This is a genomic window from Paenibacillus farraposensis (assembly GCF_020736845.1).
GTDB classification, from domain to species: Bacteria; Bacillota; Bacilli; order Paenibacillales; family Paenibacillaceae; genus Paenibacillus; species Paenibacillus farraposensis.
Window position 1 is genome coordinate 914,253 of sequence record NZ_JAFFQR010000112.1, and the last position, 57,671, is coordinate 971,923.

General features: G+C 47.4%; 55 protein-coding genes, 1 pseudogene and 1 other annotated feature (2 of these 57 cut by a window edge). Of the genes and pseudogenes, 20 read left to right on the forward strand and 36 right to left on the reverse strand.

Annotated elements, in window-relative coordinates; translation table 11 throughout:
• Positions 1 to 68 carry the 3' end of a GNAT family N-acetyltransferase gene (locus tag JO375_RS23090; protein ID WP_229526654.1) on the forward strand. The gene continues 451 nt to the left of window position 1, outside the view, so only the last 68 of its 519 coding nucleotides appear in the window; its start codon lies off the left edge, out of view; it ends in the stop codon at positions 66 to 68.
• Between the two features lie 56 nt (positions 69 to 124).
• Here the strand turns inward: JO375_RS23090 and JO375_RS23095 are convergent, their stop codons facing one another.
• Positions 125 to 553, reverse strand: coding sequence for an Lrp/AsnC family transcriptional regulator (locus JO375_RS23095; protein WP_229526911.1), 429 nt, complete (start codon positions 551 to 553; stop codon positions 125 to 127).
• A 160-nt stretch (positions 554 to 713) separates the two neighbouring features.
• Here JO375_RS23095 and JO375_RS23100 point away from each other — a divergent pair, with 160 nt between their 5' ends.
• Both JO375_RS23100 and JO375_RS23105 read left to right on the forward strand, forming a co-directional pair.
• Positions 714 to 1,466 (forward strand): MBL fold metallo-hydrolase, encoded by a 753-nt coding sequence (locus JO375_RS23100; RefSeq protein ID WP_229526655.1) that lies wholly within the window; start codon positions 714 to 716, stop codon positions 1,464 to 1,466.
• A gap of 134 nt (positions 1,467 to 1,600) precedes the next feature.
• A complete protein-coding gene (locus JO375_RS23105) occupies positions 1,601 to 2,500 on the forward strand; it encodes an SDR family oxidoreductase (RefSeq protein WP_229526656.1) in 900 nt (299 codons plus the stop codon).
• A gap of 109 nt (positions 2,501 to 2,609) precedes the next feature.
• On the opposite strand, the gene mmsB is transcribed toward JO375_RS23105, so the two are convergent.
• The 4 genes from mmsB to JO375_RS23125 form a co-directional block, all read right to left on the reverse strand.
• Positions 2,610 to 3,773 carry a multiple monosaccharide ABC transporter permease gene (gene mmsB / locus JO375_RS23110; protein ID WP_229526657.1) on the reverse strand — a complete coding sequence of 388 codons (1,164 nt, stop codon included), beginning with the start codon at positions 3,771 to 3,773 and terminating at the stop codon, positions 2,610 to 2,612.
• A complete protein-coding gene (gene mmsA / locus JO375_RS23115) occupies positions 3,757 to 5,307 on the reverse strand; it encodes a multiple monosaccharide ABC transporter ATP-binding protein (RefSeq protein WP_229526658.1) in 1,551 nt (516 codons plus the stop codon). Before mmsA ends, mmsB begins: the two co-directional genes overlap by 17 nt.
• Positions 5,308 to 5,341: 34 nt before the next feature.
• Entirely contained in the window at positions 5,342 to 6,427 is a 1,086-nt protein-coding gene (chvE, locus tag JO375_RS23120) for a multiple monosaccharide ABC transporter substrate-binding protein (RefSeq protein WP_322098773.1), read from the reverse strand.
• 481 nt (positions 6,428 to 6,908) lie between these two features.
• On the reverse strand, positions 6,909 to 7,244 hold the full coding sequence (locus JO375_RS23125) for a MerR family transcriptional regulator (RefSeq protein WP_229526659.1): 336 nt from the start codon (positions 7,242 to 7,244) through the stop codon (positions 6,909 to 6,911).
• Between the two features lie 203 nt (positions 7,245 to 7,447).
• On the opposite strand from JO375_RS23125, the gene JO375_RS23130 reads away from it, so the two are divergent.
• Both JO375_RS23130 and JO375_RS25190 read left to right on the forward strand, forming a co-directional pair.
• Entirely contained in the window at positions 7,448 to 8,644 is a 1,197-nt protein-coding gene (locus JO375_RS23130; protein ID WP_229526660.1) for an MFS transporter, read from the forward strand.
• 215 nt (positions 8,645 to 8,859) lie between these two features.
• Positions 8,860 to 9,207 carry an isochorismatase family protein gene (locus JO375_RS25190; RefSeq protein ID WP_377531950.1) on the forward strand — a complete coding sequence of 116 codons (348 nt, stop codon included), beginning with the start codon at positions 8,860 to 8,862 and terminating at the stop codon, positions 9,205 to 9,207.
• Between the two features lie 171 nt (positions 9,208 to 9,378).
• Here the strand turns inward: JO375_RS25190 and JO375_RS23135 are convergent, their stop codons facing one another.
• Positions 9,379 to 9,807 (reverse strand): hypothetical protein, encoded by a 429-nt coding sequence (locus JO375_RS23135; RefSeq protein WP_229526661.1) that lies wholly within the window; start codon positions 9,805 to 9,807, stop codon positions 9,379 to 9,381.
• Between the two features lie 226 nt (positions 9,808 to 10,033).
• On the opposite strand from JO375_RS23135, the gene JO375_RS23140 reads away from it, so the two are divergent.
• Positions 10,034 to 10,297 carry a helix-turn-helix domain-containing protein gene (locus JO375_RS23140; protein WP_229526662.1) on the forward strand — a complete coding sequence of 88 codons (264 nt, stop codon included), beginning with the start codon at positions 10,034 to 10,036 and terminating at the stop codon, positions 10,295 to 10,297.
• A 68-nt stretch (positions 10,298 to 10,365) separates the two neighbouring features.
• Here JO375_RS23140 and hcp read toward each other — a convergent pair whose 3' ends face one another.
• From hcp to JO375_RS23160, 4 genes are all read right to left on the reverse strand, one after another.
• Positions 10,366 to 11,658, reverse strand: a complete 1,293-nt coding sequence (gene hcp / locus JO375_RS23145; RefSeq protein WP_229526663.1) for a hydroxylamine reductase — start codon at positions 11,656 to 11,658, stop codon at positions 10,366 to 10,368.
• Between the two features lie 96 nt (positions 11,659 to 11,754).
• Positions 11,755 to 13,008: a response regulator gene (locus JO375_RS23150; RefSeq protein WP_229526664.1), complete on the reverse strand. Its 1,254-nt coding sequence runs from the start codon at positions 13,006 to 13,008 to the stop codon at positions 11,755 to 11,757.
• Positions 12,989 to 15,037, reverse strand: coding sequence for a cache domain-containing sensor histidine kinase (locus JO375_RS23155; protein ID WP_229526665.1), 2,049 nt, complete (start codon positions 15,035 to 15,037; stop codon positions 12,989 to 12,991). Before JO375_RS23155 ends, JO375_RS23150 begins: the two co-directional genes overlap by 20 nt.
• A complete protein-coding gene (locus JO375_RS23160) occupies positions 15,018 to 16,025 on the reverse strand; it encodes a substrate-binding domain-containing protein (protein WP_229526666.1) in 1,008 nt (335 codons plus the stop codon). Before JO375_RS23160 ends, JO375_RS23155 begins: the two co-directional genes overlap by 20 nt.
• A 205-nt stretch (positions 16,026 to 16,230) precedes the next feature.
• On the opposite strand from JO375_RS23160, the gene JO375_RS23165 reads away from it, so the two are divergent.
• A complete protein-coding gene (locus JO375_RS23165) occupies positions 16,231 to 17,457 on the forward strand; it encodes an acyltransferase (protein ID WP_229526667.1) in 1,227 nt (408 codons plus the stop codon).
• A 144-nt stretch (positions 17,458 to 17,601) separates the two neighbouring features.
• Here JO375_RS23165 and JO375_RS23170 read toward each other — a convergent pair whose 3' ends face one another.
• On the reverse strand, positions 17,602 to 18,255 hold the full coding sequence (locus JO375_RS23170) for a hypothetical protein (RefSeq protein WP_229526668.1): 654 nt from the start codon (positions 18,253 to 18,255) through the stop codon (positions 17,602 to 17,604).
• 828 nt (positions 18,256 to 19,083) lie between these two features.
• Here JO375_RS23170 and JO375_RS23175 point away from each other — a divergent pair.
• Both JO375_RS23175 and JO375_RS23180 read left to right on the forward strand, forming a co-directional pair.
• Positions 19,084 to 19,263 carry a hypothetical protein gene (locus JO375_RS23175; RefSeq protein ID WP_229526669.1) on the forward strand — a complete coding sequence of 60 codons (180 nt, stop codon included), beginning with the start codon at positions 19,084 to 19,086 and terminating at the stop codon, positions 19,261 to 19,263.
• 76 nt (positions 19,264 to 19,339) lie between these two features.
• Positions 19,340 to 19,762 carry a hypothetical protein gene (locus JO375_RS23180; protein WP_229526670.1) on the forward strand — a complete coding sequence of 141 codons (423 nt, stop codon included), beginning with the start codon at positions 19,340 to 19,342 and terminating at the stop codon, positions 19,760 to 19,762.
• 493 nt (positions 19,763 to 20,255) lie between these two features.
• Here the strand turns inward: JO375_RS23180 and JO375_RS23185 are convergent, their stop codons facing one another.
• Complete coding sequence (locus JO375_RS23185) at positions 20,256 to 20,732, reverse strand: hypothetical protein (protein ID WP_229526671.1); 477 nt, start codon at positions 20,730 to 20,732, stop codon at positions 20,256 to 20,258.
• Positions 20,733 to 21,104: 372 nt separating this feature from the next.
• On the opposite strand from JO375_RS23185, the gene JO375_RS23190 reads away from it, so the two are divergent.
• The 4 genes from JO375_RS23190 (at position 21,105) to JO375_RS23205 (ending at position 24,930) form a co-directional block, all read left to right on the forward strand.
• The gene (locus JO375_RS23190; protein WP_229526672.1) at positions 21,105 to 22,193 is read left to right on the forward strand and encodes a glycoside hydrolase family 11 protein; all 1,089 of its coding nucleotides are present in this window, start codon (positions 21,105 to 21,107) and stop codon (positions 22,191 to 22,193) included.
• Between the two features lie 87 nt (positions 22,194 to 22,280).
• Positions 22,281 to 23,351, forward strand: coding sequence for a polysaccharide deacetylase family protein (locus tag JO375_RS23195; protein WP_229526673.1), 1,071 nt, complete (start codon positions 22,281 to 22,283; stop codon positions 23,349 to 23,351).
• 331 nt (positions 23,352 to 23,682) lie between these two features.
• Positions 23,683 to 24,624 (forward strand): hypothetical protein, encoded by a 942-nt coding sequence (locus JO375_RS23200; protein ID WP_229526674.1) that lies wholly within the window; start codon positions 23,683 to 23,685, stop codon positions 24,622 to 24,624.
• A gap of 69 nt (positions 24,625 to 24,693) precedes the next feature.
• Positions 24,694 to 24,930, forward strand: coding sequence for an NHLP leader peptide family RiPP precursor (locus JO375_RS23205; protein WP_229526675.1), 237 nt, complete (start codon positions 24,694 to 24,696; stop codon positions 24,928 to 24,930).
• 100 nt (positions 24,931 to 25,030) lie between these two features.
• On the opposite strand, the gene JO375_RS23210 is transcribed toward JO375_RS23205, so the two are convergent.
• A complete protein-coding gene (locus JO375_RS23210; protein ID WP_229526676.1) occupies positions 25,031 to 26,920 on the reverse strand; it encodes a sensor histidine kinase in 1,890 nt (629 codons plus the stop codon).
• 343 nt (positions 26,921 to 27,263) lie between these two features.
• Between JO375_RS23210 and JO375_RS23215 the strand changes: the two genes are divergently transcribed.
• The 3 genes from JO375_RS23215 (at position 27,264) to JO375_RS23225 (ending at position 29,235) form a co-directional block, all read left to right on the forward strand.
• Positions 27,264 to 27,518, forward strand: coding sequence for a hypothetical protein (locus tag JO375_RS23215; protein WP_229526677.1), 255 nt, complete (start codon positions 27,264 to 27,266; stop codon positions 27,516 to 27,518).
• Positions 27,519 to 27,524: 6 nt separating this feature from the next.
• Entirely contained in the window at positions 27,525 to 27,713 is a 189-nt protein-coding gene (locus JO375_RS23220) for a hypothetical protein (protein ID WP_229526678.1), read from the forward strand.
• An 89-nt stretch (positions 27,714 to 27,802) separates the two neighbouring features.
• Positions 27,803 to 28,075 (forward strand) — a binding site (T-box leader).
• Between the two features lie 77 nt (positions 28,076 to 28,152).
• The gene (locus tag JO375_RS23225; RefSeq protein ID WP_229526679.1) at positions 28,153 to 29,235 is read left to right on the forward strand and encodes a bifunctional 3-deoxy-7-phosphoheptulonate synthase/chorismate mutase; all 1,083 of its coding nucleotides are present in this window, start codon (positions 28,153 to 28,155) and stop codon (positions 29,233 to 29,235) included.
• A gap of 530 nt (positions 29,236 to 29,765) precedes the next feature.
• Here the strand turns inward: JO375_RS23225 and JO375_RS23230 are convergent.
• Positions 29,766 to 29,945: an aspartyl-phosphate phosphatase Spo0E family protein gene (locus JO375_RS23230; RefSeq protein WP_229526680.1), complete on the reverse strand. Its 180-nt coding sequence runs from the start codon at positions 29,943 to 29,945 to the stop codon at positions 29,766 to 29,768.
• 144 nt (positions 29,946 to 30,089) lie between these two features.
• Entirely contained in the window at positions 30,090 to 31,325 is a 1,236-nt protein-coding gene (locus JO375_RS23235) for an MFS transporter (protein ID WP_229526681.1), read from the reverse strand.
• A gap of 131 nt (positions 31,326 to 31,456) precedes the next feature.
• On the opposite strand from JO375_RS23235, the gene JO375_RS23240 reads away from it, so the two are divergent.
• Positions 31,457 to 31,714, forward strand: a complete 258-nt coding sequence (locus JO375_RS23240; protein WP_229526682.1) for a YqkE family protein — start codon at positions 31,457 to 31,459, stop codon at positions 31,712 to 31,714.
• Between the two features lie 329 nt (positions 31,715 to 32,043).
• Positions 32,044 to 32,721, forward strand: a complete 678-nt coding sequence (locus tag JO375_RS23245) for a peptidylprolyl isomerase (protein WP_229526683.1) — start codon at positions 32,044 to 32,046, stop codon at positions 32,719 to 32,721.
• 159 nt (positions 32,722 to 32,880) lie between these two features.
• Here the strand turns inward: JO375_RS23245 and JO375_RS23250 are convergent, their stop codons facing one another.
• Positions 32,881 to 34,254: an N-acyl-D-glucosamine 2-epimerase gene (locus tag JO375_RS23250; protein WP_229526913.1), complete on the reverse strand. Its 1,374-nt coding sequence runs from the start codon at positions 34,252 to 34,254 to the stop codon at positions 32,881 to 32,883.
• 220 nt (positions 34,255 to 34,474) lie between these two features.
• Between JO375_RS23250 and JO375_RS23255 the strand changes: the two genes are divergently transcribed.
• Positions 34,475 to 34,687 (forward strand): hypothetical protein, encoded by a 213-nt coding sequence (locus tag JO375_RS23255; RefSeq protein ID WP_229526684.1) that lies wholly within the window; start codon positions 34,475 to 34,477, stop codon positions 34,685 to 34,687.
• Positions 34,688 to 34,778: 91 nt separating this feature from the next.
• Here the strand turns inward: JO375_RS23255 and JO375_RS23260 are convergent, their stop codons facing one another.
• From JO375_RS23260 to JO375_RS23290, 7 genes are all read right to left on the reverse strand, one after another.
• Positions 34,779 to 35,000 carry a hypothetical protein gene (locus JO375_RS23260; protein ID WP_229526685.1) on the reverse strand — a complete coding sequence of 74 codons (222 nt, stop codon included), beginning with the start codon at positions 34,998 to 35,000 and terminating at the stop codon, positions 34,779 to 34,781.
• A 47-nt stretch (positions 35,001 to 35,047) separates the two neighbouring features.
• Entirely contained in the window at positions 35,048 to 35,710 is a 663-nt protein-coding gene (locus JO375_RS23265; protein WP_229526686.1) for an SGNH/GDSL hydrolase family protein, read from the reverse strand.
• Between the two features lie 172 nt (positions 35,711 to 35,882).
• On the reverse strand, positions 35,883 to 36,308 hold the full coding sequence (locus JO375_RS23270; protein ID WP_377531953.1) for an aminoglycoside phosphotransferase family protein: 426 nt from the start codon (positions 36,306 to 36,308) through the stop codon (positions 35,883 to 35,885).
• Between the two features lie 9 nt (positions 36,309 to 36,317).
• Positions 36,318 to 36,686 (reverse strand): phosphotransferase, encoded by a 369-nt coding sequence (locus tag JO375_RS23275; RefSeq protein ID WP_229526688.1) that lies wholly within the window; start codon positions 36,684 to 36,686, stop codon positions 36,318 to 36,320.
• A 44-nt stretch (positions 36,687 to 36,730) separates the two neighbouring features.
• Entirely contained in the window at positions 36,731 to 37,648 is a 918-nt protein-coding gene (locus JO375_RS23280) for a PD-(D/E)XK nuclease family protein (protein WP_229526689.1), read from the reverse strand.
• A gap of 381 nt (positions 37,649 to 38,029) precedes the next feature.
• Positions 38,030 to 39,553, reverse strand: coding sequence for a copper amine oxidase N-terminal domain-containing protein (locus tag JO375_RS23285; RefSeq protein WP_229526690.1), 1,524 nt, complete (start codon positions 39,551 to 39,553; stop codon positions 38,030 to 38,032).
• 100 nt (positions 39,554 to 39,653) lie between these two features.
• A complete protein-coding gene (locus JO375_RS23290; protein WP_229526691.1) occupies positions 39,654 to 41,318 on the reverse strand; it encodes a PucR family transcriptional regulator in 1,665 nt (554 codons plus the stop codon).
• Between the two features lie 424 nt (positions 41,319 to 41,742).
• Here JO375_RS23290 and ald point away from each other — a divergent pair, with 424 nt between their 5' ends.
• A complete protein-coding gene (ald, locus tag JO375_RS23295; protein WP_229526692.1) occupies positions 41,743 to 42,873 on the forward strand; it encodes an alanine dehydrogenase in 1,131 nt (376 codons plus the stop codon).
• A gap of 118 nt (positions 42,874 to 42,991) precedes the next feature.
• Here ald and JO375_RS23300 read toward each other — a convergent pair whose 3' ends face one another.
• The 13 genes and pseudogenes from JO375_RS23300 to JO375_RS23360 form a co-directional block, all read right to left on the reverse strand.
• Positions 42,992 to 43,528, reverse strand: coding sequence for a mismatch-specific DNA-glycosylase (locus tag JO375_RS23300; protein ID WP_229526693.1), 537 nt, complete (start codon positions 43,526 to 43,528; stop codon positions 42,992 to 42,994).
• Positions 43,529 to 43,542: 14 nt separating this feature from the next.
• Positions 43,543 to 44,406 (reverse strand): aldo/keto reductase, encoded by an 864-nt coding sequence (locus JO375_RS23305; RefSeq protein ID WP_229526694.1) that lies wholly within the window; start codon positions 44,404 to 44,406, stop codon positions 43,543 to 43,545.
• A 14-nt stretch (positions 44,407 to 44,420) separates the two neighbouring features.
• Positions 44,421 to 45,713 (reverse strand): beta propeller repeat protein, encoded by a 1,293-nt coding sequence (locus JO375_RS23310; RefSeq protein WP_229526695.1) that lies wholly within the window; start codon positions 45,711 to 45,713, stop codon positions 44,421 to 44,423.
• Positions 45,714 to 45,860: 147 nt separating this feature from the next.
• Positions 45,861 to 47,318, reverse strand: a complete 1,458-nt coding sequence (locus JO375_RS23315) for a PstS family phosphate ABC transporter substrate-binding protein (protein WP_229526696.1) — start codon at positions 47,316 to 47,318, stop codon at positions 45,861 to 45,863.
• A 174-nt stretch (positions 47,319 to 47,492) separates the two neighbouring features.
• Complete coding sequence (locus JO375_RS23320) at positions 47,493 to 47,651, reverse strand: hypothetical protein (protein WP_229526697.1); 159 nt, start codon at positions 47,649 to 47,651, stop codon at positions 47,493 to 47,495.
• An 84-nt stretch (positions 47,652 to 47,735) separates the two neighbouring features.
• A complete protein-coding gene (locus JO375_RS23325) occupies positions 47,736 to 48,665 on the reverse strand; it encodes a VanZ family protein (protein ID WP_229526914.1) in 930 nt (309 codons plus the stop codon).
• 243 nt (positions 48,666 to 48,908) lie between these two features.
• The gene (locus JO375_RS23330) at positions 48,909 to 51,002 is read right to left on the reverse strand and encodes a multidrug ABC transporter permease (RefSeq protein WP_229526698.1); all 2,094 of its coding nucleotides are present in this window, start codon (positions 51,000 to 51,002) and stop codon (positions 48,909 to 48,911) included.
• Positions 50,977 to 51,879: an ABC transporter ATP-binding protein gene (locus JO375_RS23335; RefSeq protein WP_229526699.1), complete on the reverse strand. Its 903-nt coding sequence runs from the start codon at positions 51,877 to 51,879 to the stop codon at positions 50,977 to 50,979. Before JO375_RS23335 ends, JO375_RS23330 begins: the two co-directional genes overlap by 26 nt.
• Complete coding sequence (locus JO375_RS23340; RefSeq protein WP_229526700.1) at positions 51,872 to 52,261, reverse strand: GntR family transcriptional regulator; 390 nt, start codon at positions 52,259 to 52,261, stop codon at positions 51,872 to 51,874. The genes JO375_RS23335 and JO375_RS23340 overlap by 8 nt, the downstream gene beginning before the upstream one ends.
• Positions 52,262 to 52,697: 436 nt before the next feature.
• Positions 52,698 to 53,633 (reverse strand): nucleoside hydrolase, encoded by a 936-nt coding sequence (locus JO375_RS23345; protein WP_229526701.1) that lies wholly within the window; start codon positions 53,631 to 53,633, stop codon positions 52,698 to 52,700.
• A 168-nt stretch (positions 53,634 to 53,801) separates the two neighbouring features.
• Positions 53,802 to 55,991 carry a glycoside hydrolase family 6 protein gene (locus tag JO375_RS23350; protein ID WP_229526702.1) on the reverse strand — a complete coding sequence of 730 codons (2,190 nt, stop codon included), beginning with the start codon at positions 55,989 to 55,991 and terminating at the stop codon, positions 53,802 to 53,804.
• Positions 55,992 to 56,578: 587 nt separating this feature from the next.
• Positions 56,579 to 57,104 (reverse strand): annotated as a pseudogene (locus JO375_RS23355) (family 4 glycosyl hydrolase); the annotation flags it as partial.
• A 397-nt stretch (positions 57,105 to 57,501) separates the two neighbouring features.
• Positions 57,502 to 57,671 carry the 3' portion of a hypothetical protein gene (locus JO375_RS23360; RefSeq protein WP_229526703.1) on the reverse strand. The gene runs 85 nt beyond the window's last position, so the window shows 170 of its 255 coding nt (coding positions 86-255); its start codon lies beyond the right edge, outside the window — the gene reads right to left on this strand; it ends in the stop codon at positions 57,502 to 57,504.

Sequence of the window (57,671 nt, forward strand, 5' to 3'; positions counted from 1 at the left end):
ATAAGGGTGACACCAGGATGGGACCTTACGGATTGCAGCATATTTTAAAAATGAGCCTGCATTACTAACCACTATGCGTCCTCTCCAAACCAAAAGCTCCCGGTGCTGGCAACGGAAGCTTTTATCATTCGATTTCTCCTAACGAAAAGCTTAGTCTGTAATTGCCGTACTGCGTCAATTCATCCAGCATGGCATTGAGCTCTGACTGTGATGACAAGCGCAAGCGCATCCAGTAGCAGCCCTCCCCACTGACCCGATGAATTTCAACAATATAGGGATGCTTCCGTGCGAAATCCAGGAAAGCACTATGAACGGTTCCCGAATTCAAAAATACCGTAATAAAGGCATGAATGGTCTGCCCAATTTTTTCAGGGTTCCAGCGTAGCGTATAGCCTTCGATGATGCCTGCATCCTCCATCTTTCGAACACGCGCTCCTACCGCTTGACCTGTAAGATGAACGAGCAGACCAATCTCCTTGTGCGACAAAGAGCTGTCCTCAATCAGATGATGAAGAATACGCAGATCGATCTCATCGGGCACCAATAGTTCCATAGCCATTTTCCTTTCATCATGAAACGAGAATTCTTGTTTTCCTTTCATTAGACCATAGCCTGAATCTTTTGCGTCAGATATGATTGTAACAGAAACAACGAACTGTCGAATATATCCGGCTAAAAAATTCTTTCAATTATACAAAAGGAGCTATCAATATATGAAAATCACACTGATTCGCAATGCAACCCTTTGGCTGGAATATGGTGGAGTAAAATTTCTGATCGACCCGATGCTGAGCGAACCTGGCATAAATCCGCCTGTTCCGAATACGGCGAATGACCGTCGCAATCCGCTGGTTCCCTTGCCGCCACAATGGGAAACGCTTGGACAGCCAGATGCTGTTATCGTTACGCATTTGCACCTGGATCATTGGGACCCGGCAGCAGTGCAATGGCTGGACAAGCATATTCCTGTCTTCTGTCAGCCCGGCAATGAAGAACAGATTGCTGCTGACGGTTTTACACAGGTTAATCCGATTTGGGTGGTTGGGTCTATGGGAGAAATCGAGATTATCCGCACAACCGGACATCATGGTACCGGAGAAATCGGGGAACAGATGGGACCCGTATCAGGCTTTGTGTTTCAAGGTCCAGATGAACCTGTCGTCTATTTGGCCGGGGATACCATCTGGTGCAGTGAAGTCGCGGAAACACTCGACGAATACCGTCCTGACTGGACGATTGTGAATGCTGGAGGAGCCCGGTTTACGGCGGGTGATCCCATTATTATGACTGCCCAGGATGTAATAAAGGTAGCGCAGCATGCTCCTTATACACAAGTCGTGGCTGTTCACATGGAAGCCATCAATCATTGTCTGCTGACTCGCTCCGAGCTTGCGGAACATATCAACCGTGAAGGTTTGGAAGATCGTGTCCATATTCCGGCAGATGGAGCGACGATTTCGGCATAATTTGCAGTTTGCGGTTTGAACACGACTTGCAGTTAGTGAAGAATACCTGCATACAAGGGGGGCTTCCCTGAGTCACCGTTTGCGCCCATTTTGAATATATTGGATTTCAAAACGCCTAAAGAAGGAGATTAACAATGAATTGGCAGTATCCTAATTACGGTACAGAAACCCAATGTAAAGAAGTTCCGATTGCTTTTCCTCCCCAGCATCAGTACAGACAGCCTGGGCTGGAATATCTGATGGTTCCACGCCCTATTTTTGATAATCCAAAATATATCGGCACTGGAAAGCTTCAGGATCGGGTTGCAATTATTAGCGGCGGCGATAGCGGTATTGGCCGTGCGGTGGCGGTGGCTTTTGCCAAAGAAGGAGCCGACCTGGTCATTGCCTATCTCGATGAACATCGGGATGCGATGGAAACCCGCGATGTGATTCACAAGCTCGGCAGACGCTGTTTGTTAATTCCGGGCGATTTGAGGCAAAAAAGCAATTGCTGTCTGGTGGTCCAAAAAACAATGGAAGCCTTCGGACGTATCGACATCCTTATTAATAACATGGGGGTTCAGTTTGTACGCGAATCCTATCTGGATATCAGCGAGCAACAGCTTCGTGATACGTTTGATACGAATATTATTTCCTTCTTTTATATGACATCAGCAGCACTGCCGTATATGCGGGCTGGAGCCAGCATTGTTAATACGGCTTCGGTTACAGCATATGTCGGGCAAAAGAATTTGATCGACTATGCATCCACCAAAGGTGCGATTGTGAGTTTTACCCGCGCTCTGGCTAATAATCTGGTCGATCAATGCATTCGCGTGAACGCCATTGCTCCCGGTCCTATCTGGACTCCGTTGAATGCCGCCACACAATCACCGGAAGCGATCCGCATCTTCGGCACCAATACACCGATGAAGCGTGCCGGGCAGCCTTATGAGTTGGCCCCAGCCTATGTGCTGCTGGCTTCGGATGACGGCTCCTTTATTACAGGCCAAACGCTGCATGTCAATGGCGGGCAAATGGTAACCACTTAGACAGATACAATAACTGTCCAACGCTTAAACATAAGGAACCCCCAGTATCCACCTTAGAAGTGGGACTGGAGGTTCCTTGTTGGTTATACGCGATCACTTGAAGATGAGATTAAGCCGATCTTTTGTTTTTGTTGTAAATATCGAAGGCAACCGCCAGCAGCAGCACCAGACCTTTGATCCCTTGCTGCCAGTCAATGCCCAGACCGATCAGGGACATGCCGTTATTCAGTACGCCCATCACCAGGCCACCGATAATCGCTCCAAATACAGTCCCGATCCCACCGGTTGCCGAGGCTCCGCCGATGAAGCAGGCTGCGATGGCATCCAGCTCGAAGTTCGTACCTGCTCTTGGCGTAGCCGCGTTCAGACGTGCCTCGAAGATCAAACCGGAAATGGCAGCCAGCACGCCCATGTTCACAAATACCCAAAACGTTACTTTTTTCGTTTTGACACCAGACAGGCCCGCCGCCTTTTCATTTCCGCCCAGCGCATACACATGGCGCCCCATAACTGTGCGGTTCATTACAAAGGAGTAGACAACAATCAGAATGAACAGCAATACGAGAATGTTCGGGATGCCCGCATAGCTTGCGAGCATAAAGGTGAACAGATTGATGATCGCAGCCACCACAATCAGCTTGAGTACAAACAGGGGCTGTGACGAAACTCCAAAACCGTATTTAAGCTGAGAACGACGCTCGCGAAGCTCATTGAAGATAAACCAAACCGTAAGCGCGATGCCGACGATGATGGATACCAGGTTGTAGCCGGAGGATGCGAGATCCGGCAAGAAGCCTGAACTGATTTTTTGGAAGCCCCCCGGAAAAGGAGAAATGGATTGGCCTTCCAGTACAATCATCGTCAATCCGCGGAAGAGCAGCATTCCCGCCAATGTAACGATGAACGCCGGAATCCGCACATAAGCGACCCAGAACCCTTGCCACGCGCCAATCAGTGCCCCGACCGCTAGAGCTGCAATCACGGCGATCCACGCCGGAAGCTGCCAATCGACCATCATAATCGCGGCCACTGCGCCGACAAAAGCAGCAATGGAGCCGACAGACAAATCAATATGCCCTGTGATGATAACCAGCACCATTCCGATAGCCAGTACGAGAATGTAGCTGTTTTGCAAAATCAGATTCGTAATATTAATCGGCTTCAACAGCAGCCCGCCCGTCAGCACCTCGAACAGGATCATAATAACGACCAGCGCAATCATCATGCCATACTGGCGAATGTTATTTTTAAATAATTTAGTTATGGTTTCCATGCTTCACGCCTCCTGACTTGGTCATATATCTCATCAACGTTTCCTGCGATGCGTCCTCACGGCTAACCTCTCCGGTGATTCGCCCTGCATTCATGACGTAAATCCGGTCACACAAGCCCAGTACCTCCGGCAGCTCGGATGAAATAACCAGCACTCCCTTGCCTTCAGCGGCAAGCCGGTGAATAATCGTGTAAATTTCATATTTGGCACCCACATCAATGCCGCGTGTCGGCTCATCCAGAATCAGAATATCCGGCCCGGCAAAAATCCATTTGCTCAGCACCACCTTCTGCTGATTGCCGCCGCTCAGATTGCCCGTCTTCTGCAAAATGGTAGGCGCCTTGATGTTCATGCTTTTTTTCATATCCTCGGCAACGACGACTTCCTCCTGCTCATTAACGACAACACCCTTCGTCAGCTTCTTCAGGCCCGTCAATGAAATATTGCGCTTGATATCATCCATCAGAATCAGGCCATATTCCTTGCGATCCTCTGTCACATAAGCAAATCCGTTGTTAATCGCGTCCGTGACCGTGTTATTCTGGATCGGCTTGCCGTCCTTGATCAATTGACCCGAAATGTTGCGACCGTACGATTTGCCAAACATACTCATGGCCAGTTCGGTACGCCCTGCCCCCATCAATCCGGCAATACCGACAATTTCACCCCGCCGGATATTCAAATTCACCTGATCCAGCACCTTGCGGTCCGCATGATGCTCGTGATATACCGTCCAATCCTTCACTTCCAAAATAACATTGCCGATCTCTGCATGACGCTCCGGATAACGGCTGGTCAGATCACGTCCAACCATCCCGCTAATAATCCGGTCCTCCGTGACCTCATCCTTTTTCATATCCAATGTCTCAATCGTTTTTCCGTCCCGTAAAATCGTGATGGAATCAGATACCTTGGCGACCTCATTCAGCTTGTGGGAGATGAGAATACAGGAAATGCCCTGTCTTTTAAATTCCAGCATCAACTGGAGCAAGTTTTCACTATCATCCTCATTCAACGCCGCTGTGGGTTCATCAAGAATGAGCAGCTTTACCTTTTTGGAAAGCGCTTTCGCAATTTCGACCAGCTGCTGCTTCCCGACCCCGATATTCGTTACCAATGTGTTGGGATTTTCGCTCAGCCCAACCTTGGACAACAGCTCGCGTGTACCGACAAAGGTCTCTTTCCAGTTAATCACGCCGCTTTTGGCGCGTTCGTTGCCCAGATAAATATTTTCCGCTATCGAAAGATACGGGATCAGCGCCAGCTCCTGGTGGATAATGACGATGCCCAATTCCTCGCTCTGCTTGGTATCCTTGAACTCGCACGTTTTTCCCTGGAAAATAATATCCCCTTCGTAGGTTCCATGCGGGTATACACCGCTCAGTACCTTCATCAGCGTCGATTTGCCCGCCCCGTTCTCACCGCACAGGGAATGAATTTCCCCTTCCTTGATCTTGAGATTTACATTTTCCAATGCCTTTACGCCAGGAAAGGTTTTGGTAATTCCCTTCATTTCCAATATGATTCCACTCATGGGATACGCTCCTTTCGGTTTGGATCGCCTACGCTTATTTCAGTCCAATTTGCTCCTTGGTGTAATAATGGCTGCCGACAATATCCTTTTCGACATTCGTCCGATCCACCGATATCGGATCAAGCAAATAAGCAGGAACTACCTTGATCCCGTTGTTATAGGATTTGGTGTCATTGACCTGTGCTTGCTTGCCTTGCAAAATACTGTTGGCCATCATAACCGTTTGCTCTGCCAGCTTACGAGTGTCCTTGAATATGGTTTGCGTCTGCTCCCCGGCGACAATCGATTTGATCGAGGCCAGCTCTGCATCCTGTCCCGTAATGATCGGCAACGGCTTGTTCGTTGATCCGTAGCCCACCCCTTTGAGGGATGAAATAATACCAATGCTAATCCCGTCATAAGGAGATAACACCGCGTCCAGATTGGCTCCCGAATAATAGGCACTCAGCAGATTATCCATCCGCGCTTGGGCCAAGGCTCCGTCCCAGCGCAGCGTAGCGATTTGTGCCATCGTCATTTGCTTGCTGCGTACGACCAGTTTGCCGGAATCGATATATGGCTTCAGGACAGACATCGCACCATTAAAAAAGAAATATGCGTTATTGTCATCCGGTGATCCGCCGAACAGCTCTATATTGAAAGGGCCTTTGCCTTCCTTGAGTCCCAGTTTCTTCTCAATATATTCCGCCTGCAGCACGCCCACCTTAAAATTGTCGAAGGTCGCATAATACTTCAGATACGGCGTATTCCGAATCAAACGGTCATAGGAAATGACCTGAATCCCCCGGTCATGCGCCTTCTTGATGACGTCTGTCAGCGTGTTGCCATCCACCGAAGCGATAACCATGACATTTACACCTTTGGTGATCATGTTCTCAATTTGGGAGATTTGGTTTTCTACCACGTCCTCGGCATACTGTAAATCCGTTTTATAGCCTTGCTCTTGAAACAGCCGGACCATATTTTCCCCGTCTCCTACCCAACGTTCGGACGATTTGGTCGGCATGGAAATACCCACATAGCCTTTTTCCTTGCTGCCCGTTCCACTCTCCGCCAAATTACAGGCCGAAAGCATCAAGGCTACAACCAGAAGCCATATGGCGACAGCTCCTTTTTTCATATAAAGCTCCCCTTTCCTCATGTGATGCGGGTCATTTTGAAGGATTTTGCAAACTCCTCTGGTAGTGCTGGTTAGAACACAGGTTAGATAGCGCTTACAATAGAGCGGTGATGGACACCTCTCTTTTCTTATTTGCAACCACATGGTATCATCCCGGGCCAGGGAAGGTCTTTGCTGGTTTTGAACTTTTTTTATAAAAATTTAACCTTTGTGTGGAGGAAATAAAATAACCCTGAAAAGGTATACGGTCAATTGTGTTAGCTCAATGATTTGTGATACGGTTCTCCGCGCTGTCGGAAACGGCAAGTCATCGAAGGTTGAGCCATCCTCCGGCTCTCCAATAAGTCATAAAAAAAAGGGGCTACCCTTCATTAAAGGATAGACCCTAAAAAAGCCTGCTCGGCATGTAACTTCAGCTCGTTGCGCCGGATGTTTTGATCAATGGTGTATAATTTGGCATCATCAGAACCTGAAGTGGCAGCTACTCATCAGCAGGTTCCGGTCGACCCGCAAGCTTTTTAAACACCTCATTGATCATCTTCATCCGCTCCTCTACTTTCTTCGCAGCCGCGTCCAATGTAAAGCCGTCATCCAAAAGCTCCTTTACTAAAAGGATTTTTTTTATGCTGAGATAGTCGTACTTTCTGGTTGTCCCTTCGCCTTCTTTAAACGATTGAATAATCCCTTTCTCTTCCCAGTAGCGAATTTGCCTCTGCGGTACGCCTGTAATGTCCGAGACTTCTCCAATACCAACAACTAATTTACTCAACAAATCAAAATCCAATAACGCATTATCCAACGGTTCGTTAGGGCTCATATGTTCACCTTCTACTTCAATGTTATTGAAAATATTTTACTGCAATCGAATTATATTTACAACGAAAAATATATTATTGACATTAATTGTAGAAATGTTACAATCAAGGCGTGTAATTTACCTAGATTAACTGCTTGAGGAGATGATATTACACCAATAAATCAACGTTAAGAAGGGTTCAGAAGAAATAAGGAGGTTATAGGATGACGGAATTCGTTGGGAAGGTCAAACGGTCTTCCCCCAAAAATTATCCATTGATGACGGCTATACTCCTATGGTGCGCCCTAGTAGTAGTGTCAAGTCTATATATCACCCTGCCAATGGTATCCGTTTTTGCAAGCACATTTAAAGTCACACCGGAGATAGCGGCATGGACAAGCAGCGCTTTTTCATTCTCTTATGCTGTAGGCTTTCTATTTTTCGGCCCTTTATCTGATCAATACGGCCGAAAGCAGCTGATGCTTGCCGGTTTAGTTGCAATGCTATTCATTACACCGCTGCTTGGCCTCATGACCAGCTTGTCCGGGCTCATCGCACTCCGCGCTGTACAAGGCTTAGCCGCAGCGACTTTTGGCCCCTCAGCGCTTGCCTATGTTGTAGAAATGTTCCCGCTGGAAAGAAGAGTAACGACAGTCGGCTTTGTCAGCACCGGTTTTTTGATGGCAGGGATTACTGGACAAATTTTCAGCAGTCTTATTAGTCAAAATCTGGGCTGGCCTTATGTGTTTTATCTCCTTGGAGCCCTGTATTGCTTATCGGCTATTCTGCTCCATAGCTTCCTTCCAAAAGGGCAGGCCCGCGGAACAAATACAAGTATGCTGACCCCATTCAGGCAAATGGTGGCTATGCTATTCCGGAAGCCGTTATTCTTTTGTTATGTAATTACCGTGACACTGCTGCTTTCGTTTGTCGGCATGTACACAACGCTCGGAAACTACCTGCCCCAGGCTCCGTTCGCACTAACTACCAATCAAATTTTAACGGTACGGGCCGCGGGTATTTTGGGTATGATCTTATCACCATTTGCCGGGCGGCTAGTAGCGAGGTACGGATTGAAACCGGTACTGCAGGCAGGACTTATACTCAGCGCAGCAGGTCTTGCGGCGGTTGGAATTAGTTCCAGCCTTCCCGTTCTAATTGGCATGAGCATTGTGTTTGTTTCGGGAATTTCTATCACAGTGCCTACGATGGTCTCGTTGATTGGAAGTTTAGCGGGGGAAGCGCGCGGCGCAGCGGTCACTTTATACACGTTTATTTTGTTCATAGGAGCGACGCTTGGCCCCATTACCGCCTTGAATCTGCAAAAAACAGAAAGCTATGTCCTTACTTTGGAATCGTTCGCTCTTCTCTTGATTGTGGCCTTTTGTTTATCGTATTTTGTCAAACCATCCAGCCTATAGTATCGTATTTCATACACTAATATTAGGAGGAATCTCAAAATGTCCATTGTCCATTCTACAAGAACCTCTCCACGTATCGACCAGTGAAAAAGAAGCTCTTGTTTTAATTGAATACCAGAATGAATGGCTCTCAAAAGACGGAAAAATTCATCATTTCATCGAAGATCATCAACAATTTGCTGATTCAGTTGAAAGCTCCATAAGATTACTGGAGGCTGCAAGGAAGCCAGTTCGGAGAAGCGTTCACACCTGAACCCGGGGAGTTTGTTGTATCGGGAAGAACCGGAGCCAGCGGGTTTGCGGGATCAAATTTGGATAGCTTCCTTCGAAATCAGGAGATCAAAAAAATATACATCGCAGGTTATGCGTTTCACGTATGCGTAGAATCGACTCTCAGACACGGGCACGACCTTGGTTATGAAATACGGTTGTCGAAGACGCGACATCCGCTTTTACACAAGAACAAAGAAAGCATGTCCTCGAACACGTACTTCATCATTTCGGAAAATCGATTACCGTTGATCAATTCATTGAGAAGCATATTTCTCAACACTGTCAATTAGATAAGGTTTCAACTCTCTCCGAAAGGAGATAAAGGAATGGTTGAGAAGACATTTTTGCTGGCTTGAGGACTTTGCTTGGCAGCAGAAAACAGAAGAAAACAAATAAGACAAGAAAAACACCGGCGATAGGTTGGCTCCCTAACCGGTGTTTTTTTATTGCCTGATGCAGGTCTAATCAACAATGATTCGATTAAACGATTTTTCTTTAAAAATAGATGGATACCGCTTCGATGGATCAGCTACAATTCGCTGTGATAAACGCTTTAAAATATGGTCGGTTTTATAAAGCAACATGTCTACTTCCTCCAGCTTCATCGGCTCTTTGGAGGCATCGTCCTCTCCGGAAACAAGGTAATGCACTGTACCTATAAACAGTACCTTATCCAGACTCGGCTCAGCATCTGTGTGGATTAACCTGAGCAGATCGTTCATGGACAGGCTAAAAGATGAAGGAATGATTTGATTTCGATGAACATAAATGGCCTTTGCCATCGAAAACAACGCTCGGTCACAAAGAATGAGGCAGTTATAAAACTGCTTATGGTCGCGCATAAGCTGGGCAAGCTTCATTTGATACCGGGCAATCTTTTGAAAATCCATTATGCAATTCTATACGCTTTAATTTTGCACAGAAATCATCTCCTGAATATAAATTCACAAATGGTGTGAGCAAGGTAGCTCTTCTAACTAGAGATTTTGCAAAAATCCAATAAGCGACTTCCAATAAACAATATTTAGATCGAAATGGTTTAGTTCGTCTATATATTGCACTTTGGAGCGACCGGAATCGAATTTTGTAAAATCCTTACTAAAGAGAGGTGTAATTATGTCTGAACTTCTGGAATTAGTTGGAACACGTATTCGCGATATTCGGAAATCCAAAGGGCTTTCACAGGAAGCTTTAGCCGAAAAAGCAGGATTCAATTCGAACGTGAGCGTTTATCAATTACTTACATATGTGAAGGAAAATGATGAGCTTACCGAAGAAGATTTAAGTATCAAAAATATTCTGACTCTGCTAAGAACGCGCGAAGCCAAAGATACTGAACTGGCATTAAAATCTGATGGACATATTTATAAGATTCGATGAACGATAATGTTAAAATAGTACATCACATTAAAAAAGGAACTGCGCTCTGCAGTTCCCCTCTCATTCCCTTACGACAACGACAGCATTGCTTTCATATCTTCCTCTGCTGTAGTAATCAGCTTTAAGCCAAACATCTCCACAAGCACATCCAGTACACCAGAAGAAATAAACTCCGGCGGCTTCGGTCCAATGCGGATATCCTGAATCCCGAGACTAAACAAGCCGAGCAGAATCGCTACTGCCTTTTGCTCGAACCAGGACAGCACGATGCTGACTGGCAGCTCATTCACGGTGCAGCCGAAAGCATCGGCTAGTGCCAAAGCGATTTTTACCGTAGAACCGGAATTGTTGCATTGTCCCAGATCAATATAGCGCGGAATGCCGGTATCTCCAACTGTGCCGTAATCCACATCATTGAAGCGGAATTTACCGCAGGATGTGGTCAGGATGACCGTATCATTCGGCAAGGATGTGGCCAGCTCGCGATAATAATTGCCGCCTTTGCCCGGTGCATCACAGCCTGCAATGACGAAGAAACGGCGAATATGTCCGTCTTTAACCGCCTGAATAATTTCAGGAGCCAGACCGATAACCGTCTCATGATGGTATCCTGTCGTCAGCACCTGTTCAGACTCTACATTTGCAGCTGGCAATGCCAACGCGCGCTCAATCAGTGGAGAGAAATCGTCATTCACAATTTTGGCAACACCCTCCAGCCCGGCTACTTCATAAGAGAAGAAGCGGTCTGCATACGTGCCTTTAATCGGCATGACACAGTTCGTCGTGGCAAGAATTGCGCCCGGGAACTCCTCGAACAGTCTGCGCTGATCGTACCAGGCCTTGCCGATATTGCCTTTGAGATGCGCATATTTCTTCAATGCCGGATAACCGTGGGCTGGGAGCATTTCCGAGTGGGTATAGATATTAATGCCTTTTCCTTCGGTCTGCCGCAGCAATTCCTCTAGCGCATACAAATTATGTCCGGTCACGACAATACATTGACCTTCAATTTTATTCTGGCTGACTGTAATCGGCTGTGGAATACCAAAACGATCCGTATGCGCCCGATCCAGCACATCCATAATCCGTACGGCCGCATTACCGACCTTCATCGCCATTTCCAGATGCTCTTGTACATTAAAGTTAGAATTGGTTAAGGTCATATATAACGCTTCGTGCGTAATACGATCCACCTCGGGATCGGTATAGCCCAGCTGTCTGGCGTGGGTCGCATAGGCGGCAATCCCTTTTAAGGCAAAAATCATTGTATCCTGCAGGCTTGCTACTGTTTCATTCTTGCCGCACACTCCGACTACTTTGCACCCGCCACTTGGCGTCTGTTCACACTGATAACAAAACATATTGTTTTCCTCCAAATTATTGAAAGGTATTTGTTCATTATCCTCAGCGTAACAGACCCCTTAATTACGAGGTGTGATTACACACACATTTTCATGTCACTCCTGCTCCAACGTGTTGATTCCGTTTCTACCACCCTTGCGGTACTGTGCCGGAGAGACACCCATGGTCTTTTTAAAAGCGGTGCTAAAATAGTGCTGGCTGTCGTATCCGGTACGTTCTGCAATATCGAGAATGGACAGCGTCGTGGAGTCCAGCAATTGAACCGCCTTGCGGATACGGGCACGTGTGACAAGGGTTACGAAGCTATCGTTAAGCTCCTTTTTGAGCACGCGGCTGAGATACACAGCGGATACTTGCAGCCGCGATGCCAGGGTCTCCAGCGTCAGCCCCCGATCAGCATAGCCTTCCTGAATGAGCTGGCGCGCCCGCCGTACCAGTGGAGACAGCTGCGATTCGCCGTACACGCTGTCACGGCACACCCGGAACGCATCGATCGCGCCTTCCAGACCTCCGGCGTTTCGCTCCACATGCGTATGAACCGCTATATTCAAATAGCTTCCAATCACCTGCTCGATCGAAGCGCCAATCGTCTCCGGCGCCTCCTCCCACAGGCACATGCCGATCAGTCCATTCGCATCGCGAAACAGTACATGCGGCCGGTCCTCCAGCAGCTCGGCAATGATATTTTCGGCGGCAAAAAGAAACAGCTGGCGGTCATTTTCGCGCATAATCGCTTGTCGTGTCTCTACTGCAGGCCAGCGCACCACGCCGATTTGAACGGGCGCCCGGGATGGAAGATGCAAAAACGCCAGCTGCTCCATGACGTCTTTTCCTGTGTGCTGTCCTTCCAGCCATTCCAGACAAAAGCGCTGGCGCAGCAGCGGAATATTGCGCTGGATCTGCTCAGCGGCTTGTTCCACATAGGCGGCACGCTTGCGCTCTTCATCCAGCCGATGACCGAGCCGCGACAGTGCCGTATGCAGCTGCTCCGCATCTACCGGCTTCAAAATATAATCCTCTACGCCAAGCCGCACTGCCTCCTGCGCATAAGTGAATTCATCATGCCCGGAAATGATCAGGCACCGGCATTCCGGACGTTCCTCCCGCAGCCGCCGGATCAGCTCTATCCCGTTCATGAACGGCATGTTCATATCGACCAGCAATATGTCGATGCCAAGCCGCACTGCCAGCTCCAACGCTTCTTCACCGTCCTCCGCCTCACCCGCAACCTCCATGCCGAGTGCCGTCCAGTTTACACAATCCCGTATTCCTTCACGGATGATCGGCTCATCGTCTGCGATCAGCACTTGATAACGTTTGGCCGTCCCTCTAGTCATTGATTTTTCCATCCTGATCCTCTCCTTTTTCCTGAGGCTTTCTTAGTTGTCCTGCATCCCGCAGCAACGGATGAATGATCGTAACGTTGGTGCCTGCTCCTTCTACACTCTCCAGCACAATTCCATATTCCTGACCAAAGGATAACTGAATACGCGCCTGTACATTCAGCATGCCGTAGCTTCTGCCATTTGCACTTGCTCTGCTTTGCTTCTGCTGTTCTTCCATCGCTTCCAGCGGCATTTCCAGCAAATGTCGAAGCTCCCGCAGCCTTTCTGCCGTCATCCCTGCGCCATTATCACGGACCGTCAGCAGCAGCTTGTCACCGCGGATGTTCGCTTCTACCCGAATCGTGCCTGGGCCGCGTCTGGCTTTGATGCCGTGATAAATGGCATTTTCCACTATAGGCTGAAGGATTAGCTTCAACACGAACAGGTTCCCCAGTTCCTCAGATACGGCTAATTCCCAGCGAAGTCTGTCCCGATATCGGGTTTGCTGAATTTGCATATAGCTTGAAATATGCTCAATCTCGGAATGAAGCGGAATAAAGTCATCTCCCTTGCTCAGCCCAATGCGGAACAGTCTTGACATGGCCCCGATCATATCGGACACGTCGTCTGCCCCATTTTTTCGAGCCATCCAATGTATCGTATCCAGCGTATTGTATAGAAAATGCGGCTTAATGTGCTCCTGTAGACTGCGCAGCTCGGCATCCCGTTTTTGCCGCTCCCTGAGCTCACTAAGCGACATGAGATGGCGAATTTGCTCCAGCATCCGGTTAAAGCTTCGACCCAGCAGTCCGATTTCATCACCGCGATCACTCCACTCGCGAACCGTAAGATCCCCGGTCTCTGCCTTCCGCATATAGGACATCAGCCGGAAGATCGGCTGCGCAATGGAATGCGACAAACGCAAGGATGCCGTCAATCCAAACAGACATACAATGAATACAAAACAGACGACGTAAAACTGGATTTGCCGCACCTCCAGTGTCGATTCCCCTGCCGGGAATACCCCCACCGTTCTCCAGCCCGTAAATTCGGAAGCACGGAACATGAACAGCAAATCCCTTCCTCCTGATGAATGGGTGAACATTCCGCTGTCACCTGTCCCGAACCATTCAGGAGGAATACGCTCAATCAGCGGCGTATCCGGCATATATACGCTGCGTCCCTCAGCATCTGTCACCATCAAATACCCGGTTTTGCCCAGAGTCACGTCCCGGGCCGCCTGCGACACAGCCCGCAGCTTGAGATCAATCATAATCACGCCCAGCACACGTCCAGTCCCGGAATCTGTGACTGAACGGACGACAGATACAATCTCACTCTCCTTATACCGGACATGCGTGGTCACATTACGATGGTGCGGCTGTCCCAGCACAGTAAAAATACCGGCATGCTGTGCCGCCTGCCGGTACCAATCTTCTTCGGTCAGGCTGCGCGTGCTTCTCGCATACATTTCGTTGCTGATATAGTCGCCGTGTTCGTTGACGATTAGAATCCCGGCAATTTCGGGATATAAAGTAGTAAAACCCTGCAAAAATTGCTTCATGCCATACAGCTTATCCTGTGCCTGTACAGAGCCTGCCGCTTGACCAGGAAAGAACGCCGGATTCTGTGTTCGCTCCTTCCGGTTGATCGGCGTTATTGTATCTCCATGACTCACTCGACCTGCATGATCATCGGCCAGCGTCCGGCCTTGCAAAAAGTCCCCGATATCCGGGTTAAAACCGACCAGATAGGTCATGTTCTGCAGATTTTCCATTTTGGTATCCAGCGCCTCGTTCACTTTGCCAATCAACTGCATTGTATGGTCTTCGACCTGCCGCTCAACAATCCGTTCCACTGTCCAGTTGACAAGCAGGCCTAATCCCAGCGAAGGCACGATGGCAAACAGCAGGAACAGCAGCATTAGCTGGTACCGTAAAGGCATATTGCGCAAGCGCAAACGCGGCATCCATTTGCCCGCTCCTGCATGGATGCGCTTCCATATTTCAGGACCCCAGTTTTGTTGCCGATCGTCATTTTGCATAATAATCATCTACATTCTTCCGGGTAACCACAGAAATACCTGTATCCACCCGCACAGGCAGCGGCGCGTTGTCATCGGAGGGGGAAGGTGCCGGAATCGTCAAATGATGATGCAGATGGAACAAATATTGCAGCGACCAGTAGCCCATGCTCCATGTCCCCTGCGCAATCGTTGCCGAGATCGTGCCCCCACGGATCAAATCAAGTGTCGCCTTATTTGTATCAAAAGCAATGATTTTCGGCGGATGGCTGCTTTTTTGGCTCAATACCGCTTCACCCACACCTGTTCCTCCTGTTGCATCGGTCGCAAAAATCCCCGCCAGCTTCGGATGAGCCTTCAATAGCCGGATCGACTCATTCCGGGATACCAATGTGTCTGCGTGTCCGTCTGCCACCTCCACCACCTTCATGGCAGGATACTGCCGCTCAATGGTATCGCGAAAGCCGCGTGTGCGTTCCTCATGATTTTGCTGGCCAGGCAGAGTCAGCACAGCAACTTCACCTTCTCGTCCCAGCAGTTCAGCCATTTTATCCGCAGCGATCTTACCCGCCTTGTAATTATCCGTTCCCAAAAAAGAATACGCACGGCTCCCCGGTGCCTCTGAATCAAACAGCACCACAGGGATGCCCGCATCCACTGCCTTATTAATCGCCGGGACCAGGGAGTGAGGATCAATCGCGGAAATTGCAATCCCTGCCGGATTCCGGGCAATCGCCTGCTCAATAACCGTCGTCTGCTCCTGTGCATCGTAACGGGTAGCTCCTCGATACTCTACAGTCACACCCAAAGCATCCCCGGCATCCTCAAAGCCCTTGAGTGTGCTTTTCCAATATTCCAGGCCTGACTGAAACGTAATCATGATATAGGTTTCCCCGATACTGCCTCTCAGCCCTTTCTCCTCCCAAGTGCCATTTAACGGCCCGGTTTGTTCATATTTGAATACATAAAGTGCAAAAGCCGCAATCAGCAGCATATAGACCAGCAGCGTTTTTTTCATGTTCCCACCTCTTCCCCTGCATATCCCCAAGCTGTAAATTTACGTAATTCCATTTAAATTGTAAACGCAATCATATCAAATTGGAACTACTTCCGTTCTGCCAACTTTCAGGTAACGTTAATCCTGCACTAATGTTCCTGCGTTACAATACCTTCAATTGTGTTAAAGGACCCTATGCGAATCTTTGGGAAAAGGAGTGATACGGATGAGCAAGCCGCGTATCGCGGAGTGGACAGAACTGCGGGGGCTTGCCTACCTCGCTGTTGTGCTTCAGCATTGCATAGGCGAATATATATATCGCAGCGATATTCAGCAGCCGGATTCCGTTATGCTCGCAATGCTGTACCATTTGACGCGCTTTGGCACACCGGCGTTCGTTTTCCTGTCGTCGGCGCTGCTGTTTTATCATGGCAACAAACCGATTGGCTATCCCCGTTATATTGGCAGACGGTTTCGAGATATTTATGTTCCATTTCTCTGCTGGACGATCGTTTATTGGATATGTACCCAGAACTGGTCTACTGCGCAGTGGGGACAGATTTCTTTTTACCAGGGCATGTTCAAGGAAATGATTATACCTGTCAGCGGGTATCATTTATGGTTTGTGGTCATGATTTTTCAGTTTTATATTTTGTTTCCTTTATTCGCAAAAGCAGCCGGACAGGTTCAAACGTTTTTACGTCGCTATAGCCTGAAAAGACGCAAGCAGCTTGTTTTGGCTGTTATGCTGATCGCCGCTGCGGCATACGCACTGCTGTTACATTGGTCCTACTATGACATGATTACATGGAGCACTCGGCTGCCAGCCTTTTGGGAGGCTCTGTTAGATTACCGCACTTATAACTTTGTTATGTATTTTTTCTATTTGATGCTGGGCGCCGTGTGCGCTTATATGACAGACACCTGGCGGGGACTGGCCCAACAGACATTGCCCTGGAATGTATTTGTCTTTATTGGCCTGTTCATGCTCATGGGACACACGATGCTGATTCAGTCAGGCGATACGATCAATCTGAATATTTCCACCTATCTCAAGCCAAGCACCTTTGTGCTGATTGTCTCGCAGCTGCTTTTATTGTACGGACTGCTGCTCCATTTGCAAAAAGACAAGCGTTCAGAGCCGTTTCGCCGCATGCTGAACTGGATCGGTCGTTATTCCTTCGGGGGATATTTGGTGCATGCGCTCGTGCTGTCCTTCATATCCTATTTTACACGTCCGCTTTCACTGGGCGATCATCATTTTACGGCCACCCTCATTACGTTTGTCGTCGTGGCAAGTGCTTCTCTCGGCATCAGCTGGCTGTTTGCCCATCTGCCGGGAGGCAGCTGGATTGTCGGTTCCAAAGTCCGGCAGCGGTTGAACTGGCGCCCGCTTCGCTTCCAGCTGCCATCCTCTAAGCGCGCTTCCAAAGGCACGCAGGAGCTTGGCTAATGGAAAAGGGAGGCTCCATACCACATGCCTGAGATAAGGCATGCTCCCTTTCATATTGGCATAACACTTCAAGCAGCCCCGCCTCCGTTGAGGTGGGGCTGCTTGTTTTGGCCACTTATATGAGTCTTGATCCGTTCTATCCTTTTAATAATCTATCTTCTTTAATAGGAGCAGTAATTCTTCCACTCTACTAGAGTCCTCTAACCAATTCCCCTCTTTATCTTTTACAAAGATTTCTCTTTTTACCGGAAGCCCCGTTTTAGTGTCAATAGTTACTGTTTCTTTTTTTATATTGTCTTCCGCCATCACATTTTGGAAAGATGGATTAGATTGTGGTTGTATGGACTTCACCCAATTTTGATTCTTCAGTTCTCGTTTTTGTTCTTCCAACAAAGAGATGTTTAAAATTCGTTTATTTTCGCGGGCTAAATTTGGGGGTAATGTCCATGTGTTGCCAACAAGTTTACCAGTGACATGGTCCCTGCCAATAGAAGTGACGCGTCTTCCCTCTTCAGAAACAATAATTCTGTAGCGCAAAACGCCACCCACATAATCTTCCGTAACTTCATTCAGATTTTTCCGATCACGTATACGTATTGAATAGGAGCTATCGGAATAAGTGCTGGACGAAACTGATATTTTTATATATTCAACTTGCTTGCTAGTGGCTTTGTCAGCTGCTGCATTCACTTCGCTTTGAGCGCTGACAACCCTATCTGTGTTTAGATAAAAATAACCTGAAACAGCCCCCACAATCAATGGGACTGTGAGAACACCAATTAATGTTCTTTTCTTCATCTTCTTGGCCTCCTTATTCTGCTTTTAAATTCAACCCATTAGCATAGGCATCAAATGCAATAGAATTTATGTAAAGAGAATTTATTAACATTTTATGACATAAACATGTATTATATCTCAAAATAAGTCATTTTATAGAATAATAATAAACGTAATGTAGGAAAAATTACAGTTTTGCATAACAAGAGTTTGATTCCAAGCGACTGGTTATTTAATGTTCTGATCCCTGTCTGACTAACAGGGTCAGTCCAGAGCGTTCAAAATAGATATATAAACAACAGGGATAAAATTCCAATCAACAAACTGACCTAAATACCCATTTACACACTTGGGTATTCAGCAATATATTGATATTGTTAGTTTTTTATACAAACTATGTTTTTTCTCTATATTTCGTCTCCAACACTCATGCAGAAACATACATACTTTAAAAAACACGGTCCAGACGGAACAATCCACTCATTGCGTGTTAACTTTTATATCTTAAAAACAATTTTCGTGTTCCAACAAAAGCGAAATAGACAATAATTACATTCAATAGGTACATGTTTATCTGAAAGCTACTCCGTTTCATGTTTTCCCACCTAAGAACCTCATACGCAGCAGGCAAAGCTTCATAATGCCCATCTTTGTACAGAACAAAAGGAAATGGAAACCCAAACGAATTACCACTTCCACCAATGACTACAAAATTAGAGGTACCAAAAAACATACCAACCAAACTTTCCAGATCTTCATGATTTCACATCCCTTCGTATGCAAATCGTTTTACACTAACCTGTAATTCGATTTTGTATAAATAATACCATAAGAGGAGTTATTTTTTAAATGAGCAAGAAAATATTCACCTTGTTATTGTCGGTGCTGTTAACCTTTGTCCTTGTCCTTCCTGCATCAGCAGCAGAGACAATTAATGAAGGGATAGCAGACTTTAACACGGTTGAATTGCAAAAACAGCTAGACGATATTGCAGCAAAATATGGGTTTGAGCCTGTCAACCAGTCCTAAGTTAGTACAAGCCTAAAAGATAACGAACGATTACACTTTAAAAGTCCTGAAGAATTTGAAGCCTTCCTGAAAGCATTTGAAGAAGCCGAAAAAGCTTCTAACGGTGGGACAACCATCATTGAAAAAGACAGCAAAGAGACTAACCCCCCCCTTTGGCCTCGCAGCAACTTTTACAAATGGCCACGAATCTTGGTATTCATTTCTTGTAGGCGCGGCTTTCTCTTGGAAAAATGTTGATTATCACTACACAAGCGGATTTGACAAAAATGGTAAAGGGTACATGACAGGAGTATCCAATGTAACATCGTATCTGACAGGGTTTCAGGCTGGATTATCGTGGACACAAACCAATAACAGCTCATTTGCTACAGGTAAAACAGCAAAATTGAGAGTAAGTGGTTACTATCTGTTCGGCGCTGAATTGTACGATTCCCAATTGGTTATAGACAGCAAGGCGAATGGTCCAGAGATGTTGTACACAACAACCTGCCGGATTTAGCCTAATATCAAATGAGCAGAGAGAGCCGATCCCCAATTTGGGGGTTGGCTCTTTTTTCAACTGATTCTCTTCGGTTAACATTACTGTAAAAGAAGATAAAATGCATATTAATACTGATAAAACTAGAACTTATCAAACAGCATTTTTTACTTGGAACTTTGTATATCAGAAATTGGGTTTAACTTTTGGAACAGCAACCCATACGGTTTGGGGTTATACAGACGGTACTAAGGGATCGTCATTTTCAAAATCATGAAAAAATTATTAAAAATTGTTGTCATAATAGTTATTATACTTATCGTGCTTTATTTCGCTGCTAAGTATCTATTTAGTGTACCAACTAAAATAAATTTTTAGAGATCGTTTTGATTAACTCAAACGCTTCTCAGGCTGACGAGAAAGTCTCGACAGCCTGAAACGTATTAGTTTACTCGACTAAATACGTTTTTTGGTTCTTGCCATGAATTTGCTACTTCAATCAAATAACTACGGACTAACGCTTCAATTGAGCTTCATGTGGAGCGCCAGTCTTACGTTCAAATGTAATTGGACCTTTACGGTTCACGAGCCGTTTCAAATCTATGGTCATTTCATTTTTCAGCTTATCAATGAGCTGGTCTTCTTTGATGCCTTTGCTTTTAGCAATATCGGCCAACGATTTTCCTTGTCCCAGCTCATTCTCCAGCTGGTTAGGAGTGATGCCGAGCAGCTTGGCTACCTTTTCGTTCAAATGATGATTCCAGCCGTCAGGCTGTCTGCCATGATCATACTTATGAACATGTCCTTGTCGGTGGCAATCCTGCCGCTCCGTATTCTGTTGACGTACTTCTCCTTGAATGGAGCCATTGGGAGTAAGAGCTGACAACAGATCACTCGGTTCTATAACAAAAGCTTCTGCAGCCCCCGCACTACCGTACATCATCACTCCTCCGTACAGAGTAGCAGCGATCAATTTCCATTGTTTTTTCATGTCGCAGACCCTTCCTTCATTCTTTTCCATCTAATATTTTCTCTTTCCGCTATTTTTATTCGTTTTCATGCCTGCAGGACAACCATTAAATGGTAAAAAAAGATCTCATGAAAATTTCTATCCAACGATTACATCCATCCTTCAATCTACTCTGGCTCCTTGATCTAGAGAGTGAGCAGGAATTAATAACTAAACTTTCTACAGTATACCTTAATTTTTTCGAGGTTAAATATTAAGGAAACTATGATAAAATATTGTTCGTAATCGATTACAATTCAATTTATGGGAGGAAATGATGTATTGAGCTTTCTACGAGCTGCACAGCATCATAGTCAGACTAAATGCAAATGAATCAAAAAGGAGGAATATCAAATGAAACGGAAAGGGATAAGGTTATTTTTATCAATTCTGATTTGTTTCTCACTTACATTACCAGCAGTAACCGCACAGGCGGCAACACCGATCACCTCAAATGAAACTGGCACCCACGACGGCTACTACTATGAATTGTGGAAGGATTCCGGGAACACAAGTATGACTCTTAATAGTGGTGGTACGTTCAGTGCCCAGTGGAGTAACATCAATAATGCGTTATTCCGTAAAGGCAAGAAATTCAACGAGACCCAGACACACCAGCAAATTGGAAACATATCCGTAAACTACAGTGCCAACTACCAGCCTAATGGCAATTCATACTTATGTGTCTATGGGTGGACGGTTGACCCGCTCGTAGAATATTACATCGTCGATAGCTGGGGCAGCTGGCGTCCGCCCGGAGCAACGCCAAAGGGCACCATTACCGTTGACGGGGGGACATATGACATATATGAGACCATTCGAGTCAACCAACCTTCCATTAAAGGCAATAATACAACTTTTAAACAGTATTGGAGTGTCCGGACATCAAAGCGCACGAGCGGAACCATATCTGTTAGCGAACACTTCAAAAAGTGGGAGAGCTTAGGAATGACAATGGGTAAGATGTATGAAACTTCGCTTACGGTAGAGGGATATCAAAGCAGTGGGAGTGCGACTGTGACTAGTAATACAATCACGATCGGCGGCAGCTCCGGCGGCGGGACTACTCCCCCTCCAAGCACTGGTACGAAAGTGGAAGCCGAGAGTATGACCAAAGGCGGTCAGTACACCGGAAATATCAGTTCGCCGTTCAACGGAGTCGCTTTATACGCCAACAATGATTCGGTGAAATATACACAGAATTTCTCCAGCGGCACCCATAGTTTTTCACTCCGTGGTGCTTCGAACAACTCCAACATGGCCAGAGTCGACTTGAAAATCGGCGGAGTGACAAAGGGAACCTTCTATTTCGGCGGGAGCTCGCCTGCGGTCTATACTTTAAACAATGTCAGCCATGGAACCGGAAATCAAGAGATTGAGCTCGTTGTAACAGCCGATAACGGGACATGGGATGCTTACATTGATTATTTAGAGATCAACTAAAACCCCGAACACTAGGAGAGAGTTGAAGCGATTCGGAGTGACTTGAAGAGCCATACTAGCCATTTAAAATTGCTAGGAGGAAGTAACATGTTAAATGCTAAAGCAGTAAAATGGGCGGCGATCGGGTCGCTTATCGTGTCTTTGTTTATGGGCTCACTGGGGATTTCCGACGACAAGGTGCTTGCGGCTGATTGTTCGAACGGCTATGTAGCATTAACCTTCGACGATGGTCCGAATCCCTACAACACCACAACGCTGCTTAACACGCTAAAGCAAAACGGCTTGCGTGCGACGCTCTTCAACATAGGACAAAATGCGCAGAATTCCCCGTCACTCGTACGCGACCAGCAGGCAGCAGGCATGTGGATTGGCAACCATTCATGGTCGCATCCCCACCTGACTCAGCTGAGCACCTCACAAATGGCATCGGAAATAACACGCACGCAACAAACGCTGCAGTCCACTACCGGCACGGCACCGAAGTTGTTCCGTCCGCCGTACGGCGAGACCAACACGACCTTGAAATCCATCGAGAAGCAAAACGGTCTTACCGAAGTGCTGTGGAACGTTGACTCCCAGGACTGGAACGGCGCCACCACCGCCCAGATCGTATCCGCCGCGGGCAGGCTGCAGAACGGAGACGTGATTCTGATGCACGACCAGTATCAGACTACGCTCCAAGCAATCCCGCAGATCGCGCAGAACCTCAAGAGCCGGGGCCTTTGCTCTGGCATGATCTCGCCAAGCACCGGCCGGGCGGTCGCGCCTGACGGCGGAAGCGGTGAAACGCCAAGCACAGGGACGAAAATGGAAGCCGAGAATATGACCAAAGGCGGTCAGTACACCGGAAATATCAGTTCGCCGTTCAACGGAGTCGCTTTATACGCCAATAATGATTTGGTGAAATATACGCAGAATTTCTCCAGCGGCACCCATAATTTTTCAATCCGTGGTGCCTCGAACAACTCCAACATGGCCAGAGTCGACTTGAAAATCGGCGGAGTGACAAAGGGAACCTTCTATTTCGGCGGGAGCTCGCCTGTGGTCTATACTTTAAAAAATGTTAGCCACGGAACCGGAAATCAAGAGATTGAGCTCGTTGTAACAGCCGATAACGGGACATGGGACGCTTACATTGATTATTTGGAGATCAACTAGAATCCCGAAGCGGTAAATGTTCCTTTTGAGTTTTTGATTTGGTTTCTGATCGTTTTTTCAAACAAAATCCCGGCGGGGTCTTCCCTGCCGGGATTTTTGTCGGTATCCCCGACATAGTGCTAGCTGTTGAGTGGCCGCTAGCATGGTATGCTATCGCATTTCTAAGTGTAATTGGACTAAGCGTATTGCTTCTAGCAACAAATTGAATAAAAGAATGTGCGGCGTTTGAGTAAAAATAACAAGACCTCGAAAATTGCAATCCATTATACAATGACGGGTAGCAACTAGGAATCGCTATAGAATATATCCATAAGAGATGCAGGTGATAGCGATGAAATGGTATTTTGCATACAAAGATGAATTAGAGGACGTATTTCGTCAAGCGGAGGAGCGGATAGCGGCGTTTCCTGCTCCGTTTCAGCATCTGGGACTGGACTATCTGGCCCATTTTAATCCATTACGGGAAGACAGCACCCGCAACTACATATGCTACTTGCTTCCCTTTTGGCTGCAGGAAATCACTGGTCTGACCCCAGAAATTTGCCGAAAGCTATCACTTGGGAACGTGTTTGTCATGGCTCATTATTTCATTCAGGACGATGTGATGGATACGCCAGCAGACAACAGCGCAACGCAACTTGCCTTAAGCCAGCTATTCTATACCGAATGTCTGCGCATTTATCAGAACCTTTTTCCCGCTTCCTCTCCTTTTTGGTCACATGCCCAAACGTATGTCAATGAGTGGGCCGTTAGTGTAGTATCCGAGGGAACAGAGAACTATTTTCAAGGAGACCGGCATCGGATTGCCCTGAAAGCAAGCCCGTTAAAAATGGCCGGAACAGGCGCTTTGCTGCTCGGTGGCCGTGCTGATCTGATTCAGGCTATTACAGAGATGACCGATACGGCGCTGCTTGTGCTCCAAATGTCGGATGATTGGGCCGATTGGCCGGAAGACTGGGAGGAAAACAGCTACAATTGCTTATTATCTCATATCAGTGCGGAACAGAAGACCGCTTATCGTGAAGGTTTAAACCCGGAGAAGGTTCAAGAAGCGATTTATGTACGCGGTACGTTGACCAGTTACGCGGGCATTGCCAATCAAGCAGTCCGAAAGTTGGAGGCTATGGAGCCTTCCGTCCCGGGTCTGCATATGTTCGCACGCTCCATTGCGGAAGAGCTGGGCGAAGAAGCCGCAGAAATTGAAAGCGGGCGCTCGCATTTGAGAAGAGGCGGACTCGATTTCTGGATCACCAAAAATATGAAAAAATCCTAGATTTTGATAAGTCTTTCGTGGTATACTGACTAGGTAATTATAACCAATTGAATGAGAGGGTGATTTTTGATGGCTACTGAAGTTCTTCAAACACAAGTCATTCAAAAAGCTTGGGAGGATGCCAGTTTTAGAGAAAAACTGATAACAGATCCCAAATCTGCAATACGTGATGTGTTAGGAGTCATGATCCCTGACCATATCCAAATCAAAACGTTAGAAGAAACATCTGATCAGTTTTATTTGGTTATCCCTCCCAACCCATCTGGCGTGTTGGCTGCATCCCGGAAACCTAGCTCGATGTGGTAAATTGGTTCTTGCAGCCCTTCTGAATTACATTTCCTGATGACAAGCGGGTGGGTCCAGCAAGCTTTCTTCCGTTTTCTCCGAACGCAAAAAAGCCGGATATTTATCCGGCCACGGGGAAGCGGATGGTTGCTTCTGTTCCCACCCCTTTTGCGCTTGTGAAAGATATTTTGCCATTCATCGTTTCAATAATCCGAAAGGTCACCATCATTCCCAAACCTGTCCCCTTTGTCTTATTCGAAAAATAAGGCTCACCTAGTCTGGATAAGGTCTGAGCATCCATCCCTTCACCATTGTCCCGAATATGAATGACAGCTTCTCCGTTATCCACATAAGCCCATATGTGAATATGACCCTGATCTCGCAGTGCTTCAATGCTGTTTTTAATGATATTGATGAACGCCTGCTTGAACTTAGAGGAATTCCCACGCACTTTGATTTCCTGGGGAATATCCAGCGATATTTTACCGCCCTGCAAATTGGCCATCGGACTAATGATTCCTTCAATATGCTTGAATTCATCCAATATGGTCAGCGTCTTGGTGTGTTCAAATTCAGGCTTGGCAAAGGTTAGAAAGTCCGTAATAATCGCAGAAGCCCGATCCAGCTCCTCCAACGCGATATGTAGATAATCTTTATTTTTGCCGTCCTCCTGCTTGCTCATCAACTGGAGAAATCCACGGGTCACTTGAAGCGGATTGCGGACTTCATGGGCTACCGATGCAGCCAGATCACTAATGATCTCCATTTTCTCCGAACGTTGAAGCTCATTATTAAACATCTCCAGTTTTCTGGAATAGCGAACCACCTGCTTATGTTTTTCTGCCAGCCTTCTGCCCAGAATCGCAATCAGTGCCATCACAAAGCCGAACACGCCCCATTTCCACAGGAACATATTATAGTGTCCTTCGCGAATGAAGAACCAGCTCAGCTCACCAATGCAGATCACTGCGAAAAAAGCAAAGCCTGTCGATAAAATAATCGCTTCGTGATCTCCCTTAAGCGCCCTGCAAACCGAAGCAAACACCAGCAGTACTAGCAAAGCCATGAGCAATACGTACAGAATGGTTACACTGAAGAAATAATACACATCGTTTAATCGCCCCTGTACGCCCAAATTCACAATCATCATGGTGAAGCAGAACAGGGAATAAACAGATAGCAGCTTTCGAAATTTGCGAATCAGTACAACCGAGCTAATATTTTGTTCAAAATAGTACGCTAAAGAGGGCAATAAAATGAACATTCCCACATCAAACAGCTGTAAATACAGCTTGCCAAAGTTGCGATAAAACGTGTACAAAAACGGCGAATACGTCACAATCATCAAACCAATGGATAGTACAATCGCGCTGAGGGACAGCCACATGGCCATGCTTGGACGAAACAGAAAAAATGAGCAGATCAGCAGTACCAGGGCAATGAAAATAAATGTACTGCCCAGTATGATGTCCAAAATATCCATTCTGACCAAAGTTCCCAGCAGGTCACGATAATCACCAGTGATCACATCTCCGTTAATACCCAGTCTATGCTTGCTGCTTTCCGTCCATATGTATAATGTCTTGCCGCTATCTTCGGGTTTTAGCGGAATCAACACACGATTATTTTCATAATTGTACCCGCGATAGGATTCGTAAAAGTTGGTGCCATCCTTATACAGCGTAATATGTCGGCCATATATATTTTCAAAAAGCACCGCTGGCGTTTCATCATTCAGCGATGGCAGTCGAATACGAATCCAGGCCGAGCCGATATTCCTAGGCTGCATAGGCAACTGTGAATCGTCCTGAATCTGCATCCAGGCCTTGCTGGGACTTCTTACTTCATCTAGAGAGCCATCTTCCCCTTCCACTCCCCACCTCATATCCCAAGAGGGTATTCTATACTCTCTTTCAGGGGTTATTTTCGCCGCATAGACCTGGGGGTCCAGCGACAACAGCATCACTATGACCGCCAACAGGGCGGCGACAGCTTTGGGCACATGCCTCATGTTAAGCACCTCAAAATTACAAAGTAGAATTTACAAATTTATATGTGTTTTGACAATTTTAAGCTTTCTGAAATTATATTATTCTACACGATGATGTACATACCTTCTTCCTAAGAAGGATATCATGTTCTTTTTACTCATTATTTGTAAAATCTCATCCAATTCATATCCCTCCATCTCCTCTTTATCATATCACAGCAGTTACGAAAAAAACGTTTATCAAGAATCGTCATATTCCTGATCGCATGATTTAAAGCTCTGACAGACACACTAACTCAAGGTTTAGCCGTTCTGTTATTGGATAAGACCGACATAATTAACAAAAGTAAAGGAGCTGAGCAATATGGCCAGCCGTGATGATCACACAACTGAACTGCATGACCATGACTTTGAGGCTTCCCTGCAAAATGCGGAAACGAACTGGGAAAATCTGATCGAAGAACCGGATACCCTGTTGGAAAATATCCCCGATGCAGATGAACTGACACCAGACAGTCCTGTTGATCTTTCCGGTCCCATTGAATTTCTGCATGGAACAGATTTGCTAAACGGTACCGATGGCGATGAGGATGAGGAGCTGCAGAAAGGAGTTGACTGATCTTCTATGTATAAAGATCCGATGTCTCAGGCCGATATGGCGTACAAACGCTACAAAGCCTTAAATCCTGTGAAAGAGGACGACCGCAGGTCTGCGGGCCAGATCACTACGGATGATTCTACGCAGAACTCTACTGAAAACTACCCGCTAGGAGTTGCATCGGCCAACCCTGTACCCAAAGATCGGGACCGATAAGAACAGGGCAAAAGCTGAACTGGATAAACAGGGCTTGCCTTCTGCACCTACTTTGTTTAAAATAAGGACAAATCTTTTGAATACCATGAACAAAGACATAGACGGAGATAAGTAAACGTCTAACCGGATTCCCACAGAAAGGTACGAGTTGCTGAGAGTGTACCGTAATCCCGCGTTGAAATTCACTCCCGAGTCGAGCCTTGAACCGACACAAGGATTCATTTCTTTGTACGTATTAGAGGTTTCCGGAAGCCCCCGTTATGGGCATCAAGCTCAGAAGCTGCGGCCGTCTGCTGGATTGACGTTGACGACTCGAATGTAGCTTCTGTAATTAGGGTGGTACCACGGCATTCGTCCCTTGCGGCGAATGCCTTTTTGTGTATTCCTGGAAAAAGTCTAGAACTTACAGAAAAATTAAAATGGGGAAAGGGTGTACTGTATGTCAACCAATGAAAATTCTTTGGAGCTGCTGCGGGAACAGCTCGATGCTACAAACTTGCAATTACTGGAGCTGCTGTCCCAACGCGCTGAGCTGGCAGGACGGCTCGGAAAATTGAAGGAAGCACAAGGGGTACCTGACTTTGATCCGGTACGTGAGCAGCAAATGCTGGATAAACTGATCGCTGCTAACCGTGGGCCTTTTGACGATGCGACGATTCGCCAGCTGTTCAAAAATATTTTCAAGGCTTCGCTGAACTATCAAAAAGAAGAACACAAGAAGCATTTGATCGTCAGCCGTAAAAATCAACCGGATAGCACGGTCATTAAAGTCAAAGACACGTTGGTTGGCGGCAAAGCCTCCATCATGGTGGCGGGTCCCTGCTCGGTGGAGAGCTATCAGCAAACTCGTGAAGTGGGGGCCGCTCTCAAAGAGGCTGGTGTACCGATTCTTCGCGGGGGTGCATTCAAACCGCGTACGTCTCCGTACGATTTCCAGGGGCTGGGCGTTGAAGGTCTGCAAATCCTCAAACGCGTAGGCGACGAGTTCGGGCTGGCGACCATCAGTGAAATCGTTGATCCAAGACATTTGGAGGAAGCGGTCCAATACATCGACATCATCCAAATCGGTGCGCGCAACATGCATAACTTTGAGCTGCTCAAGGCTGCGGGTGAAACCAGAACTCCGGTTCTGCTCAAGCGCGGACTCTCTGCAACGATGGAAGAATTCCTTCATGCAGCGGAATATATCGTTTCTCGCGGCAACACACAAGTCATGCTGATTGAGCGCGGGATCCGTACGTATGAAAAATGGACTCGCAACACGCTGGACATTTCTGCTGTACCGATCTTGAAACGGGAAAGCCATCTGCCTGTGCTGGTAGACGTGACGCACTCCACAGGGCGCAAGGACATCCTGGCCCCTTGTGCCAAAGCCGCGCTGGCTGCTGGTGCTGACGGTATCATGGTGGAAGTCCATCCGAACCCAGCAGTCGCTTTGTCTGATGCACAGCAGCAGCTGAATATTCCTGAGTTCCAGAAATTCTTCTCGGATGTCAAGGAATCCGGCTTACTCAAAGCATAGTTACTGATCATGCAGACGAAACCTAGATATATGTATGCTCCATTTTCATTGAAGCATATATGTATTTAGGTTTTTTTATACCTTAAATCATGCATAAAAAGAATACCACCAATGGAGAAGTCGATGATATGACTCGGTGATTCGCTTCCTTCTCTATTCCAATGAGATGGACCTATCCAAGTACATTGCAAAAATTGGCCTGACATCAGAATCATCAATGACCAATCGAACTTCTGGCATTTCGCCTACGCATGGAAAATACGATTCATATCATCGCTGAAGTACAGGATAACGGAAAGTATATGTTGAAACATTATCAATGTGTCATTGCAACCGTAAAATAACCGTACAATAATCGGCGGAACAGGCCAGTACAAAGGCTCATGGAAGCACACACTCCATGAGCCTTTTTGTATGGAAATACATCGGATCATCTCCTGCACTTTTTTCAGTCATAGGAAATAAGAATACGTCAACATTGAAGCCAAGGGCTACGGTTTCATTTAGTGGTGCTGATAAGCCGATTATATTTATGCGGTTGGTTTTTTTTCTTTTATATAAAAATGGCGATTATATTGATTGATGAGGTTATCCAGAATTACAGACTGTCTAAGCACACTGGCATGACTAAAACCATGTTTTGCCTGTAAAGCATACAGCTTTTGCCGGGCTTTCTCCAGCCTTTGGCGCAAAATGTCGTCTCTTATCATAATTTATCCCTCCTTGTCATATCATCAGTTTAGGGCGTTATGAATAAGTTTACTAAAAGTGGAGATTTGAGATTATGATCTATTCGCACAAAAAAAGACCTGCTTTGAGAGCAGGTCTGTAAAATGAGCTTGGTATTCCATCGCCTATCCGGCAGAATGGACATCTGTGTGCGTTGACTTATGGGAAGCTGAAGCTGTGAAAACTTCTTTCCCTTTTGTCCATAGCAGTAGCGCCGCAACCAGCAGCATGCCGCCGTTCAGCACAAAAATCCAGCGAATCGGCATCCAGCTGCCAAGCAAGCCGCCAATCAGCGGAGCTGCCATCGTCGCCAGCTGTGTGGCCGATTGATTCAAGCTAAAGGCACGGCCGCGGAATTCCGGCTTGGTGACCTCCACGGTCATCGCATTAATCGCCGGGATGACGGACGCATAAAACAAGCCGTAGCCAAAACGAAGCGCACCAAAGCCAAAAAAGTTGGTTACAAAAAATTGAAAAATATTGCCAATTCCTGAACCAATCAATCCGATCAGCAACACTTGTGCAAATCCGATCCGTCCGCCGATTCGCCCCCAGCGCGGAGCCATGAGCACGGCCGCAATGCCTACGGCTGAGAAGACAATCCCCGAGCTTAAAGACGCCTGGCTGCGAACTACTCCCATCTCAAGCACGTACACCGTAATGAGCGGCTCCAAAATCATGACGGAGAAGGTGCTCAGTCCAGCCAGAATGAGCAAGAAATACAATGGTCGATTAGCCATAGCCTCCTTGATATCATCACGGACATGCGAGCGGGTGACCGTTTTCTTAAAGTTGTCCTCTCTGGTACCAAAGGTCGCGATTAGCGCAGAGACCAGTACAAGCGCCGCAGAGAACAAAAAGGCATTTCGGTTACCATAATAATGACTTACTACCCCGCCAATCAGCGGGCCTATAATGCTGCCGGTTGCCCCGGCGGTCGCCATAATGCCAAGCGCATATCCCGTTTTGTCCTCGGGCGACCCTGTACCCACCAGTGCGATGGCCGCAGGAATAAAACCGGAGAGAAGGCCCTGAAACAGACGTACTCCCACGAACACATAGGGGTCTGTCACAAAAGCACATATCAGGTACAATACCGCCAGACTAAAGCCGGAACGAATCAGCATCGGCTTGCGTCCATATTTATCTGCAAGCGAGCCCCAAAACGGTGCAATGAGCGCACTGGCTAAAAATGTGATTCCAAAGGCAATTCCCGACCACAGCTCCAAATGATCGTTTACGCTCATTTCCGTATTCAAAAAAATAGGTAAAAACGGGATGGATACGGAATAGGCCATACTGCAAAATAATACCCCAATCCACAAATTAACCAGGTTTCGTTTCCAATATAGATGATACATGCTGCCACACGTCCCTTCTGCCTAATTCATTATTACCCTCTCCATAAGAAAAGTCCACTCCATGCCTCGTTCTCCAGGCGTGGAACAAGCACAAAGAAGCTGCTATAATCGAAAGGAATGGAGATGATGACATGGCTAAAAAGAGAAATTCGTCAATGCCCGCTCCTGCGGCTCAGGACAAACCTGCTACGTTGAAGGATCTGCTGAGCCAGGATGTGCTGAACAAGCTGAAGGCTCAGGCTAACGAAGCCCAGGCAGAGATGGACAAGCGTAAGGAAGAGGAACGGCAGCGTGTCCTTGAAGCCAAAAAGGCAGAACAGAAGAAGCTGGACAACAATTTTGAGCATCTGCTGAATAACAGCGATTTGGACTGGCACAAATACAAATAAGCCAAAACCATTGCGGTTTTGGCCTATCTTTACGCTCTATATGAATTACAGCCAGTCACGAATATGCTGCACCGAGTACCATACCCCTACCCAAACCGGCAGACTGAACGCCATCCCCCATATGAGACCTTTAGCCAGCTTTTTGTCTACCTCCATCATAATCCTGCCCCTTTCCTTGGGAATAGTAGCAGTATGGGTAAAGAATACGGCTTTCAAACCCGTATTTCCTTACCATAATAAAAAAGGTATGATAGAAAATGGAAAAGCGCTCTGCGCTGCCCCCAATAATTCAGGATGTTACATCATCCAACATTTCAGGAGGAATTTTAATGAATCGAAAAACAATACGCCCATGGTCCATGTTGTGCCTTATGGCCATCATGCTCGTGCTTGTTGCCGGATGCGGCACAAAAGCGACCGACGTGGAAGCCGCAAGCCGGACAAGCAATCCAGCTCCTGCTGCGACTAAGGACAAAAACAAGGCCGTTTCCCATCCTATCGTTACGATTGTCATGAATGATGGTAAAAAGATCAAACTTGAGCTATACCCGGAAGTAGCACCGAACACGGTCAACAATTTCATCTCTTTGGTGCAAAAGGGCGCTTATAACGGTACCATTTTCCATCGGGTTATTCCAGGCTTCATGATTCAGGGTGGCGATCCGTTAGGCAACGGTACAGGCGGTCCCGGCTACAGTATTAAAGGTGAATTCAAAAGCAATGGCTTTAATAACACGCTCAAGCACACACGTGGTGTATTATCCATGGCCCGCTCAGCGGATCTGAATTCCGCCGGCTCACAATTTTTCATCATGGTTGCCAATGCGGACTACCTCGATGGACAATATGCTGCTTTCGGCAAAGTGACGTCAGGCATGGATGTGGTCGATGCGATCGTTAACTCCAAGCGGGATAGCAATGACAAACCACTCAAACCGGTTACGATGAAAAAAGTAACTGTAGATACACTGGGTGTAAAATATCCGGCTCCAGTCAAAGTAAAATAAAGTGACCATCAGACCCGTCTTGCAAAGCGGGTTGGCAGTAACGACCTTGTGCATATACGCATTAGGTCGTTTTGCTGTCCCTACATGCTTCATTAGCTGCAGCTTCTGTGATGTAGTAAGAGTATATACACAACATGAAGCGTTTTCAATCATTAATTTTTAAGGAACCTCCACCTCATGCTCTGGCAGATTGCGATGCACCTTTCTGTCCTTCAGCAGCCACAGCTCCGGTGTATCCTGCACGCCATCAAGTCTCAGGTAGAACGTCCGCTGCGGCAAATGACGTATGCGCAGCAGTAGACGATTCCCGTCTGCCGCTGCATCCACAAGCTCCAGCGGTGTCGGTGAAGTGCTGCTCCCCGCTTCACTTAGCCGGCCAGTTGAAGCCTTTGCACCCTCCCGGCTCCAGAGACGCAGCTTATCCACAGACGGTATGGCAACCCGCTTGCTAAAAGAAACGATCACCTCATCTTCGGCGGCGCGCTCTGCCTTAAGCGGCCTGGGCGGCTCATCGTACATAAAGCCGCCCAGGTGGTATTCATAGGCGGTCCAGGTGTCGTAGTCGCCCTCCAGGGCGGCAGTGCCAAACCGCCTTATCCACTCGCGGTCCCGAACCATATGTGCAAGGGAGCCGATATCTGCCTGTACTCCAAGAGGCAGTCCCGGATAAGCTGCGCGTATGGACTGCGCAATGCGAGCGTAGCCGCGAATATAGTGCGGCGGCAGGCGGCGCCGCATCCAGTCCGGCCAATGCGTCTGGAGTATATGCATATCCGGGGCCACGCATCCGATCATTGCTACTGCATCCAGACCCTGCCATTCCCGTAGCTGTCCGGCAACATCTCCGTGCCCGTTCACGGCCAGCGACCATGTCGCCACGCAGATATCCGGCCGGACATCACGCACACCGCTTGCGCCGTTCACCAACTCGCCGATCAGCCCGTTCACGGCGTCCACGCGCAGATCGACCCACTGCGCATACAGCTCCGGAACCTTCCGGTAATAATTCCGCGCATGCCTGTCGCAGAAATCCGGAATGTCCTCACCGCTGCGCTCGCGGAAGGCGCGCTGTGCATGCGGTCCAATATCCCCGTATACTCCACTGCGCAGCCCGTTCCATTCGGGGAAATAAGGCTCCGCCACCTCGAACCCGTCGAACGGGATGTCGGTGACGAGTCGGGCAACGGCTTTCTTTTTCCACTCCACATACTCCCAGGCAAAATGGGAAAGCCGCTGAAACCCGTCGTCCGGTTCACGCAGCAGCTCCATGCGCCATTCTTCCCACTCCGGCGGCAGCTGTGACACGCCAAAAGAGCCGTTGCCCAGCACCATCGCCCACACCGCTATGCCCCTGCGCTGAAAAGCAGCAACCAGCGCTCCATCCACTTCATTTTCACGCACGATAAAATAATGAACGATCCGGTAGCCTGCAAGCGCGATCTCATCTGCTATACTGTCCCGCGAGCGGTTGGCGTAATAGGGAAAAAGCGGATCGATCTGAATGCTGGGGCCGCTCAGCGCCCACGGTTTCATTTTTCCGGCTTGTGCTATAGGCGCTGTCGATTCTGATCGACCATTGGTGTTATAGCTCAAAGTGCTTCACCTCCGTCACTCGCGTTTTCTTCGCCACAAAGTTTCCGATCTATGCTTTTAACGATATGTTTCTGCTATATGTTCCCCTGGTTCGCCCTGCTTGCCTGTTCCATACCTCTCCTTTATGATAAAAGATATCATATTCCTAAGGAGATCTCTCATGCCCATTAATCGCCGATTAATTACAGATCAGGATTTCAGTGAGGCACTGGAGCACCATCTTCGTGTCCGGGTATTTCAGGATGACCAGTTGATTGGTTCGGGCGGAACCATTGTCCGTTTTGACGATCAAATGATCGTCGTGCAATCCAGTGTCAGTGACTTGGCTTACCATCCAAGAAAGCAGTGCGAATTTTTTGAAGTAAAAAAATAGCCACTATACGCCGGGGAACCACTTGACTTCGTTTTCCGGTGTACAACGGCTGAATTTGGATTTAAATCTCCTGCATCATAAGGTGCTTCTGCTATAGCTGAATTCCACGTGTTTTCAGCATAAGTTTTTTCGTAAGCACTTTCAAATTCCCGGAAGAAGACGAAATTTCCTGCATAATCGCGGTTTCCTCATGAGCGGCTGTATAGATCTTTTGCGCGCCTTCCGAAAAGGTCCCCGACATCTGCTGAATATGATGGATTTGTTCAAAGGTTTGATCTACCCGGTTGGTTTGCTCCGTTACAGTTTCCTCCATTTAACGGATGCTTTCAACAAATTCATGTACAATGGCGTTCAAACGGTTCAGCGTCTGATCGCCAGTGGACTTTTCTGCACGACATCTATCCATTGATCGGCTATCAGCTGGTTTCCAGCCGCTGTCGGATGAACCCCGTCATGCAGCCAATAGGAAGCGTCCGCCTTGGCAGCAGCCTCGCTCAGCATGTCTTGCAGCGGCACGAATACGGCCCCAAATTCGTCCGCAAACTGACGCACAAGACGCTGATAGCCCGTTATTTTTTCCTGCCAAATATTCCACCGTGCTTCAGTGGCTCCCGTTTTCAAAATAAACGGCTCACACAGCACTAATCCGGTATCCGGCAGCACCTCGCGCGTCTCCTCCAGGATGTGGCGATAAGCTCGTTCAAACCGGTCCGTTACACCGGATGGCTCCTGCTCCACAATTCGCCAGGCATCGTTCACCCCGATCAGAATACTGATCAGGTCCGGCTTCAGACTAAACGTGTCCTCGTTCCAGCGTGCATACAAATCCGAAGCCCGATCCCCCGAAATCCCCCGGTTTACAAATTCCGGCTGTGTAGCGGTCAAACGGCTTCCCAGCGCACCTGCGATCATATACACATAGCTATGGCCCAGCCAATGGTTCGCGTCCTCGTTTCGTCCTCTTCCTCCATCGGTTATGGAATCTCCCTGAAAAAGAATACGTACATGTCCCGTGCTCGTCATCTCCCGAATTCCTCCCTTCACTCTTTCCAATAATACCCTTATCATACCTCGTATTCTGCAAATTAGAAATGCGATTTCACAACATAGAAGAATTAAAGATTTGCCATATAACCTTGGTTGGCTTGTCGTAATTGTATAACTGCAAGACAGGACTAGATTACCACAACAATATCTACATGTATTGAAGCCGATGATTAATGAGATGCAGCAGCCACGCTTCCTCGCCAGGAACGCGCTCTCTTAATCTGGCAGCCGCTACAGGTAATATCCAGCGATCTATGCTATCAGCTCTGATATTGGAGCATCTGCAATATTCATTCAAGTAAGCCCTGTGTAATATGGTTCTGAATACACGCAGCAAAAGCTTCTGCATTCTCGGTGTCCCTGGTGGATTACACGGCGAACGCAGCATTAATAAAGTTCTGGCTACATCACACATCGGGTCCCCCATGTTTGCATTTGTCCAGTCAATTGTGACCGATTGATCTTTCGTCATTAAAATATTGTCGGGATGGAAATCACCATGACAAACCCAATGACCTTCCGGTAAAGTGTTCATCAATTCACAAATCAGCTCTGTTCTCTCTCTCCCAATAATTTTCGGGAGTCATGAATGGCTTGCTCCAATTTGTCTTTTTGGCACGGAAGTGTGGTCGTTGAGCAGCGATGTGCTCCAATGAAGCCGAGCCATCTCTTTTGCATATTTCAAAAGTCGATACGGGGAACTCTGGATCAGGACAAGCATAGATACTCTCGGAATTCGTTCGTAAAGCAGCCCATGCCGCCCCTCTTCCTGCAACATCTTATAAACACCCGGTGCTGGTACTCCGGCTTCCTTGACAGCTCTGCCGATCTCGGCTTCATATCGAACCCGTTCAGGCTGATAGCCATCGTAATAAAGCTTTAATACCTGCCGGGTTCCCCACTCATACACCTCAGCAGTCATACCTTTTCCGATTATGGGCCCTTTTCTCATTTTGTTCCTCCATTTATGTTGGTTCCATCTGTCACTCTCTCACCTTATACCGCGCGGTACTTACACACTTCCCGAAAATTACAGCCACCGCACGCTCTGCGTGAAGGCATCGGGGTGAAAAAAGATTCCGGCTTCGGTCGATTATAGTAATCGTCATCAAGACAGGACTTCATTTCCTCGATGTATCGCCTGACATGACGAACCACCTTGTCGATATCCTCCTGCGCAGGATGGTACACTTCATGCTTTCCGGTCATCAGATACTCCACACGCACCTCAATCTTCTCCAAGGGGAGCTGGTAATGCTCCTGCACATAGGAAGCATACAAAAATAACTGGTCGGAGAAATCACCTTCCTTGCCTGTCTTCCAATCGACAATGACCATGTCTCCATTGCCTCTGCGGTAGAGCAAATCCATTTTGACATATACCTTCGTCTCGTGAAGCAGCATCGTATCCCACTTTTCTATTTCAACAAGTCGGGCCTCACCCTGCTGTAATTCACGCCACACCGCCGTACGGTACAGATTGTGCACCACCGCATGCTGCCGCTCCTTAATCCGGGCAATCCGCTCCGAAAGCACCTCATCCCCATAATAAATTTCAGCGAGCATAATGCGATTTTTGGGGTCCTGCAGCCATAGCTCACGGTGCAGCGATTCCTTGTAGCTGGTATTCAGCATGTTCTTCATCGCTGTCTCCAGGTGAGCTGTGCGTGGGATCGCGCCTTTTTCCATCCATCCACGAATGACCGATTCACACATTTGATGCGTAATATTCCCGAATAAAATATATAAGTTGCTCAGCTGCTTGAGCCGATATAACGTAATTTGCTCCTCACTGCCCTGTGCAGGATTCCAGCCGTTATGCGAGCCGTAATAATGGTAATAGTATTTGCGCAAGCATTCATCAAACGTTTGGGCCCTCGATTGCGAATAGGACCAGGATGGGTACATAGCCATAAATAGCCCTCCTTCATCAAAACTTCCATGCTCTATTATAACGCAAGCCTGTGGCTGCATCGTCCAAAAAGAACAAAGACTTCAAACCGTGGGTTAAAGCCTGCAACTGTCCATCATCAACACGATTAATCGGAAAAATCGTCAAGATGACTTCAGAGAAGCCACCTCCATGTACCCTGCAAGAACGTAATTACAGGCTTCTCCACTTAGCAGCTCCCAGCGATGGTATCAAGTGTAATACTGCCTGCCAGCACCTTCCCGTGATTATACAAACGAACAGGCAAAAGAACCGGCCCCCTATTGGGCCGGTTCCTGTGTCTATACCTGGCATGTTCCATGCACCAGCAGCGCAGGCTGGAGACAGGTATACATTATATTTTTTTAGTCACGTTTCAATACATATTTCCCATCACTGTTACGAGTTACAGTGGCGCCAAGTGCCTCGGCAACCGTCTTAAAAGGAACATACAGCGTGCCATATTGATCCGCATATGGAGCTTGTCGCAACATCAGCGTGCTTCCTTCCAGTTTAGCTTGTTTGGAGCCGCTTTTCAGCTTGAGTGTCTTGCCTGTAATATCATCCACAATTGTAACTGACTTGGAAGATGCATCCCATTTTGTTTCAGAATTCAGTTCAGATGTCAATTCACGCAGCGGAATGAAGGCTGTGCCTTTACGATTCTCCAAAACGGTATAATCGTCTTTCGGATCATAAGTGGTTTCTACTTTTGTAATTTTCAACTCATTTTTTAAAATATTGTAGATCGGAGAATTCACTTCAAAATTACGGAGTGTCGCTCCAGGTGTTAATTCCGCTTGTTTATTCAGGTCGACCACGCCGCTGGAGATATCAATCTTGTCGGCAGTTACACTACCATTGATATTCCAGGCTTGAGTTTCGGTCAGAATCGAGAAGGATTTCACTGGAATACCTTCCACATCTGGCAAAGCAACCGTCAGGTTTGCCGATGATTTGCGAGCATTTCCTTTTTCATCAAAATAAATGTCGCTTTTCAGTACCGTATTCGCACTCAGAACTGTTTTAATTTCAGGAGATTGTGCGTACAAAGTGCTAACTCCTGTATCATACTGCGCAACAGCCAGATCCAGGTACTTTTTAACTTCGGTATAAGCGTCGTTGACCAGCTTTTCCTTGTTGGTATTCAGTTCAGCCGCTGCTTTATCGCTACCTTCAATATTCATGCCGGAAGCGATATTTTGGGTCAGGTCAATAGCTTGCCCGATCAGTTCTTTCAAGCCTGCCTCGTCCTTGGCCAGATTGGTCAGAAACGGTTTTACAAGCGCTACCAGCTCATCGCCACGAAGCTCAGCATGCAGATGGGTCAGTTTTACTTTGTCCTTTTCACCGTATACTTCCTCAGTTACAGACGTTGCTGAGATGGTTGAAGGGTTAGGAGCATGCTTTAGCACGAGTGCCATAGCTGTTTTCGTCAGCTCTCTTATGTCTTTGGAATATAAATTTGGATCAAATCCGGCAGGCAGACCTTTCAAACTCTCCTCCGAGTTCAAATGTATGTAATAAGGTTTTTTGGCGCCTTCCAGTTGAATAGCCAAACCTTGGTGGTCCAAAGCAAGTTCAAATGGGAAATTATACTTATCGATGTGCAATGTACCTTTGGCGGAAGCAAGTTCCTCCGATTGCACCTTGGCTTCATCCACAGTGACCGAAACGGAATTAATCAAATCTATGATTTTCTGATCATCTTGCTTAATTCCTTCTCTGGGAGTCAATTTAAAAGATATCTTCTCTGTTGACTGCTGGGATTTCACATCAAGTGTTCCCAATAGATTTTTACTTACATCAAATCCTCCTACTGCCTGACAACCTGTCAAAGCTACCATTAGCAGAATAAGAGGAACGGCAATCCATTTCTTTAAGTTCATATTAATCCCCTTTCAGATATTACTGTACTCTCTTCTATTATCTCAGTGTTAGTACGCATTGTAAATAACCAAACTGGAAAATAGAACTAGTTATTTAGAATCAATTTTCCGCTTGCAGCATCCGGTAAGACAGTAGTGCCATCTCCAGACAGCGACGTTTGTCCGGATCTGCCAGGCTTCCCTCGACGATTTCATTAATTTTGTCCATCCGATTATAAAGAGTTTGTCTGTGAATGTACAACATCCCGGCAGTATCGCGCTTGGAGCCATGGCATTGGAAGTAGGCATCCAGCGTATCCAGCAACTGCATATGATGCTCGCGATCGTGCACAATCAGTCCTCCCAAATGATCCTGTACAAACTCTTGCAAAAAAGGAATACCTGGCACTGCCTTCAATAGCTGATAGATTCCGATACTATCGTAAAACAGTCGATCCTTCATGGCCGGGACACTTCGCGCTACTTCAATGACCTGATACGCCTCTTTAAAACTGCGGTCCGTGCCCGTCATACGATACCTCATTTTACCAAAGCCTGCTTGAATACGTACCTTGTCAAGCTGTCCCTCAGCATAATTTTGAATATACTGTATGGTGTGAGCTAGCACTTTTTTCATTTGTTCTCCTGTACGAAGCGTTAATTCCTCCTTTGCACATAGGATGTAGCACTGACTGCCCTTCATCATTAGCAGATTGTGCAGCGTCTCTTTTTTTAACAAAGAACGAAGCAGCACTAATACATCCTGATTGATGGACTCTTTGCGCACCTGGCTGACATCCTTGTCCTGATGCTCAACCTCGACTACCCCTGCCCAAAATAAATACTGACCCTTCGACAGCAATCGCAGCCCCATCCGGGTCTGAGCCTGTTCCTCACTGGGAAGCTGGCCATTCAATATATCCTGGATCAATTCATTCTGATTGCGTAATAATCGGTCTTCGAGAAACTGTGTCCTCAGCACCAGTGTGGCGGCCGCTTTGGCTGTGTAATCGAGCAGCAGCGACATCTCTTCCGTCGGGGTCTCCCCGTGCAGCACCAATCCTACAGCGGAAAACACCTGACCAAAGCATACAACAGGCTGAAACAAGACGGCAGTGGATTCGTTCAGATGAAACAGCAGGTGATCCTCGCGATCAGCAGTCATGCTGCTTGCCACCTCATTGGCATAAAGATCTGCAATACGGTCCGCCAAATCCGGCTGGACGGAGGGTACGAACCGATTGGTGTCTATGGAAGACATGTAGATGACCTGCCGGGCGGTATAGTTCTGAAGTACTCGCAAAAGAGCGTTCATATCGGTGCTGCGCAGCGTTTCCTGCTGAAGCTGACGCGAAAAACGCTCCAAATCTTTTAGCAGCTCCATATGCCGATTAATAAGAAGGGAATGAATATCTTGTGTGATTTCAACAAATCGCACGGGCTGTTCAAATACGATGACCGGAAAATGATGCCGTTCCGCCAGCTCCAGAATTTCCGGCGGGATTTCGTGAATGCTTGTGCCTAGTTCCACACACAATCCCGCGGCTTCTGAACGGATCAGTTGCTCCATATACTCGGCGCGTTCCTCTTCCTTGCGGGTCAGCCACAGTCCAGTCGTCAAAATGAGGTCATGGCGGCTTACAAATGGAGAAACATTTGTAATTTCGAGCACATGGACCCAACCAACCCGATGGTTCATGCCATGCGCCCCCGCCGCCAACTTGGCTCGCCGGAAAACAGGACGTTCCAGCACATCCGCAATGGTAAATGTTTTTTTACCGTTCATCGGCATTCTCCTTATGTCTATGTATTCATGTCATTTTATATGACATATATTCAACAAAAAGTCGAGCCCTCAAGTCAGATTATCCGTCAAAATGTATGATGCCAAGGAGCTTATCCCTCTGTAAACTGTAACTAATCTAACCGGATTGCCTTTGTCGGCTTGAGTCCAATTAACTAATCGGCAGTCTGCGCAAAAATGATAGTGCAATTTTCACAAAAATTAAACAAACACTAACAACAGCAATAACACTAATAACACTAATAACACAACAACAGCAACACGCAGCTTAGCTGCCCTAAAAAATAATTATTTGTCGTTGGATAACGCATTAACAACACTAACAAACAGTAACACAGCAGCTTATCTGCCCTAAAAATAATTATTTGCCGTTGGATAACAATTATTTTAAGGAGAGGTGAACGAAATGAAGATTGGCATTCCAAAAGAAATTAAAAACAACGAAAACCGTGTCGCTTTGACACCTGCGGGTGCAGCTCAAATGATTCAGCACGGACATCACGTGTTTGTAGAAAGCCGTGCGGGAAGCGAAAGCGGCTTTACCGATGCGGATTATGCCGCTGCGGGTGCAACCATTGTGCCGTTCGCTGCCGATGTGTGGTCCCAGGCCGATCTGATTATTAAGGTGAAGGAACCTCTCCCCTCGGAATACGGATATTTTCGACAAGGGTTGACTTTGTTTACCTATCTGCATCTGGCTGCTGAATCGGCATTGGCCCGGGCTTTAACAGACAACGGTGTAACCGCCATCTCCTATGAGACGCTGGATGTCGAAGGAAGCCTTCCGCTGCTTACTCCGATGAGCGAGGTTGCAGGCCGGATGGCTGTACAAATTGGCGCACAGCTGCTGGAAAAGCCAAAAGGCGGCAAAGGCATCCTGCTGGCAGGCGTACCGGGGATCAAGCGCGGCAAAGTGACCATTATTGGCGGAGGGGTCGTCGGCACGAACGCAGCCAAGGTCGCCATCGGTCTCGGCGCGGACGTGACACTGATCGATCTGAGCCTGCCTCGCCTGCGCCAATTGGACGATATTTTTGGCAACCAGCTTCATACGCTGGTGTCCACTCCGTCCAACATTGCCGAGGCGGTAGCACAAAGCGATTTGCTGATCGGTGCTGTGCTGATCACCGGGGCCAAAGCCCCACGGCTTGTAACGGAGGCCATGGTGCAGACGATGCAGCCTGGCTCTGTCATCGTGGATGTCGCCATCGACCAAGGCGGTATTGTCGAGACGATTGACCATATCACGACTCACGACCAGCCGACCTATGTGAAGCATGGCGTCATTCACTATGCAGTCGCGAACATGCCGGGCGCGGTACCGCGAACCTCGACGCTCGCACTGACGAACGCGACGCTCCCTTTTGCTCTCCAGCTCGCAGACCTAGGCGTACAGCAGGCTCTTCGCACAAGCAAGCCGCTGCTGAGCGGTACGAATGTCCTGAACGGACATATTACCTATGAGGCGGTTGCGCGCGATCTGGGGTACCCTTATGTGCCGGTGGAACAGGCATGGCAGGCGAAAGCCTTGCAATAGGACAACAGCAAAAAACCACACATGCTTTCCTATGGAATTGAAGCTGTGTGGTTCTTTTTCTATATTACTGTATTCAGTGTTTCGTTATATTCAGACGGATACATTCAAACGGGTATATTCAAACGATTTCTGACGAAAGGAAAGTCTGCAAACGGCGGTAAATATCCGTGATCTCCTCCAGCGGCATGCGCACCAGTCCGCTGGACGAAGGTGCCACAAATTCATACATCTCGGGGATCAGCGGCTCAGGCTGAAATCCCCAATCTGCTTTGGATTTTTTACTGTATTCGGTATATACGCCTTTGCCAACAAAACAAGCGACCTTCGGAAGGTATTCCTTTAGCTTCGCATGCAGTTTCAGGCGTCCTTCGGCGTATTCCTCGCGCGTAATATCCTCCACTCCCCTGGTAGGACGGGAAACAATATTCGTAAAACCATAGCCCAGCTTAAGCAGCTCCCGATCCTCTGATGGATCATACAATCGAGGCGTCAGGCCCGCTCCCTCCAGAATGCGCCAAAAACGATTGCGTGGATTTGCATAATGGTGGCCTACTTCGCCTGATTTCAAGCTGGGATTAAAGCCGATGAATACAACCGATAATCCATAGTCCAAATGATCATCTACCTCATGCAGCTCGGTCTCTTGCTCTGTCATCGCACTCTCCTTCCTCAGACCATATCCAGCGGCTGCTTCCGCGTTGGTAGGGGAAAGGCTTCGTCTATTTTTTGAAGTTGCTCAGGGGTAAGCCGGATATGGGCTGCCGCTGCGTTTTCCCGCACGTGCGATTCCTGTACCGCCTTGGGGATCGCCCATACATCCCCGTCCCGAATCACCCACGCGAGCGCGATCTGGGCTGGAGTTGCTCTGTGGCTGGCAGCAATGTCCAACATAACGGGGTGCTCCAGCAGTCCCTTTCGCAGTCGTCCGCCCTGTGCAATCGGACAATAGGCCATTACAGGCACTCCGTGCGTGCGGCTCCAGGGAAGCAGATCATAGTCGATGCCCCGCGAAGCCGCATGATACAGCACTTGATTGACTGCACAGGCATCGCCTCCGCTTAGGCTCCACAGCTCCTCCATATCGGCTTGGTCCAGATTGGATACACCCCAGCTGCGAATTTTGCCCTGCTCACTCAGTTCTTCCATGCCTTGTACAGTCTCTTCCAATGGGATATTCCCGCGCCAATGCAGCAGATACATATCCATGTACTCCGTTCCCATGCGGGTCAGGCTCGCTTCGCACGCATGGGCCAGTCCTTGTCGGTCTGCATGATGAGGGTAAGCCTTGCTGACGAGATACACATCGTCCCGGCGGCCCTTGACCGCCTCCCCGACAATCTTTTCCGCTTCACCCTCCGCGTACATTTCGGCCGTGTCTATAAGCGCCATCCCCAGCTCCAAACCAAGCTGAAGGGCGCGTACCTCCTCTTGCCGGTGCGAAGCCTTTTCGCCCATATACCAGGTACCCTGTCCGATTAGCGGTACTTCACGACCGTCCGTCCATGTCATCACGCTTTTCTGTTGTCGGGTCATGTGCTTTTCCCTCCTTAGGAGCCTGATGCCGCAGGTTTGTCAAAGACATGAGTCTGGGTCCAGTGCTGGCCGCCATCCGAGGTAGTGTACATCACAGGGGCCTTTTCCGAATCCGAGAAAATAGCCCAGCCTTCACTGGCATTCGCCATTCCGATTTGCTGGCCGCCATAGCCGTCAAAGCTTTGCTTGCCATTGTTCCATGTCTTGCCGCCGTCATTCGTCCAGCCAATCGTATTGGGCTTGTCGCACGGCGCACAGTAGCCGCCCATTAATGCGGTATTGCTGTTAATCGCATAGAGCATTCCCGGTGCTGTCCCCTCATTTTTGGGAACCTGATTGTTTTGCTGACTAATGCCCGGCGCCGGACCGCCGCCAGCGGTGGCATTTGCCAGTACAGCTCGCCAGCTTTTCCCGCTATCAGCCGTATGCCATAGCGAATACGAAGTCTGATTCATCCCCGTACCTCCAATCAGCACAATCCATGCGTTGCCCCGTTCCACCGAACGGATAACGACCCCGTTCACAGGCGCCTCGGTTGTACGTGACATGACAGTAGTCCATTTTTGTCCCCCGTTAACGGTGTGCAAAATCTGGAACGAGCGGTCTGTGTTCTGCATTACCGCCCAGCCGTGTTGCCGATCATGATAATATGGCTGCCCCACCGTGTGGCCAGGCACAGGAAGCGCAGACCAGCTTTGTCCACCGTCCTTGGTATACTGGTTGCCGCTGAATCCTTCCTTGGATGATACAAAGTGTAAAAAGCCCGCTCGGCCTTGCTCAGGCACTGTCCCTATCGTATCCCAGCGTTTACCGCCATCGCGAGTTGCCAGCAGCGACCCGCTATCTGCCATAACAGCCCAGGCCTGCTGTCCGTTCAAGGCAAATATTTGCTGCACCGTACCCTGGCCCTGATATTGTACATTCCATGCCGATCCGGCTGAGCCGGATGTATCCGCGTCTGTCCGGGCAATCCAGCCATTTCCGCCGATCCAGCCGGAGTGGCCGTTAATCAGACGCAGGGCGGTAATATTGTCCATGTGGACCTTCGCTACATTAGTGTCCGCGGACGCTTGTCCTCCTCCATTACCGGCAGGGGATGGAGCATTGTTTCCGTTAGGAGTAGCCTGCTGTCCCGGTGTATGTACAGACCCTCCTGAACCGTTCGCTTGAGCCGGCGTGGAGCCCTGTTGCTGATTTTGCGCCGCTTGCCCATTCGGCCCCTTCGATCCAGGTGTACCTGTTTCACATCCTGCTGTCATCATGGCTGCGGCAAGCAAAAGCAGCCAAACCGATGTTTGTTTTTTCATTTTCTTCATCCCCTTATATTGTTGATATACATGCTGCACGGGTTTCATAATCTCAGCAAGGTCTATTCTATGTATTGCCTTGCTGTCGTTGTTTCACTCTTATGGTAAGAATACGGCAGTGACTGTATGCGAATCCTCATTGCAGGTTTACGAATGAAGAGGAACAAAGCCGCCTCTTTCAATGGCCCGGGTTCCTTCTTCACTTTGCAGCCATTCGAGTAATCGCGGCAGTGAAGGACGCGGCTTCTCGCCTTCGCGTGTGACCACGAACAGTTGGGCCGTGAATGGATATTTCCGCGAACGGATATGCTCTTTGTTCGGTTCCACTCCATCAATGGATAGAAATTTGACCTCTTGACGATTATGCATCACATTTGCAAAATAATAAAATGAATATCCGAGCGCGTTGTGGTCCTTGTTAAAATCTGCGACTGCATTAATCATACCACCCATAATGCCGATTCGTCGTTCCCGGGGCGGTTCGGCCATCTCATGGCCTGCCATTACGTTCTTTTGCATATATGTCTGACTTCCTGAATTTTCATCCCGCTGATAGGCAATGATCGGCTGATCCCTTCCCCCCACTTCATTCCAGTTGTGAATAGCCCCTTCGTATATGCGGCGAACCTGCTGCGAAGAAAGTCCGCTAACCGGATTGTCCTGATGAACGAGAAAAATAAACGCATCCCGCCCAATGGGGGTAAGCTTCATTTGCACGCCATGGCTTTTCGCCAACCGCAATTCCTCATCGGATGGTCCAGCTACGAGAATCAGGTCGGCCTTCCTTTTGATCAAATTTACATATGCCTGATGCGTCGTGTTGAATTTCAGTTCGTACGCCGCGCGCGCCTTGCTCATGCCAGTCAGTTCATGCACCATATCCTGTGCGAACGGAATAGCCGCTGTAGCCCCGTCGACAACCGGAAAATCCCTTTCCGCGATGTGCGGACGTTGAGGGAGCATCAATGATATCGTTAGCACAATGAAGAGCGCAGCAGATATTGCGCCAACAACCCACTGCCATCTATAATGATCCACCTTTCCATTCCTGTCGGTAACTGCTGGATAACGATCTACCCCCACACCTGTTGCCATGCCGGCTATCGGCAGCAGTGCAGCCAGTAGAAACCAGATTTCACTATGCTGTGTGTATGGCTCCAATACTTCCAGCACAGGTGCTGCCCAAGCGTGATAAAGTGAAAAGAGCTCCCACGAGCCTCCCCACGCCTTAGCAGGCTGACCGCCAGCTCCTTGAAGTCCCACCAGCCAGAGCCACAGCCCGCATAATAATGATACCAGTCCGGTCAGCATCAAGGGAAGCTTGCGCATGCTGGAAATACGCGCACTCAAGACACCATAAGCCGCAAAAATCAGGCCAACAATCCATGCGTACAGCACCATCATCACAATTACAGCTGTATCTGTCACCCCGGTATGCCTCAGCAGAAGCTGTACATTGGGTGCCACAACTATACTCCAAATGATATTAAACATGACTGAAAACAATCCAAACCTTAACGTACCGCCTAGCCATGGCCAAAACCATGCCATCCGCACAGAAGCGTCTTCCTCCGTATCAGCTATAACTCCCTTTGGATCAGACATGTACATCCCCCTATATTACTTAAATGAAATGAGACTGTAAGCATTCGCTTCTTCATTGTACAATTTTGGTAAAGATTAGTATATGAGAAGATGGTAAAAATGTCCTTATCCGATTATCGGGATTATAGCAAAAAGGCCTCCCCCGACAGGAAAGGCCTTTTCTAAATCGAAATTTTATATCGCTCTGGCATGAATCAAAAAACGGTGCTGCTTTACGTCCCAATATCCATCACGTTGGATGTCCAAATGCAGATCATACAGCTGCTCTATATAGTTCTGTGGCTGGAAGTCTGCAATTTGCCATTCAATGGCTTTTAAATGAATCAATTTCATAAATTTAATGCCATGAGCAGCTTGGGTTTTAGGGCATGAAAAAAGGAGTACCTCCCCAAATCTCGAAGTGTTCTGTTTCAGCATTCAATTCCAGAAATACTTCATCTCCCTCAATCCAATATCCCATAGTTTCTCATTTCCCTCTATGGTTATCGTAAGCTCATTTGCCTGTTCGAGAGAAAACTCGAAAATATCCGGCTTACGGCGTTGATATTTTTCAGAATTGGACAATATCTCATGTCCATCTACGGAAACACTTATGCTTCCATAAAACTCACTTTGATCGGGAATTCCATAATACAAGGAAAGATGAAGCTCCTTATTGCCTAACATATACGTGTACGTTTCAATATTTTTGCCTTCGACGCTATACGCATTAAATTGGGGCACTATGTTTTGACCGCCAATTTTAAAGCTGTGCAGCTTTGTTCCCGTTGCTGTATTTCCGGTGCTATCTTTTAGTTCGTTTAAAGCCACAAAGGGACCTTCTTCTTTGGTGAAGGCTTTGTCAATACCCCCGCAAACACCCCAAACCACAATCAGAAGAACAATAACAGAAATACCCGTAGCGGCAATATTTCTCCAAACGTTTTTTGTACGAATTCCAAGTTTGTACGCCCCGAATCCGACTGCTGCGCCTAATGAATTTTGAATGACGTCGTTAACATCGAAGCTGCCGAGCAACGTTAGCGCCTGTATGGTTTCAATCACGAGAATGGACAGAATGAACAATGTAATGAATCGAATAAAGTTGATCCGATATAACAATGGAATCAATATGCCGAAAGGGATGAAGGCTGCAATGTTTCCAAAATCTACGAAATCCATCAGAGCAGGATGTAGAAGATCAGATATACTTGGCAACTTAAAAAAACTGTCCGGTAAAAAAATAAAGGTGTAGCCAGTCATTCGCGCTACGGCATCTATTCTACCGAAACCGAGAAATATAAAATAAAGAATCAAAATTGTATAGAGTATGGTTATGGTAAAAATAAACTTACGTTGTTGTGACATGGTTAACTCCTTTATAAGTCCAGTCAAAAAGTGATCCCTTTTCGGCACTTTTGTCTTCGGGCAATGTCAATGACGGAAAGTTAGCCATTCCCCTGCTTAAATCGCTAGCTGCTCATCATCCATATCTCAAAGTTGAATATGTGTCTCTTTAATGTTCTACGCTGTATCTCTCTATGCCTCTACCTGCGTCAGTCCAAAATAGGAGAAGCACTTGTCTAGCGGTCAGGCCGGATGCTGTTTCACTTAGGAACCCGGCAACAAAGCTTTCGCAAGCTCCGGCGTAATGTCTTTTGGCGTTAATATATAATAGCCTGTGTGAGCATCTGAATTGTATAAAGGCTTGATTTTGACTTGGAACAGATAAGTGCCCTTCTCCATATTGAGTGTAAGGTTAAAAGGTCTGCGCTTCTCCAGTACGGTGCTCCAAAGCTTCGGATCTTCAATGGTTATTGCCTTATGCTTCTGTTGAATATCTCTAAAAAACTCATAGTCTTCAATATACTGGCCAGGTTGAGAAGGCCCTATTTCCTGAGAAATAATAGGAACAGCCCGTATGGACAAAATATCTTTGGAATGAATGACAACTTTGTCAGCGTAGCCCTTTTGTTCCATCCAGGCAGTAAGCTTGTGAAAGGAAGCTGGCCATTCATAAGAGATCTCACGCCTCCATTTCGGTTCATTCTTGGAAATGGATGACTCTTTGTTTGTAATGGAGATACTCCCCAACGGATATTTCTCTGATTGCATTTCGCTATAGCTCATATTTAAAATTTCGGCTTTTAGTATAGCTTCAAATTCATGAATTTCCTTTGGAGCGGTCAGAACCACCCGCCGTTCGTTATCATCCACCGATTGAATCGTGATGCTTTCCGCCGCACCATACAGCTTATCCAACGAGTATCTGACCGTTTTATACGGCTCCGATCCCATCATCTTGGCTAGTTCTGTCTCAAAGGGGCGTACCGGAAACGTGTAGCGCCGGACCATAGTAGAGCCATCATCCAGACGATAGACTATTACTGTCGTGGCAAGAGGTACGTTTTTGGGAAGTGAAGCTTTTCCTTCGGAATGTGCTCGTACCAGTTCACGCTGCAAATTCAGCACGGCTGCAATATAAGCCTTATTTTGGGAAAAATAAGCTTCATTGCGTGCTTCCTCTCCTAAAGGCAGCTCTTGTCCTACGTAAACTTGTTGCACCGAGTGCGCCGTTGGAATCCGTTCCTCATAGCCGCTCCAGCCTGAAACCGGAATGTACAGTACCAGACCCAATACTGCACTATAAGCAATCAGTTCCAGCAAAGCGCGCACACGTACAATTTGCCATGTTTTACGGATGACCATTTCTACAGCGATATAACCCAGCAAAGCGCCAAGGATATACCCGAATATCGGCCAGCCCTTCCCCTGACTGCCTGCGCCATAAAAATATTCGCCCAAAAGAAGCATTGTGCACAACATAACCCCTGCCTTAAATAAAGGCTGAAAAAAGGTAAAGGCCATCGCCTGACTTGCCTTCTCTACCAGCCGTTTGCGATACAAGCCATAACTTAAGATGACAAACAGCAGCGCGATCCCCAGATAGGCAAGCAACTCCATGTAAGAAAAGGCGTTTTGTGGCAACTGCATGATGCGCATAAATGGTGATAAGCTTTGCCAGATATTATTACTGCTGCGAAACTCCCCACCATTCGTATATCGAACAATGGTTTCCTGTCCCTGTACAAATCCGTATAAATTATGCTCCAGAAAACGGCCGATCATAGTTGACAGATAATAAGGCAGGAGCAGCAAAGCATATACCACGACGGTCTGCAACAGCGATTGTCCCACACAAATACCTACAAACACGGTAAAGACAAAAAGGAAAATCGTAAGTACCGATACGTCTAAAGCCCATGATCCGATATCATTAATATGGAAAATAAAAGGCAGCTTGGCCGACGTGCTTACCAAGACGGTTACACCCGCAGTCAACCACACGGGTACAAGTAAAAGGATAAGGCCGCTAATAAAATGTGACGTTAACAGCTGCTCTCTACGCAAAGGCAGGCTGTGATATAAATCCGATGAGCCTTTCCGCTGAATAAAACGAAGCAGCATCGCCCCCGCTAGTACCGGCACGGTAAATAAAATGATATTTTGTAAATCATTGCCTAAGTATGAACTACCGAATAGGCTTCTTAATACTATGCGCGGCTGTTCAGTGCCAATACTCATAAATAACGGCAGCGGCACTGTGAACAATAATCCCGCCAAGTACAACAGACCGATCCAGCCATGCTGTCTCAGGCTTTGGCGAACTACGCCACCGCTATAGAAGAATCGGTTGGATGTCATAACCCGCGTCCTCCATTTCATAAATAAAAATTTCCTCCAGCGTCAACGGCAGCAAATCAAACACATGCGGCTCATACGCCTGAAACAGTTCTGTAATGCGCTCTCGTTCTCCACGGATAATCATCAGCAGAACACTGCCTCTCCGCTCCTTATGTACAACCGAAAGTTGCTGGCACACGACTTCTTCATGCTCATTTTCACGAAACGCTACCTGCACCTTATGCGTATCGAGCTTGAGGTCGTCGACTTCCTTTTCCAGCAGCATACGTCCCTGGTGCATAATCCCGACGTGATCACACATGTCCTCTATCTCACGCAAATTATGGGATGAAATCACAACGGTCAGCTCGCGTGCGGCCGTTTCCTGAAACAGCAGATTTTTGATCATCCGCCGCATCACGGGGTCCAGCCCATCAATGGGCTCATCCATAATCAACAGCTCAGGCATACAGCTCAAGGCAAGTACAAATGCAGCCTGCCGCTTCATCCCTTTGGAAAAACGATGAAGTTTACGTTTGGGGTCCAGCTTGAAAATGTCCGTAAGCTGCCTATATCGTTCCTCGCTCCAGCTTGGATAAATGGACCGGTAAAAACGGGCCATCTGGCGAATCGTCGCCTGTGGAAAAAAATAGGGAGTATCCGGCATAAACAGGATGCGCTGCTTAACCTCCGGCTGCTCATATACGGCTTGTCCCCCGATCAGCACCCTCCCTGCGTCCGGCCGATAGATTCCGGCGATCATTTTAAGCAGTGTCGTTTTCCCTGCCCCATTGGAGCCCAGCAATCCAAAAATTGAGCCTTTCTTCACCGAAAGAGCAAGCTGATCAACAGCCTTTTCTCCTGCAAATGTCTTTGTGACTTCCCTTAATTTAATCAAGGGACATCCCCCTTTCCTTCAATTGCATAGCTTCCACGTATATGGCGTCCACTTCCTGCTGCGTAAAACCAAAATGGACGGCTTCGATCATCTGTTTTAACAGCGCTGCCCGAATCTCATCCCGCTTCATTTGCTGCGGCGGCTGCTGGACAGGTGTGACAAAGCTGCCTTTGCCTTGTACGGAATAGATATATCCTTCGCGTTCCAGCTCACGATACGCCTTCTGAATCGTATTGGGATTCACGGTAAGCTGAGCGGACAATCCCCGTACGGAAGGCAATTGCTCATCCGGCCGAAGTGACCCATACATGATCATTTCCTTCACTTTGTCCATCAGCTGTTCGTAGATTGGCTTACGGCTGCGGATATCAAGTTCGAACATGGACTTCCTCCTTTCAAGACTTGGTAAAAAGCATCTGCACATTTCAAACTGTTCTAACTGTATTATAATTAATAGTACAGTTAGAACAGTTTGTCAACTTTTTGGGGATGGATATTTAATAAAAATAGCCGCGATGCATGATGCACCACAGCTATATCTTTTAACTAGTTTTCATTCACAAGATTGGTTATGGTCCTTTTCTCGACAAAATGGCAATTCCTGTCGGGGCGTGGTTATACATATATTCCAGCAAAGGCAGTCGTTAAGCAGCAGAAAACACAATACATCTCCTCCTTTGAGGGCCGGCAGCCTTACACGAATCTAATACGATATCGGATGTTTATGGAGCCCCATCCGTCTATAGGACTGATTTGATTGACATGTATGTATAAAAGATTGCCAACGCAGCTTCATCGGCAATCTCTGGACTAATTATTTATACCACCCGACTAAGAAAATGACGCAAAAATCGCTCCGCGTCCACCTCAAGTGCCACATCAACAGGAGGCTGCTCCAAAGCTTCGCGCTCGTTTTGCACCTCACGGGTACGGCCGACTTCAAGGGAATCCCCCACCCCCACAGCAATACGCATCGGGCGTGTCCGCACAAAGCTTGAATCTATAGCCAAGCCTACGGCCAGTGGATCATGCAAAGCACAGCCTGCAATACCAGGTTTGAAATTACGATAGGCTTCCATATAAAAATCTGTCATATTTGCCATAAATAGGCCAAGCTGAGTTCCCTGCTCACGCCACTTATCCACATCGTGCTGAGGGAGCAGCGTCTGCATAGTCACATCCAGCCCGACAAGTGTAAGCGGGAAGCCTGCTCCCAGCACACGGGCTGCGGCTTCAGGGTCAGCGTAAATATTCGCTTCAGCCGTCTGGGTTACATTCCCTCTTACCGTAACCGCCCCTCCCATAATGATCAGGCGGTCAAGCAATTTCGGTAATTCGGGGCAGCGATCCAGTGCCAGCGCCAGATTGGTCAGCGGTCCCACAGCTACCAGGGTAAGCTTGCCTTCATAGTGACGAGCCTGTCCGATAATAAAGTCAGCCGCGTTCCCAGATGCTGCCTGACGTGACGGTGCTCCTTTGAGCTGATTGCCAATGCCGTCTTCACCATGAATATGGCGGGAGTAAGGCTTGAACAGCTCACGGGCATACGGCTTGTGAGCGCCGGACACGACCGGAGCCTCTACACCCAGCTTTTCCAGCAGGATCAGTGAGTTGCGTGTCGCCTCCTTCACCGAGATATTGCCAAAGGTGGTTGTAATGCCGAGCAGCTCCAATTCCGGCGAATGGACAGCATATGCGATGGCAAGTGCGTCGTCAATCCCCGTATCTACATCTAAAATTAGCTTTTTACTCATGATGACCTCCCCAGTAGAACAGCATTCTTTTTCATTATACACAATTTGAATACTATTCCCTTGACCATGAGCTTCCATATTCGAAGATGATCAAAAAAGCTACGGCATGACTGCCGTAGCTTTTCCTTCAGGGTCTTCTTGTTTAAGCGCACATCTTCTGTTTTAATCTTAAGGCTCGATTCCCCATACCAGCTTATCATTTTGGTATAACGTTACTTTGTTCCATTCTGTATAAGAGGTTTTGGTTGGATCGAACGAGTAGTCATTGGATTCGTCGTGATTAGACCAGTCGTTTTTATTAATGCGGACCTGAATTTCACCTGTTTGTGCTCCAGCAGCAAGTGTGCCGGCAGCAGAACTGAAACCTATTTCAATATATTTGTCTGTAATGGTACGCAGCACGTTATTATTACCTACTTGCGCCCAGTCCACTGTAGACTGCATGTCCTGGTTACCCTCTTTAGTGAAGTAGTAGCGGATTTTCAGATCACTCAGCTTCACAGGAGTTGTTCCGTTATTTTTTACGTTAAAAAATGGTTTAATTGCATTATTCGCTGGATCAGTATCTCCAGCACGATACAGAACAGACAGGTCACCTGCGGGCTCTGTTGGAGTTGGAGTTGGAGTTGGAGTTGGTGTAGGTGTTGGATCTGTTGGTGTAGCCTTCGAGCCAACGGTCACTTTCACTACAGCCGAATCCTTGCTTGAACCATTTGCATTCGCAGCACTTATTACATAATAGTAAGTCGTTCCATTCGTCAAATCTGTATCCGTGTATTCTGTACCTGTTACACGAGACGCAATCGTTGTAAAAGGACCTTCCTCACTGGTAGCACGCTTTACTGTGTAGCTTTGGGCACCAGTGGAAGCAGCCCAAGTCAGCTTCACGCCCAATTTTCCCTGTAAGTCTGCCGGTACTGCCGGAGCATCTGGTGTTGGGGTTGGTGTCGGTTCTTCGCTACCATCGGCAGCTTTGATTGCTGGATATGCATTTTTCACGAGCATAACGAACTGATCATGGAACCAATGACCGGCAACCGGAGCATTCGGCAATGCGCCTGTCAATACGCCGTCACTGGTTGTGTAAGTAGGATCACACATCCGGTCAAAGCCTTTGCCCTCATCGTTCGAAATGAGCGAGCTGGAGCCGTCGGAAGCACCCGGAGGCTTCGCCCACACATATGCATCGACATGGGAAGCCGGAGCAGTTTGTGGAGGTGTACCCATACCTGCGCCGCTGTTGTTACACCAGAGACCGCGATGGTCGCGTTTGTCCACACGGCCTGAGTTGACATACGAATTGATATCGTTGCCTGTAGCCGCGGTTGGACGGTTCGGTCCACCCCAGCCGTTACGGCCAGTATCAATCAGCATACCGAGAGAACTTGGCCAGCCTGCATTTACAAAATCTTTGTGCAGACCTTCTGTGAAATGCAGCTCATCGAAGTAAGGGTTCCATTCGTAATACTTGGAAGCCCTGATTGGCTGTCCGTTAATATTCAGGTTGGAATCAGGCAGATTTGGCTCAACCAGCGGCGTAGTGTTGGCTGTATTGCTGATAAATCCGTCCACGCTGGACAGTCCTTTAGATGTGTTTCTGAAAACGTTGGTATAGAGAGAAACTAATGCTGAACGGTTGTTATCCCAACCGAGCCAGCCGGAGTGACCGATATCTACGTATTTGTATACGTTAGGAATTTCGTTCAGTTTGTTGATTGTGTACTGAATGCCGGTTTCATAAATGCCGGTGCTTTTGGCTTGAGCACATTTTGGATCGCTCGTATTGGTTACCAGGTTCGGTAAACTGTCCGGTTCAATGATCGCTACGATACGGATGTCCTTATATTTAGGATTGGCAAAGATTTCAGCAATCTTGTCAACATAATCCTTTTTGTACGTTGCCAAGCCTTCCTGAGTCAGCGCAAGCTCACCATTGGAAGCCAAGGCATGACAATCCCGTCCGGGCAGATCATATACAACAAACTCTGCCGTAATTGGTGTGTCGCCTTTCTTTTGGGCCAAAACTTTATCCAAATGCTCTTCCAGACCAAGCTCGCCTGCATTCCCTTTAATGGCAGCGATGCGGTCGAGCCATACGGCTGTCGGGAACGTTTTGACGGTTTGCATTTTCGCTTTCAGCGTAGGATCGGTAACCTTGGCAATTGACGTATCAACGTAAGCGGCGTAATCAGGACTAACATATTTTGTTGCCCCGATATAAGGGTTGTCCACATGGGATTCTGCATTTATTTTACCTGTCATTCCTGTACCTGGTAAAAAACTACCTGCGACGAGTGATAACGCAAAAGCATACTTCATGCCTTTACGAAGCACTTGCTTTGTTTTCAATTGTTTCACCTATCTTTCTTGAATTTTGTTTACTCATCCTATGTCGTCACATGAATGTTACATGATTTTGCGTGATTTGCACCCTCTTCCTCCAAATAAAAGTAGCGTGCATAGCCGCAAAAGTAAGCGCTTTCTGTATTTCTTCGCGCTCGAACTTCGTATTATTCCCTTTTTGTCACCTCCTATGTTAGATTATAGTAACCCTGAAATCTGCTGTAAATTGAATAAATTAAGGTCTAGATTATAAATTAGGCAATTGGATTTCCACACCACCCTTTTTTCCGTCTCCCCATTTCAAGCTCCGAGTACCTCGTAAAATGAACTATCCCTGCTATGACAAGCTTCTCCAGGATTCGGATTCGACACAAACGAAGCAGATTCCTAAAAAATAGGATGCATTCTTTAATTTCCGCCAGTTAGAATTGACAAGATAAATCTCGGATTGCGATGCTATGTCATGGTCAAATCTATCAACCATAAAAGGGTATTTTCAGGCCTCAAAGCCATAAAAATACCCTTTCTCGTTGTGTAATGCTACCAGCATCTCGTCAACCATTTGCCAAATTTCCGTCGGATTGCAAACCGCACCCACCAGCGGGTCCATCATACATCCAGTTTGGAAAATTGGTCTCAAACCAGTGCATCCTTCTATGCATACACGCAGATAGCCTCCTGTTTCTCCGCTAATCCATCTGCCCAGATCAATCCAGTCAAGGATTTTATCCGGACGCTTCCGGTACAAGGGAACATACTCACTTAAATGGGCGTTCGATTCTGTGATGAATAGCCAAAACGGCGAAGCATGTCGATCCGTACCTTTTCCGTGCGGCTATACTCGGGATGCTTTTCAAAAGCCTCCAGCAGTCCTGCCGTCAAATCCTTCCCCTTATGAGACGCCTGGATGTACCATGTCTGGTGATTGATTCCGGCACACAACGTGTATCCTACGCATTAATCGACACCATATTTTAGCGGTATATCTACATCGGTCGCGAAACCCTTCAGACCACCGACCCGGATCGTACAAATAACGTACTTGGCATCCTTTAAAGCGACCTTTCGATCGGTGGAAGACTGTAATTGTACGAACAAGCCGTTCTCCTGGATATCCCGCTGACACAGCAATCAACCTCCGCGATTAGAATTGTAGTATACCGTCATTGTAGCAACACACCATGAGAATGTATTTCAAAATCATGACCAGATTCGCATTGAAGTGTCAAAAATCCTAACTTTCATACCGATATCTGCTGCTTGTTTTTTCTACTTCTCTCATTTCTCTTAGTCTTTTCACATTCCTCTATTTCAAACCATGCCTTATAATGGATATATGTGGTGATTTGAAAAGAAAATACATTCGAGAATAAGGAGCAGCTGAGATGAACCAAAAGATTATCTTTTAGAGTTTGCTTGTTCCCTTGTGCTGCTGAAACAGCTAGCGCACTATATACCTTGATATTTTTAAGGTATACCGTTACTCATCTCCTAACCCTCCAGTTCTGCAAGCTGATCTACTTTTTCATCCAGTATCCTCCTTATTTATTCCAAATTGCTCCTCTGCATCCTGAACCATTTTCATCGCCGTTAACTTTGCATCTTCAAACTCCTGCTGTTGCCGCACCAGAACTGTCTGTTTATACTGCACAAGCTGCTCGCACTCAGATGCTTCTCGCTCTAACCTAACTATGA

Bases quoted from the DNA above. Each gene is read 5' to 3' on its own strand.
- JO375_RS23095 (WP_229526911.1), bottom strand. From the start codon at position 553: ATGGAACTATTGGTGCCCGATGAGATCGATCTGCGTATTCTTCATCAT.
- JO375_RS23100 (WP_229526655.1), top strand. From the start codon at position 714: ATGAAAATCACACTGATTCGCAATGCAACCCTTTGGCTGGAATATGGT.
- JO375_RS23105 (WP_229526656.1), top strand. From the start codon at position 1,601: ATGAATTGGCAGTATCCTAATTACGGTACAGAAACCCAATGTAAAGAA.
- mmsB (WP_229526657.1), bottom strand. From the start codon at position 3,773: ATGGAAACCATAACTAAATTATTTAAAAATAACATTCGCCAGTATGGC.
- mmsA (WP_229526658.1), bottom strand. From the start codon at position 5,307: ATGAGTGGAATCATATTGGAAATGAAGGGAATTACCAAAACCTTTCCT.
- chvE (WP_322098773.1), bottom strand. From the start codon at position 6,427: ATGAAAAAAGGAGCTGTCGCCATATGGCTTCTGGTTGTAGCCTTGATG.
- JO375_RS23125 (WP_229526659.1), bottom strand. From the start codon at position 7,244: ATGAGCCCTAACGAACCGTTGGATAATGCGTTATTGGATTTTGATTTG.
- JO375_RS23130 (WP_229526660.1), top strand. From the start codon at position 7,448: ATGACGGAATTCGTTGGGAAGGTCAAACGGTCTTCCCCCAAAAATTAT.
- JO375_RS23135 (WP_229526661.1), bottom strand. From the start codon at position 9,807: ATGGATTTTCAAAAGATTGCCCGGTATCAAATGAAGCTTGCCCAGCTT.
- JO375_RS23140 (WP_229526662.1), top strand. From the start codon at position 10,034: ATGTCTGAACTTCTGGAATTAGTTGGAACACGTATTCGCGATATTCGG.
- hcp (WP_229526663.1), bottom strand. From the start codon at position 11,658: ATGTTTTGTTATCAGTGTGAACAGACGCCAAGTGGCGGGTGCAAAGTA.
- JO375_RS23150 (WP_229526664.1), bottom strand. From the start codon at position 13,008: ATGGAAAAATCAATGACTAGAGGGACGGCCAAACGTTATCAAGTGCTG.
- JO375_RS23155 (WP_229526665.1), bottom strand. From the start codon at position 15,037: ATGATTATTATGCAAAATGACGATCGGCAACAAAACTGGGGTCCTGAA.
- JO375_RS23160 (WP_229526666.1), bottom strand. From the start codon at position 16,025: ATGAAAAAAACGCTGCTGGTCTATATGCTGCTGATTGCGGCTTTTGCA.
- JO375_RS23165 (WP_229526667.1), top strand. From the start codon at position 16,231: ATGAGCAAGCCGCGTATCGCGGAGTGGACAGAACTGCGGGGGCTTGCC.
- JO375_RS23170 (WP_229526668.1), bottom strand. From the start codon at position 18,255: ATGAAGAAAAGAACATTAATTGGTGTTCTCACAGTCCCATTGATTGTG.
- JO375_RS23175 (WP_229526669.1), top strand. From the start codon at position 19,084: ATGAGCAAGAAAATATTCACCTTGTTATTGTCGGTGCTGTTAACCTTT.
- JO375_RS23185 (WP_229526671.1), bottom strand. From the start codon at position 20,732: ATGAAAAAACAATGGAAATTGATCGCTGCTACTCTGTACGGAGGAGTG.
- JO375_RS23190 (WP_229526672.1), top strand. From the start codon at position 21,105: ATGAAACGGAAAGGGATAAGGTTATTTTTATCAATTCTGATTTGTTTC.
- JO375_RS23195 (WP_229526673.1), top strand. From the start codon at position 22,281: ATGTTAAATGCTAAAGCAGTAAAATGGGCGGCGATCGGGTCGCTTATC.
- JO375_RS23200 (WP_229526674.1), top strand. From the start codon at position 23,683: ATGAAATGGTATTTTGCATACAAAGATGAATTAGAGGACGTATTTCGT.
- JO375_RS23205 (WP_229526675.1), top strand. From the start codon at position 24,694: ATGGCTACTGAAGTTCTTCAAACACAAGTCATTCAAAAAGCTTGGGAG.
- JO375_RS23210 (WP_229526676.1), bottom strand. From the start codon at position 26,920: ATGAGGCATGTGCCCAAAGCTGTCGCCGCCCTGTTGGCGGTCATAGTG.
- JO375_RS23215 (WP_229526677.1), top strand. From the start codon at position 27,264: ATGGCCAGCCGTGATGATCACACAACTGAACTGCATGACCATGACTTT.
- JO375_RS23220 (WP_229526678.1), top strand. From the start codon at position 27,525: ATGTATAAAGATCCGATGTCTCAGGCCGATATGGCGTACAAACGCTAC.
- JO375_RS23225 (WP_229526679.1), top strand. From the start codon at position 28,153: ATGTCAACCAATGAAAATTCTTTGGAGCTGCTGCGGGAACAGCTCGAT.
- JO375_RS23230 (WP_229526680.1), bottom strand. From the start codon at position 29,945: ATGATAAGAGACGACATTTTGCGCCAAAGGCTGGAGAAAGCCCGGCAA.
- JO375_RS23235 (WP_229526681.1), bottom strand. From the start codon at position 31,325: ATGTATCATCTATATTGGAAACGAAACCTGGTTAATTTGTGGATTGGG.
- JO375_RS23240 (WP_229526682.1), top strand. From the start codon at position 31,457: ATGGCTAAAAAGAGAAATTCGTCAATGCCCGCTCCTGCGGCTCAGGAC.
- JO375_RS23245 (WP_229526683.1), top strand. From the start codon at position 32,044: ATGAATCGAAAAACAATACGCCCATGGTCCATGTTGTGCCTTATGGCC.
- JO375_RS23250 (WP_229526913.1), bottom strand. From the start codon at position 34,254: ATGAAACCGTGGGCGCTGAGCGGCCCCAGCATTCAGATCGATCCGCTT.
- JO375_RS23255 (WP_229526684.1), top strand. From the start codon at position 34,475: ATGCCCATTAATCGCCGATTAATTACAGATCAGGATTTCAGTGAGGCA.
- JO375_RS23260 (WP_229526685.1), bottom strand. From the start codon at position 35,000: ATGGAGGAAACTGTAACGGAGCAAACCAACCGGGTAGATCAAACCTTT.
- JO375_RS23265 (WP_229526686.1), bottom strand. From the start codon at position 35,710: ATGACGAGCACGGGACATGTACGTATTCTTTTTCAGGGAGATTCCATA.
- JO375_RS23275 (WP_229526688.1), bottom strand. From the start codon at position 36,686: ATGAGAAAAGGGCCCATAATCGGAAAAGGTATGACTGCTGAGGTGTAT.
- JO375_RS23280 (WP_229526689.1), bottom strand. From the start codon at position 37,648: ATGGCTATGTACCCATCCTGGTCCTATTCGCAATCGAGGGCCCAAACG.
- JO375_RS23285 (WP_229526690.1), bottom strand. From the start codon at position 39,553: ATGAACTTAAAGAAATGGATTGCCGTTCCTCTTATTCTGCTAATGGTA.
- JO375_RS23290 (WP_229526691.1), bottom strand. From the start codon at position 41,318: ATGAACGGTAAAAAAACATTTACCATTGCGGATGTGCTGGAACGTCCT.
- ald (WP_229526692.1), top strand. From the start codon at position 41,743: ATGAAGATTGGCATTCCAAAAGAAATTAAAAACAACGAAAACCGTGTC.
- JO375_RS23300 (WP_229526693.1), bottom strand. From the start codon at position 43,528: ATGACAGAGCAAGAGACCGAGCTGCATGAGGTAGATGATCATTTGGAC.
- JO375_RS23305 (WP_229526694.1), bottom strand. From the start codon at position 44,406: ATGACCCGACAACAGAAAAGCGTGATGACATGGACGGACGGTCGTGAA.
- JO375_RS23310 (WP_229526695.1), bottom strand. From the start codon at position 45,713: ATGAAAAAACAAACATCGGTTTGGCTGCTTTTGCTTGCCGCAGCCATG.
- JO375_RS23315 (WP_229526696.1), bottom strand. From the start codon at position 47,318: ATGTCTGATCCAAAGGGAGTTATAGCTGATACGGAGGAAGACGCTTCT.
- JO375_RS23320 (WP_229526697.1), bottom strand. From the start codon at position 47,651: ATGAAATTGATTCATTTAAAAGCCATTGAATGGCAAATTGCAGACTTC.
- JO375_RS23325 (WP_229526914.1), bottom strand. From the start codon at position 48,665: ATGTCACAACAACGTAAGTTTATTTTTACCATAACCATACTCTATACA.
- JO375_RS23330 (WP_229526698.1), bottom strand. From the start codon at position 51,002: ATGACATCCAACCGATTCTTCTATAGCGGTGGCGTAGTTCGCCAAAGC.
- JO375_RS23340 (WP_229526700.1), bottom strand. From the start codon at position 52,261: ATGTTCGAACTTGATATCCGCAGCCGTAAGCCAATCTACGAACAGCTG.
- JO375_RS23345 (WP_229526701.1), bottom strand. From the start codon at position 53,633: ATGAGTAAAAAGCTAATTTTAGATGTAGATACGGGGATTGACGACGCA.